Consider the following 57671-nt stretch of genomic DNA (forward strand, 5'->3'; position numbering starts at 1 on the left):
AAGCTCTGGCTATGCTAATGGTAAGACTAAAAGCACGAGTTATGAGAAATTACACGAAAGCGACCATGCTGAGAGTGTTAAGGTTGTTTATGATGCTAAAAAAATCAGTTTAGACAAATTGCTACGCTATTATTTTAAGGTGATTGACCCAGTGAGCATAAACAAACAGGGTAATGATATGGGTAGGCAGTATCGCACGGGTATTTACTATGTGAATAATGGGGATAAAAAAGTGATAGACAATGCTTTAAAAGAACTGCAAAAGAAAGTGAAAGGAAAAATCGCTATTGAAGTAGAGCCTTTGAAAAATTATGTCAGAGCTGAAGAATACCATCAAGATTATTTGAAGAAAAATCCTAATGGCTATTGTCATATTGATTTGAAAAAGGCTGATGAAGTGATTGTGGATAGTGATAAATACACTAAACCAGGCGATGATGTTTTGAAAAAAAGGCTTACCAAACTTCAATATGAAGTTACTCAAAACAAACGCACAGAAAGAGCCTTTGAAAATGAGTATTATAATAAGGAAGAAGAGGGCATTTATGTGGATATTACCACGGGTGAGCCGTTATTTTCTTCAGCGGATAAATACGATTCAGGTTGTGGGTGGCCAAGCTTTTCTAAACCTATCAATAAAGAAGTGGTGAAATACGAAAATGATGAGAGCTTTAACATGAAACGCATTGAAGTATTAAGCCGCATTGGTAAGGCGCATTTAGGGCATGTATTTAATGATGGGCCAAAAGAGCTTGGAGGGTTAAGATATTGTATCAATAGCGCATCTTTAAAGTTTATCCCTTTGAAAGATATGGAAAAAGAAGGTTATGCAGAGTTTATTCCCTATATCAAAAAGGGTGAATTAAAGAAATATATCAAGGATAAAAAGGCACATTAAGGCTTAAAAATAGTTGTTGTGGGACTATATTGTCCCTTGAAACAGCTTAAGCCCTTTTTGATTGAAAAATCTATCTTAAATATAAGGCTTAATTAAGGCTAAGTTAGGCTCATCAATGCAATGTGTGGCATGCTGTTTTAAAATCTCTTTAGCATTAAAGGCGATTTTTGTATGCGCATGCATAAACATGCTCAAATCATTCGCTCCATCGCCTACAACTAGAGTATTTTCTTTTTTGATACTTAACAAGCGCTGTAAGGCTAGTAGCATTGTGCCTTTAGAGTGTGAAAACATCATATGCCCCCCTACTAAGCCATTCAACACATTATTTTCCACACAAAGCGTGTTGCTAAAACTTGCATCAAGATTTAATAAATCTCTATAATAATTTGTTGCTAAATCAAAGCCCCCACTAAAGCAAACTATTTTATAACCCTTTGCTTTTAAAGCATTGATGAGTTCTGTTGCCCCCTTATGCAAAGGTAGATTTTCACAAACTTCTTTGGCAAGTTTTAAGGGCATATTTTTAAGCTTTGATACCCTTTCTACAAGACTTTTGTAAAAATCTATCTCACCATTCATCGCTTTTGAAGTGATGTGTTGAACCTCTTCTAAAGCGCCCCACGCTTTAGCCAAGCACTCAATGGTCTCAGCATTTACAAGCGTGGAATCAAAATCAAAAACGGCTAGTTTTTGCACTCTATAAAAACCTTTTAAGCTTTTCTTTTACTAGCAATGCCCTTGATGTATTGGTCAGCCAAATACAATCCATGGCTTTCATTGCCGATTAGCTCTACTTTATCCAAAATATCTTTAAAAAGCACTTCTTCTTCATGTTGCTCGGCTACATACCATTGCAAGAAGTTAAAGGTCGCATAATCTTTATCTTTGAGGGCGTGGTCTACGATATTGCTGATAGACTCGCTGATATGTTGCTCATGCTTATAAGCCTTTTGGAACACTTGCGCCAAATTCTCAAATTTATGCTCAGGCGCTTCAATCTTATTTAATTGCACAGGAACATTATTTTCATTCAAAAATACGATGAGTTTTTTAGCATGCTCGTATTCTTCAGCCGCATGGTCAAACAAGAAAAGTCCTGCTCCATCTAAACTATGGGTGTAGCACCAAGAGCTCATGCTCATATAAAGATTAGAGGCATTCATTTCTTTATTCACTTGTTCATTCAATAACTTAATAGTATCGTTAGATAACATCTTAAACTCCTTATTTTTCCAAAAATTAAATTGTCCCATAATGATAGCATAAATGATAGTAAGATTACAAACAAAATTGTGATTTTTTTACAAAAAAATCACAAAGTTTTAAAAATGAGAATTAGACTTAATGCCCTAATGGCTACAAACCCCCTATTTAAGCACTTTTTAAGCCCTAAATAGAGTTTAATATATCAAAAATACCCCTCGCTTAAAACTAAGATTATTTTACAAAATCTATTTTCAAATTGCTAGATATATGACCTAAAAACCCTAGTAAAAAAGCTTTTTCTTTAAGAATATTCCCATTTACTAGAATTTGATTAACTCCAAAATCTTGGCTTAATTGATAAAAATAGGACGCTAAAAATTCACCCAAAAATTCTAAAAACCCATAGCTTAAAGTAATGGTATCCACTTTGGCAATAGCAAAACTCATGCCAACCTTTAAGGGGCGTGCAATATCAAAAGTGTCCTTAGAAATTTTATAATCAATTTTAGCCCCTTGAAACCCAACAAATTCTCTAGCTAAAGACAATAAATCTTTTTCATAGCCTAAAATATTTTTAACTACTTCTAAAAAATCAAAAAGATTATTAGAAAGCTTACTTATAGGCTCTAAATGACTAAGATAATCGTGCAGTTTAGGGAATTTCTTTTCATAATTGATTAAAAGCTTTTTGCCTGAGCCTTTATTCAAGCTCTCATAAACCAATCTAGGATTAGTCTCAAACTCTACCTTAAAACAAGAATTTAAAGTTTCATTTTCATACAATCCACATATCGTGGGCAAAATACTATCTATTTGTAAGCACAATATCTTTTCATATTGATAATTTTCTTTTAAGGTTTCTAAAAGAGGTTTAAAGCTAAGTGGCAAGGTTTCTAAAATTTTAGAAACTTGATGATAAGTAGTTAAGGGATAAGCGTAACGATTGCCTATAGGCTTAAAATTCCCTAAGGGCGTTTCTAAGGGTGCAAAAGTATCCCAAAAGTGTGGCTCACTACAGCCTATACACCCATGCCCTGCTTGGATAGGCCAACTTGTCTTTTGATTGAAACGCATTTTAGCGCAGTTATTAAACACATGCGGTCCCTTACAACCAACCATATAAAGACAAGCGCCTTTTATAGCATTCTCATCGCCAAAGCTCTCTACAAATTCCCCCACATCAAAAGCCCCCCTACGATTACAAATATCATGCACTCGTTGTGAAAAAGCCCATAAAGGACGATTGAATCTATCCACGCTAGGGGCTTTCCCAAAAATAAGAAAATACAAAATACTCCCTATAATATTCTTTTCACTAGGCGGACAACCAGCAATATTGATGACTTCTTTAGTAATCACTTCACTTAAGGCTTTAGAATGCGTTGGGTTAGGATAGGCTGATTGCACGCCCCCAAAACTAGAGCATGTCCCTATAGCTAAAATAACCATCGCATGCTCACTAGCTTTTTTAATCATTTCTAAGCCTGTAGTTGCATAAGCACCGCTAGTAAAGGCATTTTCTAAATTATCATTTTCATGTGTAGGAATAGCCCCTTCTACAATCAACACATAATGATTTTTGTATTTTTCAATGGCTTGTTCTAAAGTCTCTTCTGCTAAAAACCCCGAACTTACCATTAAAGTTTCATGGTATTCCAAGCTTAGATAATCAAATAGCACGCTTTCAATGCTAGGTTCTTCAGTGCGCAACAAACTCTCACTACAACCGGTGCATTCAGCAATGTGTAGCCAAATTACGGGCATTTTATAAAGCTTTTCTAAATTTTTAATCACTACATTCACATCATTTTTAGGGGTTTTTAGGGCATTAGACATAAGAGTGGCGTATTTTTGCAAATAAGTTTTATCAAAGCCTTTTTCTAAAAGAGCGCTATAAAAATCCTTATAAGGATGTTCTTCAAACTCTAATTTATCGCTAATTTTTTCAGTAATACTATGGTAATAATCTTTGATTTCTTGAGTGCTGGGTCGTTGTGGATTTTCTAAATCTTGCATAATTTTTCCTTGTAAAGTTAATCATTAACAAACAAAGGCAAGAAAATTATAGCAAACCTCTCTTAATGAGAGGCTAAAAGATAAGAATTTTTATAAGTAATTAGTCAAAGATAAATTATTGATTTTGTTAGTGGAGGCTAATACGGCATTATAATTATTAGTCAAGTTAGAAAACTTATTATAAGTCTCTGCAATATCAGTGCCGGTGGTTTCCCCACGAATGCTTTGAACTTGAGTCTTTAAGACTTCATTACGCCTAATGATATTTTCAAATGCCTTGCTATGAGCGCCATTTGAGGCAATCATCTTTTCTACATGATCAGCCAAATGGTCAATCACACTAATACCATTTTGAATCCCTAAATTACGCATATCACTTGAATAAATATCTCCCAAAGCATCAGGGCGATAAATCCCTTTTCTTACAGAAGTGATGACATCTTCTAATTGCTCAAATAAATTCACGCTTGGCTTATCAACAATTAAAGCGTTATTAGCATTTAGGCGAATGCTTGGCTTATCGCTATGTAAAGCCTCTTTAGAAAAATCATTAGCGTCCTTGTCAAAAAGCATGAATTGCATCTTAGTGAGTGAGTGCATATTGTCTTTAATAACCATTTTGCCATCTTCATTCAAATTGACTGAAACATTGTTTTTGGCTTGCTTTAAAAGCTCTAAAAACTGCTCTTTACTTTCTGTTGAGGGAGCATTTTCGCTGATTTGTTGGTAGGTGTTAGGATTGATATTACTATAATTAAGCGCAATACTCATAGCATCCATAAGTTGGCGATAAGTTATTTCATCAGGCTTAGAAATTTGAGCTTCTGTGGTATTTGGATTATAAAGAGGGATTTTAGCATTAGGCAAGTTCAAATATGCCCCATTACTATCCAAAACTAATTGTGCCTTTAAAGGCAAACCATTATGGTCATTTAATTTCATATCAAAAATAGCGCCCTCTAAGCTCCCATTAGCCACTTCGCTTAATTTTGTAGAACCTATAGCCATTTTATTATTAGCAATTTGAGCGATATTGCCCTCTAGCGTAGCACCAGAATGCGTAAAATAGGTCTTTTGGTATTCACTAGCGTTATTGGTAGGAATACCCGCTACTTCTAAGCCATCTTCATCTAAAGTGCTTAAAGTAATATTGATAGGCAACTCCCTAGAGGTATTATCAATAATTCTCAAACGCCCATTTGTTTCAATCTCTACATCTACTTTATTATTAAAGCGTGTTTGTATAGCGTCTTTTAAATCTTTCATAGTAGCGCTTGAGACATCTAAAAGAGTGGGCAAAGTAGGAATTTCTACATTACCTTGCATGACCGCACGCTTACTACTAATCTTAAGCGTTTTTACATCATCACCAAAAATATCGCTTAATTTGGTGTTTTTATTCGCTAAAGTATTGTCTTTAGTAACAAATACGCTAGGAATTTCTAATATTTTATTATTATAAGCACTAGGAATCCCCCTAACCTTGCTTAGACTTCTATCGGTTACAAACGAGCTTTTCACATATTCTGTAATTCTTTTGCCACTAGAACGCAAATCATCTAAATCATCAAAATCCCCATCGCTAGAAATCAAATGAAAATCCAAATTTTCATTACCCGGAGTTAAATTTTTAATCTCAATTTGCCCCCAAGCATTCAAACTTACATCTACGACTTTATTTTGCGAAGTATTACCATAAGCACGACCAATCTTATCCAATAAATCGCTCACTTTAGTCGCACTCTCTTCATTTTGATATGCTTTATCTAAAGAGAACTTTTCTTTAAAGCTAGAGCCATCGGGTCTAATGCCTTGCAAATAAAAATATTCTTTAGAGTCATTGGTTGTATCATTATCATTATCACCAATCAAATCCCTTAAAGTATCGCTAGGCTTAATAAAAACTTCTTCAGGTAAATGCGTGTTTTCTAGTCTATCCATCACATCAGGGTGCAATTTTTTTTGATTAAAGAGTTTGATATTGGTTGTAATAACTTTATGCTTATCCCTATCACTACCTAAAAATAACTCTTGACCGCTAATATTATAAGGCACAAGATTATTAGAGCTCACTAGAGCGTTTAAATCTTCGCCATTGCCATGGTATTTGCCTGTGCTGTCAATTGGAGGTCTATCCACTTTAGAGCCTCCAAATAAGAACTCTCCGCCTATAGAAGTGTTAGCAATGTTTATCATATGCTCTCTTAAACGCTCCAAGTCATTAGCAATCGCTGTGCGAGAAGTTTCTGAATGAATATCATTGGCTGATTGAATAAGCTTAGTTTTAAAAGTTTCCATAGTTTTTGAAAACTCTTGCAAAGCCTTATCGGTATTAAGCGTTGAAGTATAGGCATTTTGAGCTACATCAATGCCTTGATTTAGGGTGTTTTCTTCGTATTGGAATTTTAAATTTTGGTTGTTAATATCGCTATTTTGATAGCCATAGCGAATCTTCAAACCAGAGGCAATTTGCGTGTTAGTGTCATTAATCTTGTTTTGTAAGGCATTTTGGTAGTTATTCATTTGATTGTATTTAGAGCCAAAAGTAACACGCATAAACTCAAATCTCCCAATAATTTTAATCTCTATATCGGCTATTATGAAAAATACAAGCTAAAAGTATTCCAAAAATTAGCTTTCATAAGAATGTCATTAACTCTAAAAACAATTAAATCTCTATCAACAACTATTATTTAAAGTTCTAGCCCTCTAATTTTCTCTAAAACCCCCACACATACCCCACATAATAAACATACTCTCTTTTATAATTCACTTTATAATTAGCTGTATCAATATACTTTTGAGAAAGCATAGGAATCTTTACTCCTAATTCAATACCATGGTGTTTAAGAATATTAGTTCTTAATCCAAAATCAAACAAACATTGAAAATGAGTCGCTCTAATCTTATCTTTAATGCTACTAGAATACTTTCTAGTAGATAACCATGAATTACCTGCTACTTGAAACCCTCCAAAGATTCCATAACTAGCTAGTTTGTTTTCAAAGATATTCACTAGAATATCTAAACCTACTCCATAAGTAAGCATGTTCATATTTTCTTTATGAGTGTTTCTTTGACTTAACACTCCATAGTTATAATCTAAGAAAGCATAGTATCTTAATCCAAATTGACCATATTTCTTTTTACTTTCTTTATTGCCTTTAATATAGTAGTTAAACATTTGTTTATAACCACCCTTGATTCCAAAGCCTAGCATATAACCTTGTTGTTTAGTTTCTATCTCTTTATTGTTGTTAGTGAATGTAGTCATAGGAGAGCTTGAGTAATTTAAGTTATTAAACATACTAGCTAAAGTGCTTAGACTTGCTAAGGCTATAGGTTTAGAAGATTGTAGAGTATTGTAGGTAGCTTGGTGTTGTTGGGAGAGAGTATTAGTAGAGTTGGTGGGTAAAGCCATAAAAGTAAAGCTAAGCTGTTGTTGGTCAGCTTTGGGTAGAGATGTGTTGATATTAGAAAGGATTTGCTTGATTTGGTTTTTATCGGGGTAACTTCCACCTAGTTGGTAATTGGGGTTATTTTTCCATTGCTCGTTATAAAAATTACCAAAATCTTTAATGGCTACACCTATTTCTTTAGGATTATGAGAGTTAAGGGCGTTAGCTATATTGCCTACACTTTGCCACCAATGTAAAATGGCACTATAGAATTCTTTTAAAGTTAGGTGTGGATTGTATTGGTATTTTTCGCAGCTACCATTTTCACAATTAGCATCAGCTGGTTCGGTTGAACCTTGAACAACTATCTTTGGTTTCTCTGGATTATTGTGTGTTTCACCAATATACGCATTTACAGGACTATTCATAACAATATCATACATCCATGCACTTAATTGCATACTAGAATTAGAGCGTTGAGAGTTATAAATAGGAATATCCGTAAGCATTTTATCAATAATATTAAGGGCTTGTTGTTTATCATTTTCTTTTTCGGTGTTGTTTGCAAATTCTAAAGCACTGATGTGTTCTTTTAACTTTGTCATTGCGGACTGATAGATACTTGCATCACCTATTGCATTTCCACTTTGCGTAGACTTGTAGAACTCTGCATCAAGTGTGCCAAGTTTGTTATAAGTATTTATGAGCTTAGGGTCTATCTTTTCTATTAAAGTTCTTAAAACTGCAGGTTTTTGGCTGTAGTCATCATAACATTCTGCTTTGCCATTATAAGTTAGATTACAACCATTATAAACATTAATTTGATAGTATTTATAATACTCTTTAGCAAAATTTTGGAACGCATAATTGAGTGCGTAAGCATAATTCACATCTTTTTTATCTTCTGCTATGCCTTGTAACATTTGAAAGAGCATAAGAGCGTTAATGCCAAAATTGGGGGCTAAGTAAGCGTTATTGTTTTTGTTATATCCATTATTAGTCGCATACCACCCTATATACCCATTTTGTAAAATCTCTTTATCTGTAATGGTATTATTCCCACCAATAGTATTATCTTTGATTGTTTTAACAAGTATGTTTAAGTCTTGTTGGATAGTAGGATTATCAACAAAGGTGGCATTAGATGTATTTAAAAGATTTAAAATATTTTGAACCTTTGATTTGATAGTGTCTAGGGTAGCACTATTTTGCGAGCCAATTACATAAGTAACACTACCGGGTGTTGTAATGCCATTTAACTCTTCTAAATAACCCTCCAAATACCCCTTAATAGATGAAAGTCTTAAACTATCAAGGCTTTTAAGCACTTCTGTAGTAGAGGTAGGGCTAGAATGAGTGGCGTAGTTATTTGTTATAAGTGTTGGTTGTTCTTTAGAATGTGTTTGAATAAGATTAGTAGTTGGATTATTTTTTATAAGTTGCAATAATTCATTGGTTTGAATCATCACTAAACCTAAGCTCATAATGCCCACACCATTTTGAGTGATTCCTGCATTTAATTGCAAGCTTTTAGCTAGATTTTCTATTTGAGGGTTTTTAAACAAGCTAGGGTCTTGTTGTAAAGCTTGTAAAACATTGATAGCTTGTTTTTGAATGTTTAGTTGAGCGAGTTGTGTTTTTTGCTCTGCTGTAGCACTACTACCTAAAGTGTTTATTTGGTTTTGTAAATTTGTGATTTGACTAGAGACACCATTAGAAAGCGTGTCTAATTGATTAGAGTTTAGTAAAGGCACCTTTAGGGGAGAATATATACCCCCCCCCCCAAAGAATCGTTGGGGTTGTAGTTAGGATTAGTCATAGAAGAGTTTTCTTTCATTTGTGCCATTTGATAGTTAGCTCCAAGAAAGAAAGAGCTTTCTTCAGCCATTAAAGAACTAGCTAGACTTAAACTTAAGGCACTAAAAAGTTTTATGGTGTGATGAGACATAAGAATTTCCTTTTTTAAAATGATTTTACGAATGAAAATAAGCTTGAATTGTAGCAGAAAAGTTCTAAAATGATAAGTTTTTAAAAAAAATAATCCCAAAATCTATCCAAATCTTAAATCAAGGGTTTTTAAAGTTAGATAAATTTTATTATCGCATGTAAAAAACTTAAAAATAATGATTAACCACCATGCTTTTACTAAGTTTTAAAGATTGCAAATCTTTATCAAAATATCGCTCAACCTTATAAAAAACTATATTTAACCAATGCTAACTAAACTCTAAAGCCCATTTTTTTAGCTTTTCCTAGCTATTAGTAGCGCAAAATTCACCCATTTAAACAGCACTTCCACATGCTTAAATCCTACACTCTCTAAAAGAGCGGTATTTTCTTGCAAGCTATAAGGCACAAGCACATTTTCTAAAGCCTCTCTTTTAAAAGTGATTTCATTCATGCTATAACCCTGATTTTGCTTATAAAGGTAGTAGAGTTCTATCATTTGCTTGTCTAATATCCTATCTTCACTCATAATCTTTTCGCCTACTAATAAAATACCATTTGGCACAAGGCTGTTATAAATCTTTTTAAGCAATATTTCTCTTTGCATGGGGCGCACAAACTGCAACACAAAGAGCAAGGAAAAGGCATTAGCCTTTTTAAACTCATAGTCCAAAAAATTCGCACACTCAAAGCTAATTTGCTTAAAAGCGTTTAACTTTTCTTGAGCTTTATTAAGCATTGCTTTTGAGCTATCAATGCCAATTAATTGTACATCTTTATTTTCTTCAAGTTGCTTGTTAAGTGCGATAAAAAAGTTTGCAGTAGAACAGCCCAAATCATAAATCAAGGGCTTTTTATCTATGGTCTCTTTTAAATTTTGAGCGATAAAATACGCCCCCAAATTCAGCATTTCATTATAATAAGGAATGGAGCGTTCCAGCATGTCATCAAATACTTCAGCAACCTTTTCATCAAAACAAAAGCGTTTGTTTAGGGCTTTATTAAATAGAGTGTCTTTCATCAAAAATCTTTCATTTTTTGACTTATTATAGCTTAAGTGTTTTTTGTTTCACACCCCACACATAGAACAATCTTGCTTTTTAGAGATTTCTAAGATTTCAAAATCTAAAGAACACATTTTAAATTCTATACGCCTATTTTTATGCACTAATTTATCCTTAAAATCACAAATGATTTTAAAACTCTCCATTGCAGTGAGTGAGGCCACTAAAGAGCACATGGGACTAAATGAGCCTATTTTTCTATTCTCTCTATATAACTTTTTTAAATTCTTAGTATAAGGCGCATTGATTTCTTGCAATGCTATATCAAAACAGCCATAACATGCGCTTTCAAAAGGCAGAATACTTTGCCCAATTAGACTTAGATGTAAATTATACCCACCCCCTATAATGTGAGGAATTTTTCTTTTCATACACTCTTTAGCAATAATCTCGCTTGTAATATCCACACTAGGATAGTCCGCACAATTAATGCACAAATCAAAAGATAAATTAAAATCCTTAAAAAAATCTTTAGTAAGCTTTTTATCAATCTTAAAAATTTTAAAATCATTTGGCACAGAATAGTTTCGCCATTCTCTTTCAATACAATCAATCTTTTTTAGCCCCACATCTTTTTCTTTATAGAAATGTTGTCGGTGCAAATTGCTCAACTCCACTCTATCATCATCAACTAAAATGAAATTTCTTACCCCACTTCTAGCTAAAATATCTGCAATATAGCTCCCCACAGCCCCTAGACCCACTATCATAACCACTTTAGTTTGTAGCTTGTTTAGACATTCTAAAACTTGTGAAGTTTTAAAACAAAAATCTTCTAAAAAATTGATTAAGCGATAATTTGATGAAAAATCATCATAGGGTTTATCAACTTCTATAAGCACATGCTTTTGGACTAAAAAATCAATTAAGTTTAAAACATTTTGTTTTTCAAAAACGCCCCTTTGTAAAATATCTTTCAAGGGGGTTTTAGCATCAAAATTTCTTAGCCATTCTGTAATATTACTAGAGATTTCACACAGACTCATTTCTCTCACATTAGTTTTAAAAAACCCCATAACAGGTTCATTATAAGAAATAGCTACGCTAGAACGCAAACGATAAATTTTATTATCCACAGACTTTACATTCCTTATGTTTTTTTAATTCAATCCAAAAAAATTCACCTTGATTGATTAAGTATTCCCCTCTTTTAGTTTTAGGAAAATCTACCCCTAACAAAAAATACACGATACACAAGCTCGCATACGAAGCACTGAATAAAGAGCACGCACTAATACTGCCACAACCCCCTAAAATAACATCATTTTCTGACTCTTTATTGCTTGGTGTGTTATGACTAATGGTGATATAAGTAGGATGATAGTCTTTTAATCTCTCTTTAAAATCATTCACATAGCAATCAATACAAGGCGTAACTTTAGGAATAATAATTTCTCCTGTGCTCATAGAATGCGCATTAAACCCGCCTCCAACAAACATGGCAATATTTTTAGGATAACAAAAACGCCCTATCTTTAAGGACAAATGCCCGATATATGGCTCATCCATAGTATTGATGACTAAATCAGTATTATCATTGATATACAAAGACAAATCACTACTAGGAATAATTTTATCTTCAAAAGTTTTAATGTTTAATCTTGTATCAATTTCTAGCAAATACTCTTTTAAAGCAAGGGTTTTATAAGCATTTAAATTATTTTTATGCGTATAAAAATGCTTGGTGGCATTACTTCTTTTCAAACGCTTATAATCAATCAATACAAAATTTTGTATCCCCATTCTTGCTAAAAGGATAGCAATACTAGAGCCAACACTCCCTGCTCCAAAAATCACTATTTTTTTACTCTCCAAGGCTTTTTGACAATCTTCTCCACTCAAACTAATATTCAAATCATCAAAAAAGGCGATTTGACGGCTAAATCTTTCGTTAATTTCAGTCTGCATAGACGCATCTATAATTAAATTTTGTGTTTTTAAAAAATGAATAAATTGATGAAGGCTATTCATCTCAATAGAGAGTTTTTGACTAATGGAGTCTAAAGAATGCAACCCATCTAAAAGGGGTAACACCTCTAGCATTAAAGCATGGCTTTCTATAAGGACTTTTTCTCGTGTGTTGATACGATAAAACTGGATATAAAATTCCCCCACCCTATTTTCATTCTTTTGAATATAAACTTCCACGCTATCTTTAAGCTTGTAGCATGTATTGAAATTGGTGTTCATAACTATAGCAGTATACTCTTAAACCATCTCAGTATTCTAGCATCTATCCAAAACGATAAAAAACTTTAATTTCTATTATATTTGGCAATTTCTTCACCCGTGTATCCTCTTTCTTTCAATAATTCTGCACAAGCTAGTTGTCTGCCTTGTCTTTCAAAACCACTTTCAGACCATTTTCTATCTTTCATCTCTTCAAAAAGCTGTTTATCGCTATAAGAAACAAATTCTTCTTTAAATCTAAGCTTAGCAATCTGTGTCTCCCTAATGCCTTCTCCGACATATTTAGCACCCTTCTTGGTTAAGTCCCAAGCTTTATTCCAAAAGCCCATTTTATAATCCTTGCTTTTTAAATTATATTTTTATTTGATGATTTTATTTTATTTATCATCTTCATCAAAACAAGCCCCAACCCTCTCGCCTATCTCTCCACCAAGAGCAGCCCCAGCACTTGCTCCCACAAGCCAACCAGCCACAGCCCCTGCTGTAGCTCCTAAAACTGTCCCAACTCCAGGCACAATAGAACCCAAAGCTGCACCAGTAGCTGCTCCTTCAGCTGCTCCTACACTCCCTGCAACACCACCTACTGCTGCACCTCCAGCTGTTCCTACCGCTCTGCCTCTTTTTGCATTCTTTCCCATTATGGTATTTTCCTTTCGTAATCTTAAAATTAAATTAGTGCTAAAAACTCTTACCTTGATGTTCTTGCGCTTTCAATAAATTTTCTTTTTGACATTGATAATAGTGTTGCGCTTGTTTCATATGCTTTTGAGCCTTTATAGTATCTCCTAAGCTACCTGCTTCTTTGCTTTGTGCGTAATGAAAATTTGCACTCTTTTTATTTTGCATAGCCTATGATTAAACATGTCTTTTGGGTCTTTAAAAAATCTCATAATCTTTCCTTTTAGTATTGCACCACACCAGAATCAACTTCTAAGTAACGCTCCCACTCATCTAAACTATCACTCTCGTTATTTCTAGTGCATACTCGTGTGCAACAATCGCTTGCCCCACCACTGCAACCCTTGCTATAATGATGAGCAACCCCATCTATTTCTAATTTAATTTCTTTAAATTCCAATTTTTGCATTTTTACTCCCTAGTTTTATTGACTTTTCAGCTCTCTAAGTATATATATATATATATCTTTAATTTTGCTTAAATTCCAAAAGAAATTAATTTGGTGGCGTTTTATAAGCGTGTCGCTTTTTAATGAGACCCTATTTTCTTGTATCGCACAATCACTAGGGCATTAACAATTTTGTTTTTTAAGTTTATTATATAGAATAGACAGAAGTTTAGGCATCACTACTTGCATTGAGATACAAACATAAAAACAAATTCAAGCCGATCAACTACACCCTTTTAATCCATCCTAAAGCGTTGATTTAGAACTTCATAAAAATAGAGTGTCTTTCATCAAACCTAATCTTATAAATATTTTTAGAAATTATACACATAGTTGGCATAAAATACAGCTGCTCTTTTATAAGACATTTCCAAATTAAGCATACCACTAGATTTGAAATAATATTGTGTGGCTAGAGGAATCTTTACTCCAAGCTCCACACCATTATGCTTATTGAGATTCGTTCGCACCCCTATCATTAAAGGGATTTGAAAATAGCTTGTATGGATTTGCACTTTATCCCCTAGTTGTTCTAGTTCGTTTTTTAAAGTTTTGATTTGACTAGACTTACTATCACTCCAAGAACTCCCTGAGAGCTGAAACCCAAGAAACGCCCCTACAACGAGCTTATTTTTATCAATAAAATTATAGAGATAATCTACCCCTACTCCATAAACAGAATTATTGGTGGTTACTTGGCTAAAGGGTTTGCCCCACGCATAATCATAAAATCCATACGCCCTAACCCCATTTCTTTTTTTATTACCAAAAAACCATTTATACCCCGCATTGATGGTAAAGCCTACCATACTAGAAATGTTAGAATGATTATGAGAAGTCAAGCTTTGTATTACAGATTGCATAACCATGTTGGTTGCTGTAATATTGGCTTTAGCATTTGAAATAGCTACGGCGTTAAGATTAGTGTTATGACCTTGCGCATCTGCATTATAAAAACCCTGCGCATAACCCTTAATAATTTGAGCGCCTCCTAAAAAACTTAAATCATCTCTTGTTTGACCTTGAACCGTAAGAATTACTTTATAATCATTAGAGTTATTTGCATTTAAAACACCTTGAAATTCCTCTTTCATTGAGGATTGGGTATCTTGACCAACTGCACTCCAATTAATAGGTGTGATTGTAGCTCCATTTTCCGCAGTAGAACCAATCATTAAAGCGTCATAGAGTTTTTTAGTCGCCCCTTGCACTTCGGCAACAATCTGAGCTTTTTGACTAGCAGTAGCAACCATGGGAGCATTAGCTTGAGGCGATTTGCCACTATCCCATGTGAGATTACAATTAGTAAATTCTGGGGTTTTAGTATCACATATATTAGGATTTTTTTCATTTGCTCCCAACAACCCTACAAGCGTATTTTTAGCTTGGTCTATCAAGCTTGACACACTCTCATTGGCTTTCACAATTTGAGCGTTATTGAGTAAATTCTTAGCTTGAGAGTTAATGGAAGTGTCATAAATACTAGAATTACCTTGTGATTGTAAAAGCGAATATTGAAACCCCACACTCATATATGCCCCGTTTTCCTCAGCCAAACCAACCTCTAAAACACTAGCCCCAACCATAAAAAAACTTAAAAATCTTTTAATACGAAACAAATACATGACTACCTTTCCTTAAAGTATCTAATAAAAAAATTTTGGTAATATTTCAGTAGTATAAATCTTTTTTGTTTAACTTTCGTTTAATTTTATTAATTCTTATTGAGATAAAAGATTTTTGAGTGGAACAATTTTAGATAAATACCACCAAGTTTTCATCTTATCTTTAGATAAAAGCTTAGTGAAGTTTCTTAGCTATTCTTTAGGGATAAAGAGATAGTTATCATAAGGGAATGACTTTGTGTGTTGGTAACCTAAACTATCTAAAATACTAAATACTCTATCTTTGTTATTTTCAAAAGTTTCAATAAAGATAATAGGGCGGTATTTTTTCAAAGTTTCTAATGCACCCTCAAGCATTTCAATTTCATGATTTTCTACATCAATTTTAACAAAATCAAGCCTCTCAAAGCCATAATCTTTTAAATTGATTGAATCTAGGGCAATCAATTTAAAAGCGCCTTTTTCATCTTGAGTGAGACTTACTGCACCCATATTATGCAGATAAAACCCAGTAATCTGTCCATAATGCAAGTATTGAGAATTAATTTTTGCATTAATACTTTTGTTAGATAACCCCACATTAAGAGGTGTAACAATGTTTTGCAAATGATTTAAAGCAATATTTTTTTCTAAAATTTCAAAAGTAGAAAAGATAGGCTCAAAGGCTAAAATTTTAGTTGCTTGACACTCTAGGGCAAAATAGAGCGAATGATTACCAATATTAGCTCCCACATCTAAAATGTATAGCCCCTCTTTATTTGAGAGCGCTTTTTGATTATTGGGGGGGGGGGGGTGAGAATGTCTTTTAATTCCTTAAGGATTTCTATTTCAAAATAGGTTCCTTTATCTACAATGTCATTTTGAATAGGGTCTAAGGGGTAATTTGGCACATAAAAGGATGTATTATTGTTATACCACACACTATCTAGCATAGAAAGTTTGCGTTTGATTTGCATGTTATCTTGCATAACTTGCTTGATTAGCTCCATATTACTAGGCAAGTAATACCATAATTTCAATTTGTGTAAAATCTTTTTAAAAATTTTTGCAAACATTGATTTCCTTTTATAACTGCGCCATTCCAAATAGGGGTGAAGAGGCGCTTGCGTATGCCTTTTTTTCCATGCGCCCTGCTAAAAAGCTTTTTCTTCCTGCAATAACGGCATACTTCAAGCTCTCTGCCATTAAAATGGGGTCTTTGGCTAGAGCGATAGCTGAATTACTTAGCACACCATCTGCTCCACACTCCATCGCAATACTTGCATCACTCGCACACCCTACACCTGCATCTACAATTACAGGCACTTTAATGGCATCTTTAATAAAACTAATATTGTAGCGATTTTGTATCCCTAAGCCACTTCCAATAGGAGCAGCTAGTGGCATCACTGCACTTGCCCCCGCATTTTCTAAATGTTTAGCCATAATGGGGTCATCATTAGTATAGGCTAGAACACAAAACCCCTCTTTAGCTAGAATTTCACAAGCTTTTAGAGTTTCTAAAACATCAGGGTATAAAGTCTTTTCTTTATCCCCAATGATTTCTAATTTGATAAAATCAATGCCTGTTGCCTCTCTAACTAATCTAAATAAAGCAATCGCCTCATTAGCCTCCACACACCCCGCAGAATTAGGTAAAAAGCTAATTGAAGTGTCTTTAAAGGTCTCTAATAAATTTTCTTCATTTTTATTGATGATATTCACACGCCTAATAGCAACGGTTATCATCTCAGCCCCACTCTTTAAAGTCGCCTCTTTAGTCGTTGCAAAGTCCTTATATTTACCAGAGCCAACAATAAGCCTAGATTTGAAAATTTTAGAACCTATAATTAAGTCATCATTCATTTGGATTTCCTATTGCCTTATTTAGAGAAGTTTCACAAATTAAAAGGGTAAAAACCCCTTCTAATTTGTATTATCAAAGATTAAGCTTTTTTATGCACCAATTCATTGATGTAGTGTTCTACTGAGCCTAAGCCCTCTTTTTTTGCCCACTCATAGCATTTAGAGACAAAATCCCAATTGATATGCTCATAGAATTTCTCCAAATACACAGGGCGTGCGTTTTTGTGGTCAATATAGTAAGCATGCTCCCACACATCTACCACTAAAAGGGGGACTTTTTTATCCGTTACTGGGGTTTGAGCGTTGCTAGTTTGGATAATTTCAATCTTTTGAGTTTCTACATTATACACTGCCCAATTCCAACCAGAGCCAAATAAAGTAGTCGCACTCTTGATAAATTCTTCTTTAAACTTCTCTAATGAACCAAAGTCTTTTTCTAAAGCCTCTTTTAATTCATCGCTTAACGCACTCGCTTTAGGAGCTATACAATCCCAATAAAAATCGTGGTTATAAATTTGAGCAGCGTTATTAAACACGCCCCCACTAGACTTAGTCAAAATAGTGTATAAGCAACTCTCTTCAAACTCAGTGCCTTTAATTAAGTTATTCAAATTATTCACATAGGTTTGATGGTGCTTTCCATGGTGGAAATCAAAGGCTACAGGACTTAAAAAATCTCCCATACTATCTTTAGCAAAAGGTAATTCTCTTAATTGAAACATGGTTTCTCCTTATTTTTTAGAATTGGCATATTATAGTCATTTTTAGCATTTTTTGACAAATTAAGTCTTAAAAATCTTGCAATGATGAAAAAATGTGAATTTTTATGTCATTTTTAAAAAAATAAAGTTGATTTATGGACAATCATCTTTTCATCTTAGTCTTTAGACAAAAGCTTAGTGAAGTTTCTTAGCTATTCTTTAGGAGTAAAAAGATAGTTATTATCGCGAAAAGGTTTCTTATGTAAATACCCTAAATTCTCTAAAATACTAAATACTCTATTTTTATTGTTTTCAAAAGTTTCAATAAAGATAATAGGGCGGTATTTTTTCAAAGTTTCTAATGCACCCTCAAGCATTTCAATTTCATGATTTTCTACATCAATTTTAACAAAATCAAGCCTCTCAAAGCCATAATCTTTTAAATTGATTGAATCTAGGGCAATCAATTTAAAAGCGCCTTTTTCATCTTGGGTAAGCGCTGTTCCTCCAATATTATCGGCGTGAAAAGCAATATTATCGTTATAGTGAGAATTGTGAAAAATTTTTGCATTAATACTTTTGTTAGATAACCCCACATTAAGAGGTGTAACAATGTTTTGCAAATGATTTAAAGCAATATTTTTTTCTAAAATTTCAAAAGTAGAAAAGATAGGCTCAAAGGCTAAAATTTTAGTTGCTTGACACTCTAGGGCAAAATAGAGCGAATGATTACCAATATTAGCTCCTATGTCTAAAATATACAACCCCTCTTTATTTAGAGCGCTTTTTTGATTACGTGGGGGGGGGGGGTGAGAATCTCTTTTAATTCCTTAAGAATTTCTATTTCAAAATAGGTTTTTGTCTCTACGATATGCGACTGAATCAAATCTAAAGGGTAATTTGGCACATAAAAAAGCGTGTTATTATTGCGCCAAATGTTATCTGGCATGGAAAGCTTGCATTTAATTATTTTAGTATCTTTTTTAAGTTCCATTATACTATTAGGTAGGTAATACCATAATTTCAATTTGTGTAAAATCTTTTTAAAAATTTTTGCAAACATTGATTTCCTTAAACTTTTGATTAAAATCTCAAACGAGCTACCATGTTCTAATTTTATCATGTCTTAAACAAATATCTTGATAATTTAAACCATAACTTTTAGAAAATTAATTCTTAAAAATCTTAATAACGGCAAGAAATACAAATCATAATCTCTTAAATAACAAAAATACAAGATTTATTTATCAAAAAACAGCAAGAAAAATAAGTCAATAAAATGGTGGAGAATAGCGGGATCGAACCGCTGACCTCCTGCGTGCAAAGCAGGCGCTCTCCCAGCTGAGCTAATTCCCCAAACAAAGGATTGTAAAAGAATGGTGGGCTTAGGAGGAGTTGAACCTCCGACCTCACCCTTATCAGGGGTGCGCTCTAACCACCTGAGCTATAAGCCCTTAAAAGATAGAATTATAAAGTAAATTATCTTAAAATTTTCTTAAATAATAAGTTTTTATAAAAATGCTACAATACTTTTATTATACTTTCATACTTAAGGGGATTTCATGGCGTTATTATTTACAGGGGCATGCGGTTATATTGGCTCTCATACTGCAAGAGTGTTTTTAGAACGAACTAAAGAAAACATCATCATTTTGGATAATTTGAGCACCGGTTTTTTAGAGCATGTAAAAGCACTAGAATATTACTATCCTAATAGGGTTACATTCATTCAGGCTAGTTTGAATGAGACACAAACTTTAGACACCTTTTTTAGTAAGCAACAACTAATTGAGCCAATTCAAGCAATCTTACACTTTGGGGCTAAGCTCTTAGTAGAAGAATCTGTTCGCCTACCTTTAGAATACTACACCAACAACACGCTTAACACCCTAGAGCTTACCAAACTTTGTCTCAAACATAAAATCAAGCATTTTATTTTTTCTTCCACAGCCGCCGTTTATGGCGAGACAAACTCAAGCGTGAATGAAGAAAGCCCATTAAATCCTATCAATCCTTATGGGGCGTCTAAAATGATGAGCGAAAGGATTTTGTTAGACACTTCTAAAATAGAAGATTTTAAATGCGTTATCTTACGCTATTTCAATGTGGCTGGGGCATGCTTAAAAAATGATTATTCTACCCCCTACACGCTAGGTCAACGCAGTTTAAACGCCACGCATTTAATCAAAATTGCGTGCGAATGTGCGGTGGGTAAAAGGAAAAAAATGGGGATTTTTGGCACTAACTACCCCACTATTGATGGCACTTGTATTAGAGATTATATCCATGTAGATGATTTAGCAAACGCTCATTTAGCAAGCTATCAGGCTCTTTTAGAAAAAAACCAAAGTGAAATCTATAATGTCGGCTACAATCAAGGCTATAGCGTAAAAGAAGTGATACAAAAGGTTAAAGAAATCTCAAACAACGATTTTTTAGTAGAGATTTTAGACAAACGAGCAGGTGATCCTGCAAATTTAATCGCTAATAACGCTAAAATCTTAAAAAACACTTCTTTTAAGCCCCTTTATAACAACCTAGACACCATTATAAAAAGCGCTTTAGAATGGGAAGAACACCTTTTGAAATTTCAATAATACACCCTATGCAAATACAAGCCATTAGCCATTATGGGCGTGTGGATGGTGGCTTTAATGTTATTGATTTGATTTTGAAGTTCAGCGAGTGTAATTTTTTGCAATGAATACGCCACGCTTGCTTGAACCATAAGCCTAACACTAGAGCGTAAAAACGCATCGCCTATGATTTTAAACACCACACACTTATGCCCCATAATACAAGTTTCATAAGCAAAGGCTTTAAAAATAATGCGCTTAGGATTGGTTCTAGCCCCACCTTCTTTTTTAAAGAGAGAAAAATTATGCTTGCCTATAAATTGCTTTAAAGCCGTATTTAACAAATCTAATGAGCCATAATTGTTGCAAGCTATGTAGGGAGAGAGAAAGGGCGTTTTTAAATGTTTGGTTAAAAGGTAGCGATACGCTCTTTTTTTAGCGTCAAATCTTGCATGAAAATTCTTTTCTTCTAATTTTTTTAAGACAATGTGTGGAGCAAGCTTAGGGGCTAGATAATGAAATAAATTAGTTGCATTCCAATGCTTAGGGGCAGAAAAGGATAGAACTTGATTGTTTGCATGCACGCCTTTATCGGTGCGTCCGGCTGAAACTACAGCACTTTTAATCCCTAATGAATTTAAAGCGCTCTCAATTTTATCTTGAACGCCAAGCTTATTAGGCTGTTTGGCATAGCCTAAAAAATACGCCCCATCATAAGCGATAGTTGCCTTGAAACTTCGCATTTAGTAACGCTTTAAGATGAATTTCTTAAATAATAAATAAGAAATGAACGCCCAAATAAAGGGGAATAAAAAGGTCATTACAAACAAATCTGTAGAAATCACATGCACCATTAAAAAATAAATGCCAATCGCTCCAAGCACATACACATAACTAAGATTAGTCTTAAATCGTGGGTTAGCTATGCCAAATAAGGGGATTAAAAACACACTCGCTAAGGGAAAGAGTGAAACTAAAATCGCTTGAGAAAACCGACGCCTTTGACTTTTATTCGCCTCTTTACCAAAGGCTCTTTTCCAATAGCCTATATAATCAGTGCCTTGCAAATAAGCTGCATCTTTAGAATTAAAAGATTTGAGTTTGTTGCGTAAATGCAATTCATCAAAATCAATTTTACGCATTTTGTCATCTTGCGCAAAATACGCATTCCCATTGTATAGATTCAATTCAAATACGCCATCTTTATTATTGATATTGCCCTTTTGAGCCAAAATAAAACTTTCTTGAGAAAGGCTTTTATTAGAAAAAAGCACCAAATTATCATAAGAATTATCTTTGGCCCTATCCACATACACAAGCCAATCGCCTAGTTTTTGTCCAAATTCGCCCTCTCTAATATTAATATCAATCTTGTCCTTTTTTTGACGCAAAAATCCATAATACGCACTCTTAGAAGTAGGGATTAAGATAAGCGAAAACACCAATAAAATCACGCTCACTAAGATACTTATTGGCACAAACACTTCAGTCATTTTTTTAGGCGAGATTCCTAAGGAAAAAAACACTAATAACTCATGGTCATAACTAAGCCTTGAAAGTCCCAAAGCACAAGCCGCAAAAAAGGTAATCGGTAGAATAAAAAATATGGTTCCGGGCATTGAATACAAAAAGAGTTGCACTAAATCTAAAAAGCTTACTTTAATCACCATTGTAACGCTTGCAATGCCAATTAAAAGCACGATAGAAGAAATAAAAAACAGCACCAAAAAGAATGAAAAAAAGACTTGCGAAACCGCTAAAAAAAGATAGTGCTTAACCATTATATATTCTAAATCCCCCTATTGCACCCCATCTAAAATAGGCACAAACAAGCATTTTTCTAGCACCTTTTCTAAAACTAACACACCATTTCTTTTAATAAAGCGTTTAATCACTTGCTCGTTATTTTCTTGCATGGGTGCAACTAAAATTCCGCCTTCTTCAAGTTGGTCAATGAGAGCTTGCGGAATACTTTTAGCACAAGCAGAAAATAAAATCCTATCATAAGGGGCGTATTGCTCCCAGCCCTTGTTCCCATCAGCAAGCTTAATATGAACATTTGAAAAGCCTAAAGCTTTAATGCGTGAGCGTGCTTCTATATACAAGCTTTCAATCCTTTCAATACTAAAAACACGCCTAAAAATTTGAGACAATACCGCCGCTTGATAGCCACTCCCACAGCCAATTTCTAGCACGCTATCCACATTATCCACTTGTAAATATTGCGTCATTTTTGCCACGGTTAAGGGCGAAGAAATATATTGTTCTGCTTGCATAGATAGTGCGTTTAAAGTATAAGCAAAATGCTTGAAAGGTTTTGGGACAAAGATTTCTCTGTTTATGCTTTCCATAGCTTTTCTTACTTTTGCATGCAAACTGAAACGCTTATTGATTTCTTCACACATCAAGCGATTTTTTATACTCTTCAAGCAAGCACCTTAAAAATCATCAAAACTCACGCTTCCTTTAGCATAATTACTCACTCTAGCTTCAAAGAAATTGGAGCGTTGCTCATTAAAACTTGAAAAGCTCTCTACCCATTTAATGGGGTGTTGAACGCCATAAATTTTAGGAATGCCTACCTTACTCAAACGGCTATCTGCTAAAAACTGAATATATTGCTCAATCAAGCTTGAAGTAAGACCTAAAATCTTACCTTGTGTGATGTAATCCCCCCAAGCAGATTCAATCTCTACAGCTTTTTTAAACATCTCTATGACTTCACTAATTAATTGTGGTGTGAACAAATCCGCTCGCTCATTCCTTAAGGCATTTATCATGTTTTGAAACAAAATCAAATGCGTTACTTCGTCTCTTTGAATAAAGCGTATCATTTGAGCTGAGCCTAGCATTTTACCACTTCTAGCTAGAGTGTAAAAATAGCTAAACCCACTATAGAAATAAATCCCTTCTAAAATTTGATTAGCAAAAAGAGCTTTGATAATGTTTTCTTCTGTAGGGTTTTTGGCTAATTCCATATACACTTCAGCGATGTAATCATTCTTGCTCTTGAGTTGCATATCAGTGCGCCACATATCATAAATCTCTTCCGTATTCGCACTAATGCTTTCTACCATAACTGCATACGCATGGCTGTGTAAGGCTTCTTCATAAGCTTGACGCACCAAGCATAGATTAATCTCTGGACTGGTGATAAAAGGATTGACATTATCAATGAGATTATTGGTTTGTAAGCTATCCATAAAAATGAGTTGTGCTAAGGCTCTGTCATAGCCGATTTTTTCTTCCGCACTCAATTTGAGATAATCTCTCTTATCATCATTCATGCTCACTTCTTCAGCAAACCAAGTGTTAGCGAGCATCATTTTCCATAAATCATCAGCCCATTGATACTTGATTTTATTCAAATCAAACATGCTTGTAGGATTACCCCCAAAAATCTTTCGTTCATTCACACTTTCTGTAGAATTAGGGTTATAAATCTTCTTGCGTGAAACTTCCATATTTTTCCTTAAAAACCATATAATTATTAGTCCTATAGGATACTCTTAAAAGCATTTAAAACCCCTTAAAAGTAAGCATAAAACTTAATTTTTTTGAGAATTTTAATCGTTTCAGTATTTTTAAAGGATTAACTAGCTATAATCTCACTTCCTTTCATTTTATTTTGTGCGGAAGTGGCGAAACTGGTAGACGCACTAGACTTAGGATCTAGCGCCGCAAGGCATGGAGGTTCGAGTCCTCTCTTCCGCACCATATATCTTTTAGCTTTTTATTTAAAACTTCTTAAGAATGCTTGCTGATAGTTAGAATTTCTGCACCCACTTTGACTTTTTCATTACTCAATTCAATTTTATCACTAGGTTTTAACTTCTCTAATTCTATAGCTTTATTACCCTTACTGACAAACGCTCCAAATTTGGGTAATTTCAAATGTGCATAAGCGAGTTTAAGAGCGTTTTCTAACGCATTCAAACGCTCTGTTTTGGCTTGTAAAAAAGGGTTTGTTAACATTTGAGTAGTTGCATTTTCTAAAAACATTTTTTTAAGGCGTAACATCTCTAAAACCTTACTTTCTAAAGCAATTTTTAGATTCTTAAGTTTTAAAGAATGCAAATGGTGCTTATTTTCAAAACTCAATCGTTTTAAAGAAGTCTCTAAATGCTCTAAAACCGCCTTTTTTTGACTAAATAACACTCTAAAATAGCGTTGCAATTTTAAGTGGTATTCATCAAGGCGTTGAAGCCATTCATCACTACTAGGAAGTAGAATTTCCATCGCATTTGAAGGCGTAGAAGCCCTTAAATCGGCCACCAAATCACTCAATAAAAAATCGCTTTCATGCCCTATAGCAGAAATAGTGAAAGTTTTAGCTAAAAATAGTGCATCAGCAATTTTTTCATCATTGAAAGAATACAAATCTTCCATGCTCCCCCCACCCCTAGCGACAACAATCGCATCAAAAGCCTTTGGTGTGTTATAAAAACTATCCGCATAAGCGATGTTTTCTACCACGCTTTTTACGCATAATTCCCCTTGCATTAAAGTGTCTATACAGACTAATTCACACATAGGCCATCGTTTGAAAGCAATTTTTTTCATATCAGCCAAAGCGGCGGAACTTTTTGAAGTGATTAACGCCACACGCTTAGGAAAGCTTGGTTTAGGTAGTTTATGAGCTTTATCAAAATAGCCCTTAAGGCGTAATTTCTCTTTGAGTTGCTCTAAAGCTAAGGCTAATGAACCTAACTCTTTAGGCTCTAATTCTAAACATTTGATTTGGTATTCCCCCCTTGGAGCATACACACTAATGGCGCCAAAAACAATGACTTCTTGCCCTTCTTTTAAAGCGAATTTGAGCCTACTCGCATTGCCTTTAAACAAAACGCATTTAATCACAGAGTGGCTGTCTTTCAAAGAAAAATACACATGTCCACTTGCCTTATGAATGGTTAGGTTACTGATTTCACCTTGAACTCTCACTTGTAAAAAAGTCGTTTCTAAAAGGGCTTGTATTTGAGCGTTTAATTCGCTCACACCTAATACACTCATTGTAAAACTTCCTTATACAAGGCGTGTAATATCATTAAACAACCCTAAGAGCATGATAAAAATCAAAAACCCTACCCCTACTAACCATAACATGTTATGGATAGATGTGGGCAAGGTCGTTTTAAACACGCTTTTAAAAATAACCCCTAGCATTTGCGCCCCATCAAGTGCTGGAATGGGTAATAAGTTTAAAATCCCTAAATTGATAGACAAGAACGCCCCAAATAATAAAAGCGCGCTAAAACTATTTGCATGGCTTAATGCCCCCACAATGCCTACTACCCCACTTAATTCTTTAGCTGATGCACTCCCTACAATCAAACGCCTTAAAGAGTCTATAATCAAATCAACGCCTTCTTTAAACCTATTCAAAGCAAGTTTGAATGCTGGAAAAACCGCATAAGAGACAACGCCTACTTTTTGAGTATCAGGTTTAATGCCAATCACCTTGTATCTCATCATTTCATTAGACTCATTAGGAATGACGACAATTTTAGGGGTTAGTCGCTTTTCTAAAACTTGGTTGTTGCGTTCTATCTCTAGGATTAATTCGCCTTGAGAGTGCGTTACTAACTCTCTAATCTCTCTAAAACTTTTTATTTTTTGATGATTGATAGAAAGGATTTTATCCCCTTTTAATAGTCCGGCTTCTAAAGCGTTATTTTCTAAATCACCAATGATAGGTAGTAAGACTTTTTCCCCACTTAGTGCCAGAAAAAAATACACTAAAATCGCAAAAAGGAAGTTAAAAAACGCCCCCCCAAAAAGTATCCATAATTTTTGAAAAGAGCTTTTTTGTGCGTAACTATCACTATGCTTATTTTCATCACTCTCTTCTTTATCCATGCCTTTTAATTTTACATAGCCCCCAAGCGGAATTAAAGATAAAGCAAATTGTGTGTTAAAAAGCTTAAAAAAACAAAGTTTTTTACCAAAGCCAATACTAAAAACTTCTACCTTCACCCCACAAATTCTAGCCATTACAAAATGCCCTAACTCATGGACAAAGATTAAAAACGCTAACATCAAAATCGCCATAACTAGCATGCTTGTCCTTTATTTTGTGGGGCTTTCTGGTGCTTTATTTTGTGGAGGTGTGGGCGCAGTGGGTGCTATAGGTCTATTAGGTGCTTGAGGGGCATTTGCATTAGACTTCTTTGTGTCAGTATCTCGTGGGGATTTTTGCCATAATTTAGTCAAATCAGCCGCCTTTTTAGGCTCCATTTTAGCTAGAATCTTGCCTAATTCTTGGGGCTTTAGTGCCATTAAAATTTCTAGGGCGTTTTGAGTGGGTAAATTCTCTAAAATCAACGCAGATTTTGAATCTTTCATCTTAGAATAAGTCTCGCCAATTTTACTCGCCTTAGCCTGTTTGATTTGCTCTAAGATTTGCTCATCTTCTTCTAATAAACTTTCCATGCGTTTTTTTTCAGTTTCTTGCAAGACTCTAAAAGCCTCTTCTCTAGTCTCTAGGGCTTTATTTTTTTTATCTATCTCTTGCTCTTTTTTATCTAATAAATCGCTTTTTTCTTGCAAAAGGCGTGCGTTTTCAGTTTGTAGAATCTTTAAAGACTGCTCTTTTTGATTAAGCTCGTCTAATTCTTCTTTGATTTCAGCTTTTTTGGATTCAAAAATCACACTACAGCGCAATAATTCTTTCGCATCTTTTTCATCAGCAATCAAGTGCGTTAGAAAACCTACTACCACAAATCCTAAGATTATTTTATGCATGCAAACCCTTTTTGGCAAAATGCAAGATTAAGGCGCTTTCATCTAATAAAGCTTGCTCCTTTTTTTCTAAAAGTTTCGTAGCTTTTTTAACTTCATTTTCTAAAATGAATTTAGCTTTCTCCAATTCTTGATGAGCCATAACATAATCTTGTTCTAACGCTTGAATGTCTTTTGCCACTTCATCAAGCTGTCTTTTAATAGAACCAATCTCAATTCTTAAAGCATTTTTTAAATGCTGAGTTTGTAAAAATAGCCCCACATTCCCCAAAATAGGGCTACTAAAAGCGCTCAAATCTTGCTGACTTTTTAGCATTTTCTCTTCAATTTGCAAAAAAAGTTGGCGTTTTTCTAAAAGCTTTTGCTCTAATCTATGCAAAGCGTATTCATTGATTTGAACTAAAGTTGTAGCAAATTTCTTCATAGAAAAATCGTGTCTTCTCTCTCAGGGCTTGTAGAAATAAGACTGATTTTTACCCCCACTTCTTCTTCAATAAAACGCACATAATCCCTAGCATTTTGTGGCAAATCTTTTAAATCTCTTGCGCCAACACTTCTCTCCCACCCCTTAAAGCTCTTATAAATAGGCGCACAACCACTCAAATCACTTGGAAAATACTCTAAAGTAGCGCCATTTTTCTCATAGCCTACACACACTTTTACTTCATCAAATCCGTCTAAAACATCTAATTTCATCAAGGCTAATTGTGTGCAACCATTCAAAGCACACGCATATTTTAAGGCTACTAAATCTAACCAGCCACAACGCCTTGGGCGTTTAGTTGTTGTGCCAAATTCTGCTCCCCTACTTCTTAAAGTCTCGCCCATAGAAGTCAAATCTTCGCTAGGAAAAGGCCCATTGCCTACACGAGTGCAATACGCCTTAGTAATGCCTATAACTTCATCAATGACCTTGGGGTTTAGCCCTGTGCTTACACATGCGCTCGCACTAATGGTGCTTGAGCTTGTTACAAAAGGATAAGTCCCCAAATCAATGTCTAAAAGCGTGCCTTGAGCGCCTTCTAAAAGGATTTTTTCACCTTTTTGTCTGGCGTTAATAAGCATAATAGTGGTATCCGTAATAAAGGGGCGAATTTTTGGGGCATAAATCTTAAAATATTCTCTTAAGTCTTGTTCGTAATTTTCACTCAAGCCATAAATTGCCTTAAAAGGTTCAATGGCTTTAAAGTGAGCGTTTAATTTTTTTTCTAAAACTTCATCGTCTAATAAATCCCCCATTCTTAAGCCACTTCTAGCCATTTTATCTTCATAGCAAGGGCCAATGCCTTTTTTGGTCGTGCCAATATTTTGAGACTTTTCTTTAAAGGCATCTTTTTCTACATGATAGGGCAAAATCACATGCGCTCTATCGCTTACAAACAAACGCCCCTCTAAGTTTTTAAACTGCGCCATTTCTTCGCATAAATCTTTCACGCTAATAACTACGCCACTAGAAATAATATTCTTACATTGTGGGTATAGCACCCCAGAGGGCATTAAATGCAAGGAATGCTTAATTCCCTCATGCACAATCGTATGCCCTGCGTTATGTCCGCCTTGATAGCGCACTACAAACGCATAATCTTTAGCGATTTTATCTACAATTTTTCCTTTGCCCTCATCTCCCCACTGAATGCCTACGACTACATCTGCCATGCGTTATATTCCTTAATGAATGATTTTAAGTAGATTTGATTTTAATTAAAGCTCTTTTATAACAAAGTCAAACAGACTAGAATACCAAAAAAAACACAATAAAAGAAAAACCACTCTAAAACTTTGTCATAAAAATTTAAAATTAAGCGCTTTTAAAAAATAATAATTAAAAAATTTAAGGTTTTATGGATTATAATCACATTCTAGGGAAGTTATACCGCCTAAAGAAGGTAACGACTTCTCTAGGCGGTTGTTCCCTAAATTTACATTTAAGGAGCAACCATGAAAATCGTTGCAATTATAGCATTATTATGCATGATTTTAGTAACTTTTTGTTATTAAAATCATGAGAGAGCCTTTAAAGCTCTCTCTTCATTGCAATGTTTTCATTATTTTTTTAAACCCTTTTTAATAACTTCATCACAATTTAATTGATAATTAAAATAAAAATATTTAAATTTTAAAGATAGGCTGAAAGTATTTTAAGCTATAATCGCATTCTAGGGAAGTTATACCGCCTAAAGAAGGTAGCAACTTCTCTAGGCGATTACTCTCTCTAAATTTAAGATTTAAAGGAGTAATCATGAATAACATTGTGATTATAGCATTATTATGCATGATTTTAGTAACTTTTTGTTATTAAAACATGGGGGAGTTTAGCATAAACTCCCTTTTAATTGCAATGTTTTCATCATGCTTTCTAAAAAATATCAATCTTAGTGCAAAAATCTTAAGTGGCTTTTAGATAAAAAAGATTAATGCATTAAAAAGATTAAAACTTTAAAACCTATCAAAAATTTAAAAATCGCCTTAGAATGAGTTATGAAAAAGAGTCATTAAAAAAGCAAAAAGCCTCTAAAAATTTTAGAGACTTAAAGAATTAAAATCCAATATTATAATTCACATAGAAAATATACAAGCGTCTGTAAGTTACATCAGCGCCCGCACTTCTTAAATACGCTTGATTGATTGCAGGGATTTTCACACCAAATTCCACACCATGCTGAATGATTTGTGTGTGGTTTTTGAATTGCAAGAAACGATAGTGTGTCGCTCGTGCGAAGTTCGCTCTCAAACCAAGGTTGAATAAGAATTGGAAATTCGTAGGGTTTAAATGCTTGGGGCTATCAAAGTTAGTCTTAATTTGATGATATAATGAGCTATCCCAAGTATTCCCTGCAATTTGAATCCCTCCATAAACACCCATATTCAACGCCTTGTCCAAGAAAGTTCTTCTAAAGATATTCCATAAAAAGTCTGTTCCTACCCCATAAGTAAAGATATTTGCATTAACCTCAGTATTAAGAATACCTAACTGAGTATAGCCATAATCAAAGAATCCATAATAGCGAAACCCAACATTTTTAGAGCGTCCAAAGAATTGTTTATAACCCATTTGAATACCCAAACCATTACTCACGCCATGCTGAGAGCTTTTACCCGCAACAAATTGAGGTAGGTAGGGTTCATCATAACGACTAAGCATAGAACTAAGTCTATTCAAATCATTTTTATAAGTTCCTAAAGCACCAAAAATAGCCTCACTTGCTTGTTGCACAGGAACTCCAAGCAGTTGCTGTAAGTTCTCTGTGAAAGCTTGGATATTAGAAGTTTTAGAAGTGAGAAGATTCAAAGCATCTTTTAAGGCCGTAGCCATTGCTGTATTATCACTAGCACTAGAATTACTAGCATCTGTTTGGAGAGTTTTCACAACACCTTGAATATAATAATACATATTATTACAAGTTTGAGAGCTAGAGCCAGAATCAGCGGGCTTTGTAACCTCTGTGGTTTCTATGGCGCTTGATTTTTGAGGGGGAGTTTGTGGGGTTGCATTAGGGTTAGCATAAGGCAAGCTTTTTAAGGCTTTTATAATCTCAGTATCAGCGCTATTGCTAGTATTTAAATACCCATTTATTTTTTCTACAGCAGTAGTAATTTGCGAACCAACATTTTTGTTATCAGTTTCAGCCTTACTGATAATGTTATACAAATCATTCAATTCATTTGCAACGGGATAAATGGTGTTAGCATTAAGAGTTCCTGTTGTGATGTCTTGCAACTGATTGAGCATGTTAGCAAGCGCTACAGCCCCAAGATTTGCTTGAGCATTTGGTGCTTCAAGTGCCTCTTTCACATCATTTTGAGCTTTTGTTACATCTGTTTGCAATTTTTTTAGTGCTGTTATGACAAGAGGCTTACTACTAAGATTGTTTATCGTAAAAGGGTTGGTTTTAGTGGTAGAAACATCGCAAGTTTGACTAGTAGCGCATATTAATGAAGTAACCCCATAAATATCATCCATTAATTGCTGAGCAAAAGTGATATTCTGTCCTGTGTTAGGGATAGGTTCCCATGTTTGAGGGTTTAGGTTTACTATGACTTGTTCACTACTACTAACGGGTTTTAAAAAAGAGTTAGTAGTATCAGTCTTGCCAAGACTACCCATAAGCTGATAAGAATACAAACCAAGAGTTTGAGCATAAGAGCTTTTTAGGGCTAGGGGAATGGTGCTAAAAGAAGTGTTATAAAAATCTTGCAAGCCACTTAGCAAGCTACCTAATTGTTGTGAAGTGTTTTGATTGTTAACGAGATTTAATCGGTTCAAAATATTAATACTTCCTACAACAAGCTGACCAAACTCTTGTTGCACCGCATTAAAGATTCCAATCGCTGGTTGGTAAGTATGCGTATAGCTAAAATCAGTAGAGGGCGCACTCTTTAACAAGCCTGCAAGAAACTTTTGCAAACCTTGAATGGTATAAAGACTCCTATCAGCCTCAGCACGCTGCATAACAAACTTAGCCAAACCACCCGCAGAATCCGGATAAGCCTTACTCACCATATCTGTAAGAGCTCCCATTACCGCATTAGTCGTAATAGATAAAAGCCCTTGATTACCCGCCATAGAAACCCCCACATTACGAAAAGACTGGACGGTTTCTTGTCTTAAAGCACTGCCTTTATTGTCAATTTGCTGTTGAGTGCCTCCAATTTGATAGCCAATCCCCATATAAAAGCCACTATCTTCAGCTAAAATAGCGCATAAGGGAACACTTAGGGCTAAAGTTGCTTTAAATGCAAAGTTCTTAAACATGTTTTTTTTATTCTTTCTATTCATCTCTCTCTCTCTTAGAATCCTACGGTATAGCCTACATAGAAACTGAAATTACGAAGATAGCTCACACTCACCCCAGCCGTTTTAAAATAAGTGTGTTGGATAGTAGGGATTTTGACCCCCACTTCCATACCTTGTTGAAAAGTGTGTTTACCGGGCTTTCTCTTAGAAAAGTTGGTTCTAACCCCCAAATCAAATAAAAATTGGAATGATGAATGGCTTATTTTACTTGGCATTCTACCATTAAGCTGGTCTAACACATCAGTAAACCAACTCTGCCCTGCTAGTTGAATCCCCGCAAAAAATCCAAGCGTGGTCTTCTCTCTCCCTCTTGAGCGCTCAAACACATTATAGAGCAAGTCTGTGCCTGCTCCATAGGTTACGAGGTTTGCCCCAACTTTTAAATTGCCACTACCAAAATTTACAGCTCCATAATCCAAAAATCCATAATAGCGTAAGCCTAAATTACGCTTGCGCCCAAAGAATTGCTTATAACCTAGCTTAGAGCCAAATCCATTCATACTCCCTGATTGATAGGAATTGAGCGCTTGAAGATTGGGTAAATAAGAGATTTCATACAAACTCTTAGACCCTGAAACAAGTCTTTCTAGTTGGGTTTGAACAAGGCTTTTAGATGCTTGCAATCCTGCAATATTTCCCATTACGGCTATTTTAGTTGGCGTTTTTGAGCCGGGTTCATAGAAAGGTAAAATCGCTTTTCCATTAGTGCCTTGAATGGTAGCTTGTATGTATTCTTTAACTTTTGTTGCATCCCAACCCTTAGGAATATCATATTGTGGTAGGAGAGGAATGTCTTCATTAGTGTCTCCTTTTTTAAGACCACAGAGATTAGCTCCAATTTGACACACAGTCTGCTTGAGATACTCGCCTAAAATTTGAGTGTCTAATGCTAGAGAGCGCCCTTGCTTTACAAGTGCCTCAATTTGAGAAATCGTAGAGTGCGCTCCTAAGAGAGAGGATTGCGCCCCAAAGCCTTGCATCCCGGTTGCTACATCACCAATGCTAATACCATTATGTTGCCCGATATAGACATAATGGGGATTTTTGTCTGTTCCAACATTTTCCCAATAGAAAGGATTTTGACCAAACTTCGTATCCCCTGTTTGCAAGTTCATAGACTCAACCCCAGCTACCCCAAGCACAATCGCTTGCATTAAGTAATTGTAGAGTTGTTGTGCGCCATCAGCTATGGGTGTCCCAGCTGTTTTAGGGGTATCAGCACCACCACCATTAGGCATTGTGCCACTATTTGCACTAGAGGCATTGATAGATTCTTTACTAGCAAAAGGCGAAGTAGAGTTAGCGCCAATAACACCTAATGCGGTATCAATATTTTGAGCCACATTCATCATTGCTTGAGTGATATTAAAGGTTTGACCCGGTTGTAAGGTAGGGATTAGGTCTTGAATGGGCTTACCATTTGGTAATAAATCGCCATAGCTAAGCACTAGAGGCTGTATTTTACCCGCAAGAGCCTCTTGCCTATATTCTGGAGTTTGCGACATAGAAAGCAAGGTTTGCAATATATATAGCGAATTAAACAATAAGCCACTATCTGTTGGAGTGTAATTAGCCAAGTTAGGCGTTGATGTCCCACCAATACGTGGAGCACACTCGCCATCTTTGCCTTTACAAAGTTGGCTCATCAATTCCACCGTTTTTGAACCTAAAAGCTCTAAATAGTAGGCTAGAGGCACTGCAGCACTATTAACACTCTGCGCCCCTTGCTTAATCTCTTCTCTTAAGAGTTGTGCGCTCGCATAACCCGGGTTTTTAATATTTTGTCTAGCAAGGCTTGCTTGATAATCAATGCCAAAAAAGAATCCATCTTCTTCAGCTCCTAACTCACTTAGAGACAAGCTTGCCACTAGAGAAAGACAAAACGCCTTTAAGCGCCCATTTTTATGAAAAATGTTTTTCAAAAAATCTCCTTAATCTTGCATGTTCTGCATATGAAGTAGCTATCATTAGTATTGGTATGTCTAATTTTGAATACAAATTTTACAAGCTATTTTGGTTGTAACTATAGCACCTTTTGCTAAAATGTAAGCTTAAAGTGCCACCTACTACTTTCTTTTCCTTTAAGCCCCCCCCCCCCAATGTTTCTAAAAGTAAAACTCTAATTTTTATTAAAATTAAAAAAATTTTATTATTAATTTGAGAAAAATCTATCATTTTTTTAATGATATTTTTTATTTATAAATAAAAAACAAATATAATTTTTATCTATTTTTAAGAGACTTTTTGAGTTATAAAATATAGTTTTATATATCTTTTTTTCTCAAAATGGATTTTAGAATTGTTTATTACATGGCTACCCAACCTAGATTAAAAGCAAGGCTGTTTTAATCTGCTCTATTTTTTCTATCAAAAATTGATAAGCATTTAAAGAAAGGTCTTTGTAATGTGAAATAGGTTCTACCATATCTATTTCTATGCTATAACGCTTTTTATCTAACTCTTGCAAAGAATTTTGAAGAGTTAGTAGGTCTTGCTTGGTTATCTTTTGAGAGCTTAATAGCTTGTCAAATAAATTATTGTCATTATATAGAGCGACTGCTATATCAAAAATATCTCTTGTTTTATTGTCAGTTTTTCTAAAAGTAATCTTTTTAGCGATAATATTTTCTAGGCTTTCTGTGTAAATATCAAAAGCAAAAATCTTTTTAGAATTATCTACATATCCCTCATTACTTGCATAATCCACTAAAACATCTACTTTAATATTATCTTTATTCGTTACGCCTATATGATTGTGCTGGTCTATGTATCTAATGCTATCAAAATGACTGCAATCATCTATCCATAATTTAGGGCTAAAGAATCCTAAATGTTGAGCGTCATTAACAAACAAATCAATATCAAAACTTAATCTATGCTGGAAGTAATACATGCTCAAAGCTGTGCCTCCGCCAAACTTAATACTACTAGGATTAAGCCCTAAAATTAAAGCGTTCTTAATAATGGGGGTAAATTGCTCTAAAGCTTGAATTTGAGCTACAAAATTGTTTTTGATAAAACTAAGCTTAGTTTCATTGATAGGGATTGATAGAAAGGACATGCTTAATATTCTCCATAGGGACATGATAATCTTGTGAAAACCATTCTATTTCTTGCTCTAGTGCCTCTTGCTGGATTGTGCCTATAATATACTTGTCAGTATTGCTTAGATTAGTCGTTTTTTTATCCATAAAAAGCTCTATAAGATACTCTAAGCTCACATGCTTATTTTTATTACCAATAGAGTTATTGATGGTGGCTAGTAACATAGGAGCAAATGGCATCTTATTCTCCCTAAATTGATTTGTTCTAGTTTAGCAAATTCTGTGTTGGTTTTGGTTTTGACTGATAATGATTGTTTGGATACAATGCGCCTACATTTTAACCCACTAGAGCAAGTCGTAATGCATGGGCGGTTGTTTGGTTTGATTTTAGCAAGTTTTCCCAATGATAGATTTCTAATTGTCCATAGCAAATTCAAAGCAATATGGACTTTAGCATAATTATAAAAACCTTGTTTTTTACCCTTATAAGCAAAGTATCTCTGTTGTCTTGATAATACTTTTAGTCTGTCTTTAGATAGAATAAGTTTAATATCGTTTTTTGAAATCTTGTATAAAATCTCTTAGTGGTTTTTAGATTAAGTATAACCAAAACGCACTAAAAAACTTCGTTTAGATTAAGCATTCATAATAAAAGATTTAAAATTGATAACTCAAATACGCTGTAACAGAGCGCCCCGGTGCAGACTGAAACCCACTAGGACTTGAGCCAATGCCAATGAAATAATATTGCATGTTGAAAAGATTATTCACTTGCAAAGAGCCATAAACCCTATGCCTACCATTTTCCCAAAAGACTTGAGAAACTTCAATATTCCACACCCAATACCATGGCAATTCGCCTCTACTTACCGTCATACACCACGCACCACAGCCAGCACCCCCACCATTAATATTATTCCCACCTAAATCCCAATAGGTGTTGCGCTCCACCGTGTTGCCAATATTGCTATAAGCTCGGCTATAAAAATAGCTAGAGAGACCAAAAGTAGTGCGCTTATAGGTATAGCGTGCATCAAAAATGAATTGATAAGGGCTAACAAAAGGGAACATCTTATTATAACTTGTGCCCTTTAGGCTATCGCCAGCTAAATCTGTTAAGGCAAAATGGCTTGTTACTCTAGTATCAATATAGTTAAAGGCCGCATGGAATTGTAAGCCACGAATAGGGCGATAATATGCCTCTAATTCCACACCTTGAGAATAGCCATTAACCGGGCGGATATTGCCCTTATTAGGCCCGCTTGTATAGATAGCATATTGTCCGGTAGCATAGTCTTTTGCCCAAATGCGATAATAATCTGCATTAAAGCTGAATTTATTCTTATAGCTATATCTTGCGCCCACTTCTACTTGGTCAAAATGTTGCGTAAAATATTCATTGGTTACATTACCCACTGAAATCACATTGAGTTGTGGGGGCAAGAAAGAGCGCTGATAGGTAAAGTAAGTAAACATTGTGTGCTTATTGTCTTCATAAGCGGTGTAGTCAATATTTACTGAGGGGTTCCATACATTCATGTTGCTAATTTTTTGCAAATCTATTTTAGGTGGCTCATAACCCCAAGATTTATCACCGGTGTAGTGATATTGCATAAAAGTATAGCGCACGCCCGGCGTTATTGAAAGCTTGCTATCAAACATTTCAATCTTATCGCTAATATATGCTGCTACATAGTCATTATTCCATCGGCGGTAGTGATTTTTCTTATCATACCACCCGCTCATTCCCGGCGCACTCCCCTCATAAACTTGAGGATTCACCCCTCCATTATCACACCAAGAGGCATTTTCATTATTGCAACTAAGGGTGTTTCTAAAATTTTTCGCATACATATCCGTAGTAAAATAGCGCATACCCATAATAAAAGTTTGCTTGATTTTACCGGTATTAACCACTAAATTAAGTTTTGGCTCAAACGCATTAAACACGACTCTTCTAGGATTTTGGTCTAAAGTAAAGCCATTATAAGTATTAGAGGTATAAGGATACATATTCCCTCCAAAAGGGCATGCCACACCCTCTAAACACAAATGTGTGTTAGAGCTATTATAGTTAGAATCAATTTGGAAGTTCCTTGTCATATCTTGGGTATAGTAAGTGAAAGTGAATATCCCCCCTACTTTATCTATATCTCCAAATCTATTCGTATAGACAATGCCAAAACGCTTGGCTCTACCTGATTTTTTGTTATAGGGGCGGTTATTAGCAAAACGATTTTGTTCATAGCTTGCCCAATCCAAACTCCCGGGCGTGCTCATATTAAAATCATAGTATTGGTAGTAGGCTTTAATGTCGTTATTCTCGTTAATATCGTATTCGCCATCTAGCATGTAATTGGAAATAGAAGTGGGCTGATTGATTCTAAAGCCTTGCCCTCTCACCCAATTAGCTTGTGCCATAATGCCAAAATGCTTGCCAATCTTACCACCTGTTTTAACATAAGTGTTATAGAGCATATTATTTTCTAGGCTATTATTGATAGGATGGGCGTTTTTATCTACCCAATCTTTAGGTTGTGCCTTATTCCAAAAAGTGATTCTCTCAGCCGCCTCATTAACCCATTTATCCGTAATAGGCTTAGTAATAATATTTATTACACCACCAAAGGTATTAGGCCCATATTGCACGCTTGAGCCACCCTTAATCACATCTATCCTATCTACTGATTGGAAAGTTACAGGAAATACCGGTAAGCCAATTTGTGCGTAAGGCCCTATGTAAATAGGAATGCCATTAACTAGAATTTGTGCCGCATTAGAATGCCCTGAGCCACCTGCTCCAAAACCTCTCACTTGAATAACAGGCAACACACCAATACCACTTGTGTTTCTTATTTGCATACCCGGCACATTTTGCAAAGCCTCTTCAATACTTTGATTAGCCGTTTGCATAAGTTGTTTATTAGAAATCACGGTTCTACTACCACTAAATTTCTTCACCTCTTCATCTTGCCAACTTTTAGGAGCTGTCAAGCCATTATAGCTTGTGTTAACAAAACCTGATAAATTGTCCTTTTGCCCTGTAGCTTTAATCTTACCTAGAGTATAATCCTTGCTTTTAGCCAATAAAATTTCATTAAAAGACACCATTAATGCTAAAGAAACACTAAAATATTTCAATGCTTTTTTCAAAATTATTCCCTTTCACTCTCAAAAGTTTAATATTTAAAAATGTAAAATATTGTTGATTATTAGTGAAAAAACGACAAGAATTTATTCAAAGGCGCTCAATAAAATATAAAACGCACCGCAAATGAGACATTCCTATGCCTATTTAAAGCTAAAAACAAAAAAACCAAAATATAAAAACTTGTTATTCTTAATTCTTTTCACAAAATACAAACATGCGAATTTTATTAACTTAATATTAAAATAAACTTAATAACACTAAAAATAAGCTTTTTATTGGTTTTAATAGCTAATCTTTTAAAAATAAACCATTATGATTGCTTATCTTGCTTGCTTGTTTTTATTCTTTTTAAAAGCCTTTATTTTTCACTGAAAATCTAATGGATTTTAAAATTGACAATTTCAAGCTAAAAATGATATAATCTCATTCTTTTTTGCTTAAGTAAGCAACTTATTGAGAGCTTTTGGGGTGTTAGCTCAGCTGGGAGAGCGCAACGCTGGCAGCGTTGAGGTCAGGGGTTCGATCCCCCTACACTCCACCATTTTTCTATTTTTGTTTTTTTCCTTTTTTATTTATAAATTTTTCAAAAGCGCTTCAATCCCTAAGGCGCTTTTTTAAACATTATCCATATTTCATTATAATTAATTAACTCTAAAAACAAATTGATTGCTAAAGGAAAATAGTGAGTCCTCTATTAAGCATGCGTATTCAAAACTTTAAAGCTAATAAACGAGCTTTGGTGTCATTATGGGTGTTAGTTGGCTTATTAGTATTATCTATGGGGGCAAAGTTTTGGGTTAATGAGCGCCCCCTATTTATTTACTATCATTCCAAAATGTATTTTCCTATGTTTAAAGATTACGCTGAAGTGGAGTTTGGGGGCGACTTTTTTACCCCTACTAATTATAATGACCCCTATGTTAAAAACACGCTTTTAAAAGATGCGTTTGTTGTGCGTGCTTTAGTGCCTTATAGTTATGATAGTATTGTAATGGATTTAGATTCTCCTGCCCCAACCCCGCCAAGTCTCAAACATCTTTTAGGCACAGATGACCAAGCTAGAGATGTGCTTGCTCGCCTTGTATATGGCTATCGCATTTCTATTTTATTTGGGTTATTATTGACCTTTTTTAGCGTGGTTATTGGGGTAAGCTTAGGAGCGATTCAAGGCTATTATGGGGGGTTAGTGGATTTAATTATCCAACGCTTAAGCGAAATTTGGAATGGTATCCCTGTGCTATTTTTACTCATTACTATTTCTAGTGCGTTTGTTTCTAGCTTTTGGCTCATTTTAATTTTAGTGCTACTTTTTAGCTGGATGGGATTAGCTCAAGTGGTAAGAACAGAGTTTTTAAGGGCAAGAAATATGGATTACATTAAGGCTGCAAAAGCTTTAGGGGCGAATGATTTACGCATTATTTTTTATCATGTTTTGCCTAATGCGCTTGTAGCAAGTATTACTTATATCCCTTTTTTAATGGCTGCAAGCATCGCTACTTTAGTATCTTTAGATTTCTTAGGCTTTGGCATGCCTGTAGGGAGTGCGTCTTTAGGTGAATTAGTCAATCAAGGCAAAAACAATCTCACTTCACCGCATTTAGCCATAGTAGCGTTTTTATCTATTGGAGTGTTGCTTTCAGTGTTAGTATTTATTGGTGAAGGGGTGCGTGATGCGTTCAATTCTAACATGCTCAAATAGGATTTTATTAAAGGGTCTTTATGCTTAAAATTGAAAATTTAAGTTGTGCTTTAAGCTCGCATTTTTCACTTCAAAATATCAATATTTCTCTTTTAGAGGCTCAAAGAATAGGCTTAGTGGGCGAGAGTGGGAGCGGAAAAAGCTCTATTGCTAATCTTATTATGCGATTAAACCCCAAATTTAAACCCCACTCAGGAAAAATACTTTTTGAAAATAAAAATCTTTTAGAATGCTCTATGCAAGATTTGCAAGCTATAAGGGGAAATACCATTGCTTATATCGCTCAAGACCCTCTATCTAGTCTCAATCCTTTGCATAAAATCTATAAGCAAATTAGCGAGGCCTTTTTCTTGCACCATAAACTTGCTAGTAAAACGCTCATTAAAGAAAAGGTTTTAGAAGTTATGCACTTAGTGCATTTAGATGAGAGCTTGTTAAATCGCTACCCTTATGAATTAAGCGGAGGGCAACGCCAAAGAGTGGCTATTGCTATGGGCATAATCAATGCGCCAAAACTTCTTATTTGTGATGAGCCAACTACCGCTTTAGATGCGCAAGTGCAAGGACAAATTTTAGACTTACTCTATCAATTAAGTGTTGAAAAAAATCTCGCTCTTTTATTCATTAGCCATGATTTGAATGCGATTAAGCGCCTTGTAGAAAAGGTGTTTGTGCTTAAAAATGGCTTAGTATGCGAGAGTGGGGACACTAACGAATTATTTAACGCCCCCAAACACCCCTATACCAAAACCTTATTAGAATCTTCAATATTGCCTAAAAAAACTCTAAAACCCCTAGATTCAACATGCCTAGAAACAAAAGATTTTAGCGTGCATTATTTGCAAAAACGCTTTTTTATGCCCTCTTTACAAAAAACGCTCATTTCTAAAGTCAATTTTAGCTTGAAAGAAAAGGAAAATATTGGGGTGATTGGAAGAAGTGGGAGCGGGAAAAGCTCTCTAGCTCTAGGGCTTTTAAAGCTTGCCTTAAGTAGTGGGGAAGAAAAAATTTTAGGTCAAAATGTCCAAAATCTTAATTCAAAAGCCTTTAAACCCTATCGCAAGATTTTACAAATTGTCTTTCAAGACCCTTATGCCTCGCTCAACCCTCGTTTAAGCATTCAAGATATTCTTTTAGAAGCGCTTTTTTTTGGCTCACCCTCTCTTAATAAAGAGATCCTTAAAGAGCAAGCCAAAATTTGCTTAGAAGAAGTGCAACTAGAGTCTAAATTATTGCATGCGTATGCGTTTGAATTAAGCGGAGGGGAGCGCCAAAGAGTGGCTATTGCTAGAGCGATTGCTCTAAAGCCCTCAATTATTGTCTTAGATGAGCCTACTTCAGCCTTAGATAAAAGCATTCAAAAATCAATTTTAAACTTGCTTTTAAACTTGCAAGAAAAACAAGGTTTAAGCTACTTATTTATTAGCCATGATTTGGACATTGTGCAAGCGTTTTGTGATAAGGTGCTAGTAGTATGTGAGGGACAAGTTGCTGAATTTGGCACTACAGAAGAAGTCTTTGAAAACCCTAAACACGAATATACCAAACACTTATTAGAATCCAGAAAATAAGGGTTTTACACTCTTATTTTCTTGCACTTTTTATGATTATTTTAAAAACTCTATATTTTCATTTATTACAAATAATTCATTATGCAATTTAAAAGGTGTTAAAAATATATTTCACGCTTAATGTTACATAAAAAAATATCATAAAAGATTATTAAATGGGTTTAGCTCTATATTCTTACAACTAATGAAATCCTAGTCTTAAAGCCCCTTTAATCAAATCCTAAACACTCCTTGACAACACAAAGCACAACTTCAAAATTTTTCTCTAGCTCTATACAATCCTATTCTAGCCTAAACTCTCACTATCTAGATTTCTTAAACAAACGCTTTTATCAAGATTTTTTGCGTAATTTTAACGCCCCTATCATTTATCTTTGGCTAAAGGTGTTTTTGCTTTTTGTATGATTATTGCAACATTATCTAATCAAAAATAGTGTGATTTAATATTACAAAAGTATCATAGGCTAAATAGTTTTCAAAAAAGTTCTTATTTCTTACTGCCTACCAACTTGCTATTTTAATACTTTTAATAAGTTATGAGATTAAAAATATTTGAGAATATAAAAAACTAGAATCAACAACACTTTGCTAATTTTTAGAAGAAAAAACCATGAATATATAATAACCAATTCCTATCAAAAACACTAAGATTAAAAAGATGAGTAAAGCCCACTCTAAAAAGTCCATGTGTCCTCTCAAAGAATATCATTAAGGTGGTGCGCTTGGCAGGACTCGAACCTGCGACCTACGGCTTAGAAGGCTGTTGCTCTATCCAGCTGAGCTACAAGCGCATATAATGATAATGTTAGGTGGTACGCCCGAAGGGAGTCGAACCCCTAACCCCCAGATCCGAAGTCTGGTGCTCTATCCAATTGAGCTACGAACGCCTACAATTTAAAAGAACATCACAATACAGATTTGGTAATTTTTCATTATTAAAGATGGGGTGGAAGATGGGAATCGAACCCACGACCCTCAGGACCACAATCTGATGCTCTAACCGACTGAGCTACTCCCACCATCAAAGAAGTGAAAAATATTCTACCAAAAAAAATTAAACAGAACGATTTACTTTACAAAAATGGTCGGGGCGAAAGGATTCGAACCTTCGACCCCTTGGTCCCAAACCAAGTGCGCTAACCAGACTGCGCTACGCCCCGATAATTTTTGTAAAGAAACATTATAGCTAAAATTTTTAATTTTTAGCTTAAGTTTCACAAGCACTTCACAAAAAATAATTAAATTTTGATAAAACCTACTTTCTTTAGCAAAGCCTTAGCGAAATTTATCTGCTTAAAACAAAGAACTAAGCTATCATGGCTTAACTTTTTGTTATAAAAGCAATACGACAATAAAATCTATATTATTGTTTTAGTTAAACTAAAACATAAAATTAAAAAACGCTATCCTAATTAAGCATTGATACCCTAAAAATATCTTAACAAAATAATTTCTTTTCTTTTAAAGAGAGTTTTTTAAAAGGCTTTTTCGTATTAGCTCGTCTTAAAAGTGTGTTTAGCGCCTTTAAGACAAACACTCATTGACTTAAAACATTAGTCTTTGTTAAACTCTAAAAAATACCTAGAAACTATCACTTAACGCAATTTAAACATTAAGCTCTTTTTATATTTTATTATCGGTGTTTAATGAAAATAAAGTCATATAAAACTTTTAAAAATCATGTCCCAAAGAGAGCAAAACAAGCAATAAAATATAATAGAGCCTTTTAGTATTCTCTTAAATTTCTAGCTCCATACAACAACTAAAAATACTATTTTCAATCTAATTCATATTAAAAAGCATTTAAAATACCTATTCCTCTAGGAATTTAATAATCTATAAGAATCAAAGCAATAAACACTCTAATTTGATACCAATCATTAAAAATAGGCATTTATCAAAAATACAACAAGCTAATTTTTTAATGATAAAATGATAGAAATAAACTCTTAAAACACCAAGTTATAAAAGACTTTAGAATAAAAATCATTGATTCCAAGCAACTCTCCTATAGAGAGCTACCTTTTAAAAAGGCGAGAGTTTTAAGACTCTCTTTTTAAAGTTATTTGCGTTTTTTTATCTCACTAGCCACTTGCTGATAGTGCATGACATTTTTTAAGTTTAATTCTTTAGAGACATGACCCATTGTCTTTTGATATGCTTGATTCATAATCTTTCTAATAGCTCTATCATGGTCTGTCTCTTTAACTTTATGAGTAACAGTTTTTGGCATATACCCACCAGAATTAGTGCGTGTAAGCATAATATGTTCAATCACTGCCTTAATTTTTGAAATATCCACACCAAAACTATGGATAATATCCCCACTCTTAGGCTCAAATAAGTTTAAGTTCACATATCCTGAAGACATATCAATCACTCTTTCTTCAGTAATATCCTTGCTTTCTTCTACAATATCCTCTAAGATTGCCATACTGCCTTCAACACGCAAAGCAAGGCGAGCCTTTTTCTTCATCTCTTCGCTAATTTCACTTTCACTTTTGACATGCGAAACGCTATAGCCCTTTCTTTCAAAAAGACTGCTAATTTGCACCATTAAAGACTTTTCAAACTCTTTTTGATAAGCTTGTGGAATAATCTTATTGATTTCTAGTTTTGGGTCTATCAATAATACCATATGCCCATTATTAGGCTTTTGCTCACCTTTAATGGGATAATGAAAGTGCAAATCCGTAGACTCACCCGTATTGATTGCATGGTGATAATCTTTCTGCGCCTTTTCTTGAGCCACATCAGCTTGTAAAGCTTGAGTTGCCAATAACATTCCTACTACCAAAGCCAAATTACATTTTTTCATGAGATTCCTTCCTAAGTTTTGATTTTAAATCTTAATATTATCTAAAAAATCCTACTTTTTTACAACGATTTTTAACTATTCCCACTCAATTGTTCCGGGTGGCTTAGAAGTGATATCATACACCACACGATTAATCCCACTCACTTCATTGGTGATACGATTAGATACTTTTTCTAAAAATGCATGTTCTAAGTGTGAAAAGCTCGCTGTCATGCCATCACTAGCATTCACTGCCCTTAAACACACGACATTTTCATAAGTGCGATTATCTCCCATAACCCCTACTGAAAGAGCATTTAGTAGCACACAAAAAGCTTGCCACACCTTATCATATAAATTAGCTTTTTTAAGCTCTTCAATAAAAATAGCATCAGCCTCTTGCAAGCATTTAAGCTTATCTTCTGTGATTTCACCCAAAATCCTTATAGCAAGTCCGGGTCCGGGGAAAGGATGGCGCATAAGCATGCTTTCTGGCACACCTAGCTCTCTTCCAAGTGAGCGCACTTCATCTTTAAACAACTCTCTTAATGGCTCTATAAGCTCAAAATCCATCCATTCAGGTAACCCGCCTACATTATGGTGCGATTTAATTACCTTTGAAGGCCCTTTAACACTTACTGATTCAATCACATCAGGATACAATGTGCCTTGGGCTAAAAACTCAATCTTATCTTTTAAGTGGTGCTTTTTAGCCTCTTTTTCAAACACTTCAATAAAGGTCTCACCAATTATTTTTCGTTTTAATTCTGGCTCACTCACACCCTTTAATTTAGACAAAAAGATTTTTTTAGCATCTATAGTGTTTAGAGGAATTTGCAAATCCCTAAACATCGTTTGCACCATTTCTTTTTCATTTTTACGCAACAAACCATGGTCGACAAATACAGCAATTAAATTATCTTTAATCGCCTTATGTAGCAAGGTTGCTACCACGGTAGAATCTACTCCCCCACTCACCGCACACAAAACCTTAGCATTGCCAACATGCTCTTTTAATCTAGCAATTTCTTCTTTGGCAAAATTTTTCATTCCCCAAGTTTTTTCGCAACCACAAATTTGAAGGGCAAAATTCTCTAAAATTCTACCCCCTTCTTCACTTTGAATCACTTCTGGGTGGAATTGCAAACCAAAAATCTTTTTATATTCAATCGCACAATGGGGTGAATTAGCACTTATTGCAATGGTAGTAAAATCTTTGGGCAATTCTACAACCTTGTCCATATGACTCATCCATACAAGACTTTTTGTTTTCACACCCTCAAAAAGCATGGAATTTTTAGTGATTTCTAAAGTAGCCTTACCAAACTCTTGCTCATTCGCACAAGCTACTTTCCCACCAAAAAAATCCACCACATACTGCATGCCATAACAAATCCCTAAAATTGGCAAACCTAACTCAAAGATTTTTTCACTAGGCTTGTAGGCATCTTTGGCATACACGCTTGCTGGACCTCCACTTAGAATCAAGCCTTTGGGCGCTTTTTTTTGAATATTTTCTACACTTTCAAAAAAGGGAACTATCTCAGCATAAACTCCACTCTCTCTCAAGCGCCTTGCAATCAGCTGAGTATATTGACTCCCAAAATCTAATACTAAAACCATTCTACTCTTTCATTTTAAATTATAATTATTTGTGTTTATTGTGGAGCTTATAGGGATTTTGATAATTTACCTTATAGCCCTCAATCAAACCTAATGCCTTTTCTTTGAACCATTGTTGTAACTTAGAAATATCTTTTCTTTTTTCTCTAGCACAAAATTTAGGCTCAATCATAGCAAATACATAATTTGTCTTATCTTTAGTGGATTCAAATAAAATCTCTTGTAAGGAAAGAGCGTTTTTAGGGACTTTATTCATTGCCATCTCAGATAATAAAACAGCATCAAAATGACAAAGCTCCTTCTTGTCATTTTTATCCTTATCTTTAGCAACTACAAATTTAAGACCCGCATGCATTTCATCTTGAAAGTCCATAGATAAAACTTCTAAAAATCTACCACTCAAACTCTCATCGCTTTTGACTGCAAAACCCTGAGACTCTGCAAGCAATGCCCCTCCTAAAATAAGAAAGCCTAAACCAAAATACTTTAAAAAAAAATCCATAATTATTTTACCCTATTATCTACTCATCATCAGTCGCATAACCATCAATTGCATGGGAGTGCAAATATTGAATGATTTTGCGTGCCTCTTCATTAGTTGGCATAGCAAAAGTTCTCATCGTTGCAAAAATCCCATCCCACTCTACCATATTATGCTCTTTGGGAGCATGGGCTGCATGACACATAGAGCATGTATCATAGTATAAAAACTCAGAATCTGACCATGCTTTAGCTTGGTCGCTTGTAAGTTTTTTCTTAGGCACTGCAACTTCCATAGTGTCTGATTGCACACCACCTGCCTTAGTTAAAGAAATAAATGCCATAGCAAAATTCTTGGTCGCATACAAAACTCTGGTGTCATCTTTTTTAAGATAACCCTTTACTTTAACCACACTCTTATCGCCTACATCACTAATTGTATCTACCGGTGTGCCTCTAGCAATAGTTCCAATCTTCTCTTTGCCTGATTTATCATAAACATCTATGTCATCACCTGCTACATACAACCTTTGCGCACTCAACACGCTCAAAAACAACGCTAACGCTAGTAACTTTTTCATCTTCTTGCTCCTTCTTAATTTATGTAATTACGCACCAACAATACTTGGCACTGAAATAGAATGATAAGGCCTAACTAACTCGCTCTTTCTAAGTCTTCTAATTCCCACTAAAACCGTATTGGCTGAAACTGCTTGCGCCATGCCACTTGTAGGGCGTGAAGAGGTAAGCACATTCACATGCCCTGCATTACATCGTGGGTTTTTAACTCTAGAATCTTCTGGGTCATACCATGCGCCCTCTTGAATACTTAAAACGCCTTGGCGAATATTTTTTGTTACAAACGCTCCAGCTAATAACCTTCCTCTAGCATTAAACACTTCCACAATCTCGCCATGCTTAATGCCTAATTTCTTAGCGTCTAATTCATTAATCACTACAGGCTCTCTACCTTGAATCTTATACACATTTCTAATCCAAGTGTTATCAAGCTGTGAGTGAACACGATATTTTGGGTGTGGAGAGACTAAATGGAATGGATAAGTCTCAGCCATTTTAGAGCCTAACCACTCTGCTGGCTCAAACCAAGTCGGATGCCCCTTAAAATCAGCTAGTTTAAAATCCGCACATTTTTGAGAGAAAATTTGAATTTTCCCACTCTCTGTAGCAAGCTTATTATTCACGGGGTCTTGCCTAAATTCAGCATGACGCACAAACTTTCTTGCGTCTTCAGGAATTTCAAACTCTACAAAGCCATCTCTCCAAAATTGGTCAAACGATTTTAAAGTAGGCCCATCACTTCTATCATAGAAACGCTTAATCCATTCCATATAACTCTTGCCACCTGTAAAGCGTTGCTCTGCCTCATTGCCTCCAATTCTTAAGGCTAATTGCCTAAAGATTTCATAATCATCTTTAGATTCATAAACAGGCTCTATAACTTTACGCATAGCATAAATGACATTTTTAGAGTAACTGCCTCCAAAAGTGATGTCATCTCTCTCCATAGTGCTAGTAGAGGGAAAAACAATATCAGCAAACTTCGCTGTAGGTGTCCACCAAGGCTCATGCACAATCACACAATCTAGCGTTCTTAACGCACGAATAAGCTCGTTAGCATCTGGCTCATGCCCTAGTAATGATGAACCACAATTATAAACCATTCTCACTTTAGGCAATTTGAGTTTCTTACCCTTAAAGTCAATTTCCTTACCCGGATTTAAAATGGCCTCAGAAACCCTAGATGCTGGAATAGTGCCTTTCACACGATTGCGCCCTTGTGAAATGCCAGGAATTGGTCTTGCCCCTGAACTTGCTTGACCATTCCCACTATAGTGCATTGAAAAGCCAAAGCCCCCACCGGGCAAGCCCACTTGACCAATCATACTCGCTAAAGCAATTAGCGCCCAATCAGGTTGCTCGCCATGTTGGGCTCTTTGCATTGCCCAATTCCCTGCTAAAAAGGTGCGTGTAGAAACAAATAATTCTGCTAATTCTTTAATCTTTTTGACAGGAACTTCTGTGATTTTAGATGCCCATTCGGGAGTTTTTGGCGTATTATCTGTTTTGCCTAATAAGTAGGGCAAGAATTTATCAAAGCCATCAGTATATTTAGCGATAAAATCCTTGTCATACTTCCCACTCATATACAAATGGTTCATCATGCCTAACATTAATGCCACATCAGTATTGGGGCGAATCTGTATCCATTCAGCATTGAAAGCCTGAGCGGTTTCGGTATAAATGGGGTCAATACTAATGAATTTAATCCCAGCTTTTTTATATTCGGGATAGTATCTGTCATTAACATGATTTGGCACAAAATAATCAATACGATTACACTTGAACAAATCCGCCCCCCACATGACATACACCTTACAATTTTTAATCATCTCTTCATGGGTAGTTTGTTGCGAATAAACTTCCATATCCCCCACTACAATAGGATTCACTCTTCCTGCTGCGCCATTACTATACTCTCCATCAGTCCCAACTGCCCCCCCTAAAGTCGTGTTAAAAAACCGCCCTGCTAGACTATTACAACGATGCAATTTACCCACATGCCCCCAGCCGCTATAACTCGCATTATAGATATTTTCTCTAGGAATTTCTTTAAGCTTCTTAGCTGCCAAATCCAATGCCACATCCCAGCTCACACGCACAAATTCTTCTTTTCCACGCAATTCTTTGTGGTTTTTTTTATTTTCCAAAAAACTCTTACGCACACAAGGATATTTAACTCTGGTATCAGAATGCACTCTATCTGCCATAGCTTTTAACATTGTGGTAGGATTGTAATCACTTTTTTGGGGAATGATGTCTTTGATAACTCCACTTTGAACCTTCGCAATAAAAGGGCCAAAATGTGTTGCATGCGGAATGGACTCTACTTTTTCAAAATGATTAATCGCCCCTAAAGGATTAGTGCTTGCAAGTGCAACTGCCCCAGCTGTCCCCTTTAGGATACTTCTGCGTGAAATAGACACGATTCTCCTTGTGATAAGTAAATTAGATACAAAAAACATCAAAATTTTAGCACACAATAAATAAAACTATCGTTAACTATTGTTAACAGATTTCTTAATTTAATAGCCAAACTAAGACTATTTTTTATTCACACTTCCCATATCAGAAACTTTCCCCCACATTAAGCGGTATTTTCTCTTCATAAATTCAATTTCTTCTCGTGCTTTTTCAAGCTCAATGCGCATCATATCAATGGTTTTTTTATCTTCTTCATAAACTTCTTGCATAGAAATTAAAGCATCTTTTAAAAACATATTTTCATTTTTAAAAGCCCCTATGGTTTCATCTTTTGCTAACACCACTTTATCATGCAAGCCTAAAATGGTATTAATAGTCTTTTCTACAAAGATAGGCTCTAAAGCATGCCCATCCATATCCATTGAAACAAGATTATTTTCCACTCTTTTTACAAGCGCATTAGTCCCACTGCTCACATCAATTAAGAGCTTAGAGCCACTTTTTTTACTCTGAATTTTCCCCTCATTCACTAATTCTATAATACGCTCTTCAGAAAGTCCAGAAAGCGTGCTAAACTCGGCAACCTCAACCCATGCTAAAGCGCTTAAATCCTCTAAAATAGCTTGCTTATCTTCATCTAAAACTTTAGTTGTTTCTTCCTCTAAGCCTTTTTCTACCTTATCTAAATTAAGAATATCCAAGAATTAATCCTTTCTAATTTATTAAGTCTTAACGCAATTTTTTTATCGCTTTCTTTAAGCATTCCAATAAATAATCAATATCTTGCAACGAATGCGTAAAATGTAAACTCACCCTTAACCAACCGGGCTTTGTAATAAAATCTTCTAATCCTTGAGCCTTAAGGTTTAACAAATCATGTCCATAAGGCCCTGCACAAGAGCAACCCGCACGAGTTTCAATACCATATTCATAGCTTAAAACCCTAGCTAATTCATAAGGTGATATACCTCCAATATTAAAAGCCACAACGCCTAAACGACTAGCTGTTAAATTCCCATAAATACTGATTGCTGGTAAATCTTTTAACCCATACATAAGTAAGCGTAATAAATTGTCCTCTCGCTTTTTGATAAAATCCAAATCGCATTCATCTCTTAATTGATACGCTAGAGCACTTTTATAAAATTGCAATAATCCCGGTGTGCCAAACTCTTCTCTTAAAGGTAGTTCTTCAATAAACTCATGCCTTTTGCTATTAGCGTATTTAATCACGCCTCCAGCACTAAAACTAGGCGCAATTTGAGTGTCAATCAAATCTTTGGCAATGCCTAAAAGACCACACCCCCCAACACCCCCTAAAAGCTTATGAGGCGCATAAAAACCTGCCTTGTATTCACAATCTTTAGGGTTAGCATGAGCGCTAAAATTAGCCAAGTCTAAGGCTAAAGTGGCTTGATATTTTTTACATAATGTTGAAATTTCTTTTAAAGGCGTAAGAAGTCCGGTTACATTAGAGGCAGCGCTAATAGAAACTAGACTATGGGGATTATTTTTTAAATTTTTTTCTAAGTTGTCTAAATCCAATAAACCATGCTCATTTAAAGGAATACGCACCACTTCACACAAGCCTTCACGCCAACTAATTTCATTAGAATGGTGTTCATAAGGCCCTACAATAACATGCCTTAAAGGAATATCTTTTAAATACGGCTCTAAATTTTTCTTCGTTTTTGAAGGAATACACACCCCTAAAATCTCTTGAAATTTCTTAATCGCTGAGCTTGCTCCATATCCAGCACTTAAAATTAGGTATTGTTCGTTTAAACCTAAAGAGTGGCGCAATCTATTTTGACATTCTTCTAAAAGCGCTCCCATTAAAATCGCATGCTTAGAGGCGATAGAATGAGCGTTCGCATAGTAAGGCAATAAAGATTTCATGCGTTTTTCAATTAAGCTACTTGCTAATCCTGATGCTCCAAAGTCAAAATAACGCACCCCTTTTTTTAAGATAATACTAGAGCGCACCTGCTCTAAAAGGTCTTCATTAGGATTAAGTAAAGGGGCAAAACTCTTATTTAGAAATGCTTGCATAAAAACCTACCAATGCTTTTTAGTGTTTGTCTCCGCTTAAAATATGAAAATGCAAGTGCATCACTTCTTGTCCAGCGTTTTTACCCACATTGGTTAAAAGCTTATAGCCACTCTCTTTAATCCCTAATTTATCCACCACTTCAAAAATGAATGCTGTCATTTGTGCCATAAGCTCTGGGGTTATGCCATTAAAATCTTGAATGCTTTTTTTAGGAATAACTAACGCATGCACTTTAGCTTTAGGGTTAATATCATAAAAGGATAAAAAATGCTCGTTTTCTAAAATCTTAGAACAAGGGATTTCACCTTTAATTATCTTTTCAAACACATTCATATTTATGTTTACTCTCTTTTTAAGGTTTCTATTTTATTAAATTTGTATTATACTCTAGCTTTTAAAAATAAAATAAAGGATAGTTATTGCACACCTTAATAGAGCGATTAGAAAAGGTTAATAACAGCAAAGAGTTAGAAGAAGTGCGTTTGAATGCCCTTGGAAAAAAAGGTGTCTTTGCACTTAAATTTGCTGAACTTAAGAATTTAAATGGCGCAGAAAAAAACGCCTTTGCTAAAGAAATACACCATTATAAACAAGCGTTTGAAGAAGCGTTTGAGTTGAAAAAAAAGACCATTATGGAGCTTGAGCTAGAAGAATGCTTAAAAAAAGAAAAAATTGATGTGAGTTTGTTTAACGCTCAAAAAACAAGCTCTTCTCACCCCCTAAACTACACCAAAAATAAAATCATTGAATTTTTTACCCCCTTAGGATACAAGCTTGAAATCGGCTCTTTAGTGGAAGATGATTTTCATAATTTTAGCGCTTTAAATTTGCCCCCTTATCATCCTGCAAGAGATATGCAAGACACTTTCTATTTTAAGGATAACAAACTTTTAAGGACACACACTTCACCTGTCCAAATCCATACCATGCAAAATCAAACCCCCCCTATTAAGATGATTTGCTTAGGTGAGACCTTTAGGCGAGATTATGACTTAACCCATACGCCCATGTTTCATCAGATTGAAGGGCTTGTGGTAGATAAAAAAGGAAGTATCCATTTCACGCACTTAAAAGGCGTGATAGAAGATTTTTTGCATTACTTTTTTGGCAATGTGAAATTAAGATGGCGTTCGAGCTTTTTCCCTTTTACTGAACCTAGTGCTGAAGTGGATATTAGCTGTGTATTTTGTAAGCAAGAAGGCTGTAGGGTTTGCTCTCATACTGGCTGGTTAGAAGTTTTAGGCTGTGGCATGGTAAATAATGCCGTCTTTGATGCGGTAGGTTATGAAAATGTGAGCGGATTTGCCTTTGGCATGGGCATTGAGAGATTAGCAATGCTTACTTGTCAAATCAATGATTTACGCAGTTTCTTTGAAACTGATTTAAGAGTATTGGAGAGCTTTTAATGAAACTAAGCACTTATGATTTGAATGTTTTTGTAGATGTGCCTAAAGATGTATCTAAGCTCTGTGAAAATTTGAGTTGCTTAGGCTTAGAAGTAGAGAGTTGCACCCCTTACATCACCCCTAAGAATGTGGTTGTAGGTAAAGTGCTAGAAAAAATGCCCCACCAAAATGCTGAGAAGCTGAGTGTGTGTCAAGTAGATGTGGGTAAGGAAGTTTTACAAATCGTGTGTGGGGCTAAAAATGTCAAAGAAAATCAATTCGTGCCAGTCGCTCTCAATGGAGCGACAATAGGCTCAACTACTATTGCTAAAACCAAACTTAGGGGGGTGGAGAGCTATGGCATGATTTGTTCTAGCACAGAACTTGGCTTTCCTAAAATTAATGAAGGCATATTAGAATTAGATGAAAGTATTGGAGAGTTAGTTCTAGGTAAGGAATTGTGCGAATACGCCCCATTCAACACGCATGTTTTAGAAATCTCATTAACCCCAAATCGTGGGGATTGCTTGAGTGTTTTAGGCGTTGCTAGAGAAATCAGTGCGTTTTATCAATCGCCCCTAAAACCTATCAAGGCATTAGTTTTTACTAAAAAAAGCGATTTAATCACACTCAATACTGATGAGAGTATTCAATCGCATTTAGCTTATTATTTGATTAAAAACCATTCTTTAAACACCCCTTTAAATATCAAACTTGCACTAGCTCATAACAATGCGTTGAGTGAGAATGCTTTAAAAAATTTCATAGAGTATGGCACGCATTTTAGTGGGGTATTAATGAATGCTTATAGCGTAAATTTATCCCCTATTAATCTAAGCGTAAAAAGTGATGAAAATAACCTTGAAAGCGTTTATATTAGTAATAAAAAGCTCTCCACTATCGCTATAGAACATACCCAAGAATATTTAAGCGAGTATCTACTCTTAGAAGCAAGTTATACAGAGCCTGCAAACTTATCCTTAAAACTACATGCCCTAAAAGATAAAACACTTAAAAAAGACAACGCCCTTGTGTATAGAAGCACTAGGGGAAGCAACCCTAACTTACTAGAAGGTTTAGATTTTTTAAGCACTCATTTAAAGGCTGATGTTTTAGAAGTTAAACAAACCAAACATTCTTTGAAAGATTGCACACTCACTATAAAGCTTGAAGAAATTACAGAGATTTTAGGACTTGCCCTAGAAAGAGAAAAAGTTCAAAGCATTTTAAAAAGTTTAGGCTTTGAAGTTGAGATAAAAGAGCAAAATTTAGAAATTATAGTGCCAAATTTTAGACATGATATTAAGAACATTCAAGATATTGCTGAAGAAGTCTTACGCTTTGTAGGCATTGATAATTTAGTCTCCAAGCCCCTTAATTGTGTCAATAAAGAAAATGCAAACCCACATTATCACACACACCGCTTTTTTGAGAACCTTAAACACAAGGCTCTTGCTTGCGATTTTAAAGAAGTCATTCATTATGTGTTTTATTCCAAAGAAGAACAACAAAAGCTAGGTTTTGAAGTTTTAGAAGACTCACTAGAGTTACAAAACCCTATCACAACGGAGTTAAACTCGCTTAGAACCAGCCTTGTTTGTGGTCTTTTAGATGCGAGTTTGAGAAACAAAAATTTAGGGTTTAAAAGCATAGCGTTTTATGAAAAAGGAAGCGTGTATAACTCTAAAAGAGAAGAAACTCAAAAGCTAGGCTTTTTAGTGAGTGGCTTAAGAGTATTAGAAAGCTATCCTTATGCTAAGGGCAAGGCGTGGGATTTTTACTCTTTTGCTGAATGTATTTCAAAAATTATAGGGGATTTTAGTTTAGAAAAGTTAGACACTCAAATGCCCATCAATCACCCCTACCAAAGCGCTAAAATCATTCAAAATAACGAAGTCATAGGCACAATTGCAAAAGTCCATCCTAAAGTTATCCAAGAACTAGATTTATTTGAAAGCTATTATGCTGAAATTGATGCAACTAAACTCAAGCATCCTAGTATGCTATTACAACCCTTTAGCATTTATCCTAGTAGCACAAGAGATTTGACCCTTTTAATAGACAAAGACATTGCTTTTAGCACTCTGTTAAAAGCTTTAGAAGATGCTAAAATTCCTAACTTACACGAAATTCTAGCCCTTGATGTTTTTAAAGAAAACGATAATACTATCGCTTTAAGCATACGCCTTGTTATTAGCTCTTTAGAAAAAACCTTAAATGATGAAGAAGTTAATTCTGTCATTCAAAAAGCCCTTGAAATTTTAGAGAAAAAATTCAATGCCCGCCTTAAAGGATAATTTTTGATAGATTTAGAGCTTGATATTAATGCTAGTGATAAATCGCTCTCGCACAGAGCGGTAATTTTTAGCCTACTAGCTCAAAAACCTTGCATAGTGCGCAATTTTTTAATGGGGAAAGATTGTTTAAGCTCACTAGAAATCGCTCAAAACTTAGGGGCTAAAATAGATTATATTACACAAAATTCTTTTAAAATCACACCCCCACTTACCTTAAAAGAGCCTAACAAGATTTTAAATTGCAACAACTCTGGCACAAGCATGCGTTTATATGCAGGGCTTTTGAGCGCTCAAAAAGGGTTTTTTGTCTTAAGTGGGGATAGCTCATTAAACTCACGCCCCATGAAAAGAATCATTGAGCCTTTGAATGCTTGTGGGGCAAAAATTTTAGCAAGAGAGAATAATCATTTGGCTCCGTTAGTTATCTTAGGAACCCACTTAAAAGCTTTTGATTATGAAAGCCCTATCGCTTCTGCTCAAGTAAAAAGCGCTTTAATTCTAGGTGCTTTACAAGCACAAGGTATAAGCACTTATAAAGAAAATGAGCTTAGTCGTAACCACACAGAAATCATGCTCAAAAGTTTGGGAGCTAACATTCAAAATAAGCAAGGTGTTTTAAAAATAACGCCTTTAGAAAAACCCCTAGATTCTTTTGATTTTAGTATTGCTAATGACCCATCAAGCGCATTCTTTTTCGCTCTAGCTTGCGTTATTGTGCCAAATAGCCGCATTCTTTTAAAAAATGTCTTACTCAATCCCACTCGCATAGAAGCTTTTGAAGTCTTAAAAAAAATGGGCGCTAAGATAGAGTATTTGATAAAATCCAAAGATTTAGAAATCATAGGCGATATTTATGTAGAGCATGCCCTTTTAAACGCTGTTACTATAGATAAAAATATCGCAAGCCTTATTGATGAAATCCCCGCCCTAAGTATTGCCATGCTTTTTGCAAAAGGTAAGAGTAAAATCAAAAATGCTAAGGATTTACGAGCTAAAGAAAGCGATAGAATTAATGCCATTATTTCTAATCTCAAGGCTTTAAATTTGGAATGCGAAGAATTTGAAGATGGGTTTTGCATAGAAGGTTTAGAAAATGCAGAAAATTTAAAGCAACACTTTTCTAAGATTAAACCCCCTATGATTAAGAGCTTTAATGACCATAGAATTGCGATGAGTTTTGCTATTCTAGGCTTAGTGCTACCCTTAGAAATTGACAATTTAAAATGCGTTTCAATTTCTTTCCCTAAATTCCATACAATACTTAAGCAACTCAAAGAAGGAAAATAACATGGAAATTAAAATGGCTAAGGATTATGGCTTTTGCTTTGGGGTAAAAAGAGCTATACAAATTGCTGAAAAAAATGAAAACAGCTTGATTTTTGGCTCGCTCATTCATAACGCTAAAGAAATCAATCGTTTAGAAAAAAACTTCAATGTGAAAATTGAAGAAGACCCTAAAAAAATCTCTAAAGACAAGAGCGTGATTATAAGAACTCATGGCATTCCTAAACAAGATTTAGAATATTTGAAAAGTAAAGGGATAAAAATCACTGATGCAACTTGTCCGTATGTGATTAAACCCCAACAAATTGTAGAATCTATGAGTAAAGAAGGCTATCAAATCGTGCTTTTTGGAGATATTAACCACCCTGAAGTAAAAGGTGTAATTAGCTATTCTACAAGCGAAACCTTAGCTATCAATTCCTTAGAAGAATTACAAGAAAAAAAGTTACAAAAAAAAGTGGCTTTAGTCTCTCAAACCACCAAACAAACCCCAAAACTCTTACAAATCGCTTCCTATCTCATTGAGAGATGCCCTGAAGTGCGTATTTTTAATACGATTTGTAACGCTACTTCACACAACCAAAAAGCCGCTTTAGATTTGAGTAAAGAAGTGGATATTATGATAGTCGTAGGTGGGAAGACTTCTTCAAACACCAAACAACTCTTAAATATTGCTAAACAGCATTGTAAAGATAGTTACTTGGTAGAAGATGAAAATGAGTTAGAAATTGAATGGTTTAAAGGCAAAAAATTGTGCGGAATTACAGCTGGAGCCTCCACACCTGATTGGATTATAGAAAAAGTTAAGCAAAAAATTAGTGCATTTTAAGGAATTTTTGACATTTTTTCTTAAAAAGTGCGCTAAATTTTGATTTTTAAACGATTTTGTAAGCCAAAAAAAGATAGAATACTACTAAGTAGTTTTATTTTATTATAAGGTAGCTAATGAGCAAAGTAGATAATCAAGTCATTTCTGACGAGGATGAAGATTTCGTAACACTTTTTGAAAAACAAGAAGAGGCGTTAGAGAATGGCACAATTAAAGAAGGGCTAATCGTTTCAATCAATGAAAATGATGGCTATGCAATGGTAAGTGTTGGCGGTAAGACAGAGGGTCGTTTGCCCTTAAACGAGATTACCGATGAACATGGCA

General features: G+C 35.0%; 51 protein-coding genes, 8 tRNA genes and 1 pseudogene (2 of these 60 cut by a window edge). 12 read left to right on the top strand and 48 right to left on the bottom strand.

Annotated features, from left to right (window positions below; translation table 11 throughout):
• Window positions 1–898, top strand: partial view of a peptide-methionine (R)-S-oxide reductase MsrB gene (gene msrB, locus HCW_RS07675; RefSeq protein ID WP_014661653.1) — the 3' portion only. 182 nt of this gene lie to the left of the window's left edge; only the last 898 of its 1080 coding nucleotides appear in the window; its start codon lies off the left edge, out of view; its stop codon occupies window positions 896–898.
• 75 nt (window positions 899–973) lie between these two features.
• On the opposite strand, the gene serB is transcribed toward msrB, so the two are convergent.
• The 22 genes from serB to HCW_RS07780 form a co-directional block, all read right to left on the bottom strand.
• Window positions 974–1597: a phosphoserine phosphatase SerB gene (serB, locus tag HCW_RS07680; protein WP_014661654.1), complete on the bottom strand. Its 624-nt coding sequence runs from the start codon at window positions 1595–1597 to the stop codon at window positions 974–976.
• 14 nt (window positions 1598–1611) lie between these two features.
• Complete coding sequence (locus HCW_RS07685) at window positions 1612–2115, bottom strand: ferritin (protein WP_014661655.1); 504 nt, start codon at window positions 2113–2115, stop codon at window positions 1612–1614.
• A gap of 223 nt (window positions 2116–2338) precedes the next feature.
• Entirely contained in the window at window positions 2339–4123 is a 1785-nt protein-coding gene (locus tag HCW_RS10045; protein ID WP_014661656.1) for a hydrogenase small subunit, read from the bottom strand.
• 90 nt (window positions 4124–4213) lie between these two features.
• Window positions 4214–6679, bottom strand: coding sequence for a flagellar hook-associated protein FlgL (flgL, locus tag HCW_RS07695; protein ID WP_014661657.1), 2466 nt, complete (start codon window positions 6677–6679; stop codon window positions 4214–4216).
• 163 nt (window positions 6680–6842) lie between these two features.
• The gene (locus HCW_RS07700; protein ID WP_014661658.1) at window positions 6843–9275 is read right to left on the bottom strand and encodes an outer membrane protein; all 2433 of its coding nucleotides are present in this window, start codon (window positions 9273–9275) and stop codon (window positions 6843–6845) included.
• Window positions 9276–9277: 2 nt separating this feature from the next.
• Window positions 9278–9469 (bottom strand): hypothetical protein, encoded by a 192-nt coding sequence (locus tag HCW_RS07705; protein WP_014661659.1) that lies wholly within the window; start codon window positions 9467–9469, stop codon window positions 9278–9280.
• Between the two features lie 294 nt (window positions 9470–9763).
• Complete coding sequence (cmoA, locus tag HCW_RS07710) at window positions 9764–10489, bottom strand: carboxy-S-adenosyl-L-methionine synthase CmoA (protein ID WP_014661660.1); 726 nt, start codon at window positions 10487–10489, stop codon at window positions 9764–9766.
• Between the two features lie 48 nt (window positions 10490–10537).
• Window positions 10538–11608, bottom strand: a complete 1071-nt coding sequence (locus HCW_RS07715) for a HesA/MoeB/ThiF family protein (RefSeq protein ID WP_014661661.1) — start codon at window positions 11606–11608, stop codon at window positions 10538–10540.
• Window positions 11601–12722: a ThiF family adenylyltransferase gene (locus HCW_RS07720; RefSeq protein WP_014661662.1), complete on the bottom strand. Its 1122-nt coding sequence runs from the start codon at window positions 12720–12722 to the stop codon at window positions 11601–11603. Before HCW_RS07720 ends, HCW_RS07715 begins: the two co-directional genes overlap by 8 nt.
• A 65-nt stretch (window positions 12723–12787) precedes the next feature.
• Complete coding sequence (locus HCW_RS07725) at window positions 12788–13051, bottom strand: hypothetical protein (RefSeq protein WP_014661663.1); 264 nt, start codon at window positions 13049–13051, stop codon at window positions 12788–12790.
• Window positions 13052–13099: 48 nt separating this feature from the next.
• Window positions 13100–13360, bottom strand: coding sequence for a hypothetical protein (locus tag HCW_RS07730; protein WP_014661664.1), 261 nt, complete (start codon window positions 13358–13360; stop codon window positions 13100–13102).
• Window positions 13361–13400: 40 nt separating this feature from the next.
• Window positions 13401–13568, bottom strand: a complete 168-nt coding sequence (locus HCW_RS09485) for a hypothetical protein (protein WP_014661665.1) — start codon at window positions 13566–13568, stop codon at window positions 13401–13403.
• Between the two features lie 55 nt (window positions 13569–13623).
• A complete protein-coding gene (locus HCW_RS07735; RefSeq protein WP_014661666.1) occupies window positions 13624–13809 on the bottom strand; it encodes a hypothetical protein in 186 nt (61 codons plus the stop codon).
• 353 nt (window positions 13810–14162) lie between these two features.
• Complete coding sequence (locus HCW_RS09140; protein WP_014661667.1) at window positions 14163–15473, bottom strand: outer membrane protein; 1311 nt, start codon at window positions 15471–15473, stop codon at window positions 14163–14165.
• Window positions 15474–15665: 192 nt separating this feature from the next.
• Window positions 15666–16205 carry an FkbM family methyltransferase gene (locus HCW_RS07745; RefSeq protein WP_014661668.1) on the bottom strand — a complete coding sequence of 180 codons (540 nt, stop codon included), beginning with the start codon at window positions 16203–16205 and terminating at the stop codon, window positions 15666–15668.
• Window positions 16206–16207: 2 nt separating this feature from the next.
• A complete protein-coding gene (locus HCW_RS07750) occupies window positions 16208–16528 on the bottom strand; it encodes a hypothetical protein (protein WP_014661669.1) in 321 nt (106 codons plus the stop codon).
• Window positions 16529–16538: 10 nt separating this feature from the next.
• On the bottom strand, window positions 16539–17318 hold the full coding sequence (locus HCW_RS07755) for a thiazole synthase (protein ID WP_014661670.1): 780 nt from the start codon (window positions 17316–17318) through the stop codon (window positions 16539–16541).
• An 80-nt stretch (window positions 17319–17398) separates the two neighbouring features.
• Window positions 17399–18040, bottom strand: coding sequence for a superoxide dismutase [Fe] (gene sodB / locus HCW_RS07760; RefSeq protein WP_014661671.1), 642 nt, complete (start codon window positions 18038–18040; stop codon window positions 17399–17401).
• A gap of 191 nt (window positions 18041–18231) precedes the next feature.
• A complete protein-coding gene (locus HCW_RS07765; RefSeq protein WP_014661672.1) occupies window positions 18232–18783 on the bottom strand; it encodes an FkbM family methyltransferase in 552 nt (183 codons plus the stop codon).
• 11 nt (window positions 18784–18794) lie between these two features.
• A complete protein-coding gene (locus HCW_RS07770; protein WP_014661673.1) occupies window positions 18795–19082 on the bottom strand; it encodes a hypothetical protein in 288 nt (95 codons plus the stop codon).
• A gap of 217 nt (window positions 19083–19299) precedes the next feature.
• Window positions 19300–19375, bottom strand: a tRNA-Ala gene (locus HCW_RS07775).
• A gap of 21 nt (window positions 19376–19396) precedes the next feature.
• Window positions 19397–19473, bottom strand: a tRNA-Ile gene (locus tag HCW_RS07780).
• Window positions 19474–19581: 108 nt separating this feature from the next.
• Between HCW_RS07780 and galE the strand changes: the two genes are divergently transcribed.
• Complete coding sequence (gene galE / locus HCW_RS07785) at window positions 19582–20616, top strand: UDP-glucose 4-epimerase GalE (RefSeq protein ID WP_014661674.1); 1035 nt, start codon at window positions 19582–19584, stop codon at window positions 20614–20616.
• Here the strand turns inward: galE and truA are convergent.
• Genes truA through HCW_RS07805 form a run of 4 tightly spaced genes read right to left on the bottom strand, consistent with a single transcriptional unit; the run spans window position 20610 to window position 24059 of the window.
• Entirely contained in the window at window positions 20610–21338 is a 729-nt protein-coding gene (gene truA, locus HCW_RS07790; protein ID WP_014661675.1) for a tRNA pseudouridine(38-40) synthase TruA, read from the bottom strand. The genes galE and truA overlap by 7 nt on opposite strands.
• Window positions 21339–22376 carry an LptF/LptG family permease gene (locus HCW_RS07795; RefSeq protein ID WP_014661676.1) on the bottom strand — a complete coding sequence of 346 codons (1038 nt, stop codon included), beginning with the start codon at window positions 22374–22376 and terminating at the stop codon, window positions 21339–21341.
• A gap of 18 nt (window positions 22377–22394) precedes the next feature.
• On the bottom strand, window positions 22395–23024 hold the full coding sequence (gene pcm, locus HCW_RS07800; protein ID WP_014661677.1) for a protein-L-isoaspartate O-methyltransferase: 630 nt from the start codon (window positions 23022–23024) through the stop codon (window positions 22395–22397).
• A gap of 9 nt (window positions 23025–23033) precedes the next feature.
• A complete protein-coding gene (locus tag HCW_RS07805; protein ID WP_014661678.1) occupies window positions 23034–24059 on the bottom strand; it encodes a ribonucleotide-diphosphate reductase subunit beta in 1026 nt (341 codons plus the stop codon).
• Between the two features lie 168 nt (window positions 24060–24227).
• Here HCW_RS07805 and HCW_RS07810 point away from each other — a divergent pair.
• Window positions 24228–24312: transfer RNA gene (locus HCW_RS07810), tRNA-Leu, on the top strand.
• 30 nt (window positions 24313–24342) lie between these two features.
• Here HCW_RS07810 and xseA read toward each other — a convergent pair.
• From xseA to HCW_RS07860, 9 genes and pseudogenes are all read right to left on the bottom strand, one after another.
• A complete protein-coding gene (gene xseA / locus HCW_RS07815; RefSeq protein WP_014661679.1) occupies window positions 24343–25608 on the bottom strand; it encodes an exodeoxyribonuclease VII large subunit in 1266 nt (421 codons plus the stop codon).
• A gap of 12 nt (window positions 25609–25620) precedes the next feature.
• On the bottom strand, window positions 25621–26655 hold the full coding sequence (gene rseP / locus HCW_RS07820) for an RIP metalloprotease RseP (protein WP_014661680.1): 1035 nt from the start codon (window positions 26653–26655) through the stop codon (window positions 25621–25623).
• A 9-nt stretch (window positions 26656–26664) separates the two neighbouring features.
• Entirely contained in the window at window positions 26665–27339 is a 675-nt protein-coding gene (locus HCW_RS07825) for a MotE family protein (protein ID WP_014661681.1), read from the bottom strand.
• Window positions 27332–27760: a flagellar export protein FliJ gene (locus tag HCW_RS07830; RefSeq protein WP_014661682.1), complete on the bottom strand. Its 429-nt coding sequence runs from the start codon at window positions 27758–27760 to the stop codon at window positions 27332–27334. The genes HCW_RS07825 and HCW_RS07830 overlap by 8 nt, the downstream gene beginning before the upstream one ends.
• A complete protein-coding gene (purA, locus tag HCW_RS07835; RefSeq protein ID WP_014661683.1) occupies window positions 27757–28992 on the bottom strand; it encodes an adenylosuccinate synthase in 1236 nt (411 codons plus the stop codon). The genes HCW_RS07830 and purA overlap by 4 nt, the downstream gene beginning before the upstream one ends.
• Before the next feature lie 880 nt (window positions 28993–29872).
• Window positions 29873–30487: pseudogene (locus HCW_RS09780) on the bottom strand (outer membrane protein); the annotation flags it as partial.
• Window positions 30488–32124: 1637 nt separating this feature from the next.
• Window positions 32125–34053 (bottom strand): outer membrane protein, encoded by a 1929-nt coding sequence (locus HCW_RS09895; RefSeq protein WP_014661685.1) that lies wholly within the window; start codon window positions 34051–34053, stop codon window positions 32125–32127.
• Between the two features lie 401 nt (window positions 34054–34454).
• Window positions 34455–35192: a nucleotidyl transferase AbiEii/AbiGii toxin family protein gene (locus HCW_RS07855; RefSeq protein ID WP_014661686.1), complete on the bottom strand. Its 738-nt coding sequence runs from the start codon at window positions 35190–35192 to the stop codon at window positions 34455–34457.
• Window positions 35164–35415 (bottom strand): hypothetical protein, encoded by a 252-nt coding sequence (locus tag HCW_RS07860; protein ID WP_014661687.1) that lies wholly within the window; start codon window positions 35413–35415, stop codon window positions 35164–35166. The genes HCW_RS07855 and HCW_RS07860 overlap by 29 nt, the downstream gene beginning before the upstream one ends.
• 42 nt (window positions 35416–35457) lie before the next feature.
• Here HCW_RS07860 and HCW_RS09490 point away from each other — a divergent pair, with 42 nt between their 5' ends.
• Window positions 35458–35634, top strand: coding sequence for a hypothetical protein (locus HCW_RS09490; protein WP_155802265.1), 177 nt, complete (start codon window positions 35458–35460; stop codon window positions 35632–35634).
• A 198-nt stretch (window positions 35635–35832) separates the two neighbouring features.
• Here the strand turns inward: HCW_RS09490 and HCW_RS07865 are convergent, their stop codons facing one another.
• Entirely contained in the window at window positions 35833–38316 is a 2484-nt protein-coding gene (locus HCW_RS07865) for a TonB-dependent receptor family protein (RefSeq protein WP_043902845.1), read from the bottom strand.
• A 475-nt stretch (window positions 38317–38791) separates the two neighbouring features.
• On the opposite strand from HCW_RS07865, the gene HCW_RS07870 reads away from it, so the two are divergent.
• From HCW_RS07870 to HCW_RS07880, 3 genes are all read left to right on the top strand, one after another.
• Window positions 38792–38867, top strand: a tRNA-Ala gene (locus HCW_RS07870).
• Window positions 38868–39026: 159 nt separating this feature from the next.
• Entirely contained in the window at window positions 39027–40025 is a 999-nt protein-coding gene (locus tag HCW_RS07875; RefSeq protein ID WP_043902846.1) for an ABC transporter permease, read from the top strand.
• A gap of 20 nt (window positions 40026–40045) precedes the next feature.
• Window positions 40046–41596, top strand: coding sequence for a dipeptide ABC transporter ATP-binding protein (locus HCW_RS07880; RefSeq protein WP_014661690.1), 1551 nt, complete (start codon window positions 40046–40048; stop codon window positions 41594–41596).
• Between the two features lie 714 nt (window positions 41597–42310).
• On the opposite strand, the gene HCW_RS07885 is transcribed toward HCW_RS07880, so the two are convergent.
• The 12 genes from HCW_RS07885 to HCW_RS07940 all read right to left on the bottom strand — a co-directional run bounded on the left by HCW_RS07885 (window position 42311) and on the right by HCW_RS07940 (window position 51885).
• A tRNA-Arg gene (locus HCW_RS07885) sits at window positions 42311–42387 on the bottom strand.
• A 19-nt stretch (window positions 42388–42406) separates the two neighbouring features.
• A tRNA-Arg gene (locus HCW_RS07890) sits at window positions 42407–42483 on the bottom strand.
• A 55-nt stretch (window positions 42484–42538) separates the two neighbouring features.
• A tRNA-His gene (locus tag HCW_RS07895) sits at window positions 42539–42615 on the bottom strand.
• 63 nt (window positions 42616–42678) lie between these two features.
• Window positions 42679–42756 (bottom strand) — tRNA-Pro (locus HCW_RS07900).
• Window positions 42757–43658: 902 nt separating this feature from the next.
• On the bottom strand, window positions 43659–44414 hold the full coding sequence (locus tag HCW_RS07905; RefSeq protein ID WP_014661691.1) for an HpaA family protein: 756 nt from the start codon (window positions 44412–44414) through the stop codon (window positions 43659–43661).
• A 75-nt stretch (window positions 44415–44489) separates the two neighbouring features.
• Window positions 44490–46016, bottom strand: coding sequence for a glutamine-hydrolyzing GMP synthase (gene guaA, locus HCW_RS07910; RefSeq protein ID WP_014661692.1), 1527 nt, complete (start codon window positions 46014–46016; stop codon window positions 44490–44492).
• Between the two features lie 25 nt (window positions 46017–46041).
• A complete protein-coding gene (locus HCW_RS07915; RefSeq protein ID WP_014661693.1) occupies window positions 46042–46518 on the bottom strand; it encodes a hypothetical protein in 477 nt (158 codons plus the stop codon).
• Window positions 46519–46537: 19 nt separating this feature from the next.
• Window positions 46538–47077: a hypothetical protein gene (locus HCW_RS07920; RefSeq protein ID WP_014661694.1), complete on the bottom strand. Its 540-nt coding sequence runs from the start codon at window positions 47075–47077 to the stop codon at window positions 46538–46540.
• Window positions 47078–47104: 27 nt separating this feature from the next.
• Window positions 47105–49501, bottom strand: coding sequence for a molybdopterin guanine dinucleotide-containing S/N-oxide reductase (locus HCW_RS07925; RefSeq protein WP_014661695.1), 2397 nt, complete (start codon window positions 49499–49501; stop codon window positions 47105–47107).
• A 117-nt stretch (window positions 49502–49618) separates the two neighbouring features.
• Window positions 49619–50119, bottom strand: coding sequence for a DUF3972 domain-containing protein (locus HCW_RS07930; protein WP_419470992.1), 501 nt, complete (start codon window positions 50117–50119; stop codon window positions 49619–49621).
• 109 nt (window positions 50120–50228) lie between these two features.
• Complete coding sequence (locus HCW_RS07935) at window positions 50229–51551, bottom strand: aminotransferase class V-fold PLP-dependent enzyme (protein ID WP_014661697.1); 1323 nt, start codon at window positions 51549–51551, stop codon at window positions 50229–50231.
• 19 nt (window positions 51552–51570) lie between these two features.
• The gene (locus tag HCW_RS07940; RefSeq protein ID WP_014661698.1) at window positions 51571–51885 is read right to left on the bottom strand and encodes a histidine triad nucleotide-binding protein; all 315 of its coding nucleotides are present in this window, start codon (window positions 51883–51885) and stop codon (window positions 51571–51573) included.
• 86 nt (window positions 51886–51971) lie between these two features.
• On the opposite strand from HCW_RS07940, the gene pheS reads away from it, so the two are divergent.
• The 5 genes from pheS to HCW_RS07965 form a co-directional block, all read left to right on the top strand.
• Entirely contained in the window at window positions 51972–52958 is a 987-nt protein-coding gene (gene pheS, locus HCW_RS07945; RefSeq protein ID WP_014661699.1) for a phenylalanine--tRNA ligase subunit alpha, read from the top strand.
• A complete protein-coding gene (gene pheT, locus HCW_RS07950; protein ID WP_014661700.1) occupies window positions 52958–55234 on the top strand; it encodes a phenylalanine--tRNA ligase subunit beta in 2277 nt (758 codons plus the stop codon). Before pheS ends, pheT begins: the two co-directional genes overlap by 1 nt.
• 3 nt (window positions 55235–55237) lie before the next feature.
• A complete protein-coding gene (gene aroA / locus HCW_RS07955) occupies window positions 55238–56521 on the top strand; it encodes a 3-phosphoshikimate 1-carboxyvinyltransferase (protein WP_014661701.1) in 1284 nt (427 codons plus the stop codon).
• 1 nt (window position 56522) lies between these two features.
• Window positions 56523–57347, top strand: coding sequence for a 4-hydroxy-3-methylbut-2-enyl diphosphate reductase (locus HCW_RS07960; protein WP_014661702.1), 825 nt, complete (start codon window positions 56523–56525; stop codon window positions 57345–57347).
• Between the two features lie 116 nt (window positions 57348–57463).
• Window positions 57464–57671: the start of a 30S ribosomal protein S1 gene (locus HCW_RS07965; protein ID WP_014661703.1), read on the top strand. Its footprint extends 1451 nt past the window's final position; 208 of the gene's 1659 nt are visible here — the first part of the coding sequence; the start codon lies at window positions 57464–57466; its stop codon lies beyond the right edge, outside the window.

The sequence above is a fragment of the Helicobacter cetorum MIT 00-7128 genome (genome assembly GCF_000259255.1).
GTDB lineage: Bacteria > Campylobacterota > Campylobacteria > Campylobacterales > Helicobacteraceae > Helicobacter > Helicobacter cetorum_B.

Excerpts from the sequence above, each read along its gene's own strand:
- HCW_RS09140 (WP_014661667.1), bottom strand. The coding sequence starts at position 15,473 with ATGTATTTGTTTCGTATTAAAAGATTTTTAAGTTTTTTTATGGTTGGG.
- HCW_RS07875 (WP_043902846.1), top strand. The coding sequence starts at position 39,027 with ATGCGTATTCAAAACTTTAAAGCTAATAAACGAGCTTTGGTGTCATTA.
- HCW_RS07730 (WP_014661664.1), bottom strand. The coding sequence starts at position 13,360 with ATGGGAAAGAATGCAAAAAGAGGCAGAGCGGTAGGAACAGCTGGAGGT.
- HCW_RS07935 (WP_014661697.1), bottom strand. The coding sequence starts at position 51,551 with ATGCAAGCATTTCTAAATAAGAGTTTTGCCCCTTTACTTAATCCTAAT.
- HCW_RS07905 (WP_014661691.1), bottom strand. The coding sequence starts at position 44,414 with ATGAAAAAATGTAATTTGGCTTTGGTAGTAGGAATGTTATTGGCAACT.
- HCW_RS07795 (WP_014661676.1), bottom strand. The coding sequence starts at position 22,376 with ATGGTTAAGCACTATCTTTTTTTAGCGGTTTCGCAAGTCTTTTTTTCA.
- HCW_RS07830 (WP_014661682.1), bottom strand. The coding sequence starts at position 27,760 with ATGAAGAAATTTGCTACAACTTTAGTTCAAATCAATGAATACGCTTTG.
- truA (WP_014661675.1), bottom strand. The coding sequence starts at position 21,338 with ATGCGAAGTTTCAAGGCAACTATCGCTTATGATGGGGCGTATTTTTTA.
- HCW_RS07860 (WP_014661687.1), bottom strand. The coding sequence starts at position 35,415 with ATGCCATTTGCTCCTATGTTACTAGCCACCATCAATAACTCTATTGGT.
- HCW_RS07720 (WP_014661662.1), bottom strand. The coding sequence starts at position 12,722 with ATGAACACCAATTTCAATACATGCTACAAGCTTAAAGATAGCGTGGAA.
- purA (WP_014661683.1), bottom strand. The coding sequence starts at position 28,992 with ATGGCAGATGTAGTCGTAGGCATTCAGTGGGGAGATGAGGGCAAAGGA.
- sodB (WP_014661671.1), bottom strand. The coding sequence starts at position 18,040 with ATGTTTCAATTAAGAGAATTACCTTTTGCTAAAGATAGTATGGGAGAT.
- guaA (WP_014661692.1), bottom strand. The coding sequence starts at position 46,016 with ATGGTTTTAGTATTAGATTTTGGGAGTCAATATACTCAGCTGATTGCA.
- HCW_RS07960 (WP_014661702.1), top strand. The coding sequence starts at position 56,523 with ATGGAAATTAAAATGGCTAAGGATTATGGCTTTTGCTTTGGGGTAAAA.
- HCW_RS07750 (WP_014661669.1), bottom strand. The coding sequence starts at position 16,528 with ATGTTTGCAAAAATTTTTAAAAAGATTTTACACAAATTGAAATTATGG.
- HCW_RS07920 (WP_014661694.1), bottom strand. The coding sequence starts at position 47,077 with ATGAAAAAGTTACTAGCGTTAGCGTTGTTTTTGAGCGTGTTGAGTGCG.
- HCW_RS07940 (WP_014661698.1), bottom strand. The coding sequence starts at position 51,885 with ATGAATGTGTTTGAAAAGATAATTAAAGGTGAAATCCCTTGTTCTAAG.
- HCW_RS07735 (WP_014661666.1), bottom strand. The coding sequence starts at position 13,809 with ATGCAAAAATTGGAATTTAAAGAAATTAAATTAGAAATAGATGGGGTT.
- HCW_RS07725 (WP_014661663.1), bottom strand. The coding sequence starts at position 13,051 with ATGGGCTTTTGGAATAAAGCTTGGGACTTAACCAAGAAGGGTGCTAAA.
- galE (WP_014661674.1), top strand. The coding sequence starts at position 19,582 with ATGGCGTTATTATTTACAGGGGCATGCGGTTATATTGGCTCTCATACT.
- flgL (WP_014661657.1), bottom strand. The coding sequence starts at position 6,679 with ATGCGTGTTACTTTTGGCTCTAAATACAATCAAATGAATAACTACCAA.
- cmoA (WP_014661660.1), bottom strand. The coding sequence starts at position 10,489 with ATGAAAGACACTCTATTTAATAAAGCCCTAAACAAACGCTTTTGTTTT.
- HCW_RS07805 (WP_014661678.1), bottom strand. The coding sequence starts at position 24,059 with ATGGAAGTTTCACGCAAGAAGATTTATAACCCTAATTCTACAGAAAGT.
- HCW_RS09485 (WP_014661665.1), bottom strand. The coding sequence starts at position 13,568 with ATGCAAAATAAAAAGAGTGCAAATTTTCATTACGCACAAAGCAAAGAA.
- HCW_RS07770 (WP_014661673.1), bottom strand. The coding sequence starts at position 19,082 with ATGTTTGCAAAAATTTTTAAAAAGATTTTACACAAATTGAAATTATGG.
- pheT (WP_014661700.1), top strand. The coding sequence starts at position 52,958 with ATGAAACTAAGCACTTATGATTTGAATGTTTTTGTAGATGTGCCTAAA.
- HCW_RS07825 (WP_014661681.1), bottom strand. The coding sequence starts at position 27,339 with ATGCATAAAATAATCTTAGGATTTGTGGTAGTAGGTTTTCTAACGCAC.
- HCW_RS07685 (WP_014661655.1), bottom strand. The coding sequence starts at position 2,115 with ATGTTATCTAACGATACTATTAAGTTATTGAATGAACAAGTGAATAAA.
- HCW_RS07915 (WP_014661693.1), bottom strand. The coding sequence starts at position 46,518 with ATGGATTTTTTTTTAAAGTATTTTGGTTTAGGCTTTCTTATTTTAGGA.
- HCW_RS07855 (WP_014661686.1), bottom strand. The coding sequence starts at position 35,192 with ATGTCCTTTCTATCAATCCCTATCAATGAAACTAAGCTTAGTTTTATC.
- rseP (WP_014661680.1), bottom strand. The coding sequence starts at position 26,655 with ATGCTAGTTATGGCGATTTTGATGTTAGCGTTTTTAATCTTTGTCCAT.
- HCW_RS10045 (WP_014661656.1), bottom strand. The coding sequence starts at position 4,123 with ATGCAAGATTTAGAAAATCCACAACGACCCAGCACTCAAGAAATCAAA.
- xseA (WP_014661679.1), bottom strand. The coding sequence starts at position 25,608 with ATGAGTGTATTAGGTGTGAGCGAATTAAACGCTCAAATACAAGCCCTT.
- HCW_RS07705 (WP_014661659.1), bottom strand. The coding sequence starts at position 9,469 with ATGTCTCATCACACCATAAAACTTTTTAGTGCCTTAAGTTTAAGTCTA.
- HCW_RS07755 (WP_014661670.1), bottom strand. The coding sequence starts at position 17,318 with ATGAATGATGACTTAATTATAGGTTCTAAAATTTTCAAATCTAGGCTT.
- HCW_RS07880 (WP_014661690.1), top strand. The coding sequence starts at position 40,046 with ATGCTTAAAATTGAAAATTTAAGTTGTGCTTTAAGCTCGCATTTTTCA.